A 56962-nucleotide genomic window follows, 5' to 3' on the forward strand; every position below is an offset into this window, starting at 1 on the left:
AAGTTCCTTGGCCAGGGCTTTGAGGCCGGCGGATATTTCCGCTACTTCTCGTTCACGGCTGTTGGCCGCCTGTTTGGAGTGGGAGCGCATGAGTTGGAGATAGTCCACGCCGATGGCTGCCAAACCGCCCTGGTCCCGCATGACCCGGCGCGCTTTGGCCCGGAGTTCGTTGATGGAGATGGCTGCGGTATCGTCAATGACAAGCTGGGAAGCCCCCACTTCCTTGACGGCCTGTTTGAAGTGCTTCATTTCAAGCTGGGTGAGGTTGCCTCTCTTGATGATTTCCCTGCTGCGGACTCCGGAGCGGGCGAAAAGAAGGCGTTCCACAATCTGGACTGCGGGCATTTCACAGGAAAAAAGCAGAGTAGGTTTTTTCTCATTCAGCGCGATGTGCTCAATGATGTTGAGCAGGAAGGAGGTTTTACCCATGGATGGACGGGCGGCGATGATGAACATGTCTCCCGGTTTAAGGCCGTTGCTTTTTTTATCCAATTCCTCAAATCCCGTGGTCAGTCCCTGGATTTGGCCTTTGCTTGCGATAAATTTTTCAAAATTGGTGACGGCCTGTTTAAGGATGCTGGACAGGCTTTGTTCATCCTTGGCGCTGTTATAGCGTTCCCGTATCTGGAAAATATGGGTTTCCACAGAATCCAGCAGTTCCGCTACGTCGTCCGGATTGTCAAAGGCCTGCGTAGTGGACTGGTTGGCGATGTCAATGATGGAGCGAAGGATGAATTTGTCCTTCAGGACATTGAGGTAGTGCTCAAAATAGGCTCCGGTGGTGGTAAAGGTGTAGATTTCCGCCAGGCCCGCGCTTCCGCCTACGGCTTCCAGCTGGTGCATGTCTTCCAGGGCCTGGGTGATGGAAACGATGTCAATGGGTTCGTTTTTGTTATATCGGGCCTGGAAAAGGCGCCAGAGCAGCTTGTGCGCAGGGAGGTAGAAGTAGTCCTCCGTCATGCCGATGGTGACGCATTGCCCCACATAAGTGGCCGGGTCCATGGCCATGAGGGCCAACACTCCCTTTTCCGGGCCGGGAGCCTGCGGGATGTCCCTGAGGTCCAGGGACTGAATTTTTCGGGGGGCCCTGGTCAGTTCCAGCGGGGGAACGGCAGTGGTGGTTGTTGTAGTTTCCATGGCGGGGCGGCAGGATGGGTGGCATCCGGCCGGAAAGGATAGCACAACGGCGGGCGCCGGGCAATAGGCAACGTTGCCAATCAGGAAAAGTCCCGTTCCGTCAACGGGGCGTACTTCCGTTTTTTTCCTGTTCCTTCCTCAGCCTCAGCTGCCCGCAGGCGGCGTTGATGTCATGGCCTTTTTCATACCGCATGGTGACGGGGATACGCGCTTTGTGAACAGCATCCCGGAAGGAGCGGCAGCGTTCTTCTGAGGGGCGTTTCCACGGAAGCCCCTCCACGGTGTTGTACGGGATGAGATTGACTTTGGCGTGCAGGCGTTTGGCGATCCGGACGAGATGGGACGCGTCTTTCGGAGAGTCGTTGATGTCCCGGATGAGGATGTATTCCAGCGTGGGCATCTGGTTTCTTCCCCTGCTCCATTCCTCAAGGGCCGGAATGAGCTGGGAGAGCGGCCATTTTTTGTTGACCGGCATGATCTGGTCGCGAACTTCGTCCGTAGCTCCGTGCAGGGAGACGGCCAGACGGATTTGCCTGGGATAGGCCGCCAGTTTTTTCAGTCCGGGAACGAATCCTGACGTGGAGATGGTGATGTGGCGCGCCCCTATTTCCAGACCGCGGTGGGAAGTGATGATTTCCAGGGCATCCGCCAAGTTGTCAAAGTTGGAGAGAGGTTCCCCCATGCCCATGAAGACGATGTTGTTGACCCGTTTTTCCGCGATGGTTTCCGCGGAGAGGATTTGCCCGATGATTTCTCCCGTGGTGAGGTGGCGTTTAAGGCCCAGCAGACCGGAAGCGCAGAATTTGCAGCCGAAAGCGCAGCCTACCTGGGAGGAAACGCAGAGGGTAACGCGCTCTGATTTTTCTCCATTTTCCGCAACGGCGGCGGGAATGATGACGGATTCCACCAGGCTGCCGTCTTCCATTTTGGTAAGGAATTTCCGTGTGGTGTCCGCAGAACCGTGAATTTCCACGATTTCCGGTGTATGGAAGCGGAAATGTTCCGCCAGCAGATTTTTGAGCGCGGGGGGGAGGTTGCTCATCGCGTCAAAGGTGGTGACGCGCTTGCGCCACACCCAGTCCAGAACCTGCTGGGCGCGGAATTTGGTGTGCCCGTGTTCCGTCAGGAAGGCGAGCAGCTTTTCCTCCGTCTGGGCGGTGATGAGGGGAAGTGGGGACATGGATTTGAGGCGGTCCCGTTACAGCAGGGAATCCACGTAGCGGTCCCGATTGAAGGGTTCAAAGTCTTCGGCTCCTTCCCCGGTTCCCAGAAAGGAGGGGGGGATATGCATTTCATCCATGATGGCTACGGCCACTCCTCCCTTTCCGGAGCCGTCCATTTTGGTGATCATAACGGAGTCCAGGGGCGTCGCTTTATGAAATTCCCTGGCTTGCGCCAGGGCATTGGCGCCTGTGGTGGCATCCACCACCAGCAGGGTGTGATGGGGAGCGTCCGCATCCTGCTTGGCGAGAGTCCGGCGGATTTTGGAGAGTTCCTCCATGAGGTTGTGGCGCGTATGGAGGCGCCCCGCGGTATCGCAAATGAGGTATGGGAAACCTTCCCTGATGGCCCGCGTATGGGCCTCATAGCAGACGGAGGCCGGATCCTGGCCGGGAGCTCCCTTGTAGATGGGAATGTTCAGCTTGTCCGCCCAGCTTTGAAGCTGTTCCACAGCGGCCGCGCGGAAAGTGTCCGCCGCAGCCAGGAGAACGCGGGAACCCTGTTTTTGCAGCAGATGGGCCAATTTGGCCGCAGAAGTGGTTTTCCCGGTGCCGTTGACGCCCACGACCAGAATGACCAGCGGTTTCCCTTCCGGAGGGACGGGCAGGGCCGGGGCCGCGGAAGGAAAGGCCTGGCGAAGCGCTTCACGGGTGGATTCCACCAGATTTTCCGCATTCAGGCCTTTGCTTTCTTTCAGCTGGTCCACAATACCCATGGCGCGCCTGATGCCGATGTCTGCGGCTACCAGGTCAGCTTCCAGTTCATCCCAGTCTATCCGGGAGCTTCGGGAGAATTTGGTGAATAGTTTTTTAAAGAATCCTGCCATGGCGCGAAGCGGAGTTATGCCGGGCGTTCCGTTTTTGAGATTCCGGCCAGGACGCCGTTGACGAAGCGGGGGGATTCCGCAGAGGAGAAGCGTTCCGACAGGCGGATGGCCTCCGAGATGACGATGGGAGCCGGGAGGTCTTTGCGATGAAGGAGTTCATAGGCGCCCAGGCGCAGGATGGCGCGGTCAATGGCGCTGACGCGTTCCGGGGAGTAGTTTTCCAACGTGGAGTCGATGGCGGCGTCCAGCCCGTCCCGGCGGCGCAGGATGTCTTCCCCCAGGTTTTTGGCTTCCCGGTAGAGTTCCTCCGCATCCCGTCCTGCTTCCACCACTTTTTTTATTTCCGCCAGGGAGGGGCGGTCGTCCGGGTGGATGAGGCAGTTGATGCGGTCATTGATTTCCTGGAGTTTCCTGCAGGAGGAAATGAGGGAGGGCCAGATTCCGTTATAAGCTGGGAAGTCCTTGAGCGTGTCCAGCAGGCGGCGGCGCATCTGCATCAGCGCGGTATTGAGTTCCTGGGCGGCGTCGCAGGCGGCGGAAAGCGAGCCCTTGTCATTGGCGGGGTCTTCGTGCAGGGCTTTTTTCAGCCGGAGCAGGGCGGCGTTGAATTCTCCTTCCTTGGTCAGCAGGTCCTGAAGCTGGTCGCGGACGGGGAGGGTAAGAGGGTCTTGCTGCAGTTTGTCCGCCGTTTCCCGCGCACGGGTGATGAAGAGGCGCAGTTTGTCCGGATAGTCCCTTGTAAGGTGGCCGGAGACGGCCCTGGCTTTGAGTTTGCAGTAGTCGCCCCGGAAAGGTTCCATCAGGATATCCCAGATTCCCTCCCATTCCGTTTCCGGCGTCTGGGAGGCGGCGTAAAGGTATTGGAGGGTTGTTTGTCTGATTTGATTACGAGAGAGCATGACGATGGAGAAGAGAGAGGGGCCTTATTGCCGGGACAGGGAGTTGAGGAAGAGTTTCGCCATGAGGGCGGCGGTACGGGCCGCTTCACGGCCGCGGTTGAGCTGAGAGGCGATACAGCGGGCGAAGGCCTGCTTTTCATCATTCAGGAGCAGGACTTCATGGATGACGGGGATGGTGAATTCCAGGGCAAGCTGCATCAGTGCCTGGGTAATGGTGGAGCCGATCAGATCCGCATGGTCTGTGCTGCCGCGCAGGATGACCCCCAGAGCCACCACGGCATCGGGACGTTTTTCCGGAGAACGGGAGAGAACGGATTTAATGGTTACCGGAATTTCAAAAGCTCCCGGGACGCGGATGATTTCCAGGCGAACCGAGGGAAGCACGGTTTCCAGTTCTGCCGAGCAGTTGTCTACCAGAGCCTGGGTGTATTGTTCGTTGTATTCCGAGGCGACGATGCAGATTTTGGCGCGCGTGCCCGTGGCGCGCTGGCGGCGGGGAAGTTCCGTGGACATGAAGGGATGGAGTGAAAGGTTACAGGATATGGCCCAGCTTGCATTTTTTGGTAGCCAGGTATTTGCTGTTTTGTTCGTTGGGTGGGATGATGAGAGGAACCTGTTCCGTGATTTTTATGCCAAAGCCTTCCAGCCCCACGATTTTCCGCGGGTTGTTGGTAAGCAGGCGCAGCTGGTTTGCTCCCAGGTCATGCAGGATTTGCGCGCCGATGCCGTAGTCGCGCAGGTCGTCCGGGTAGCCGAGTTTGAGGTTGGCTTCCACAGTATCCAGACCCTGTTCCTGAAGTTTGTAAGCCTTGAGTTTCGCCGCCAGGCCGATGCCACGGCCTTCCTGCCGCAGGTAGAGCAGGACGCCTCCTTCCTGGGCGATGCGGCGCATGGCGGTGTGCAACTGGCTGCCGCAGTCACAGCGGCGGGAGCCGAAAACATCCCCCGTCAGGCATTCACTATGCACGCGTACCAGCGTGGGCTTGTCCGGGGAGATTTCTCCGTGAACCAGGGCCAGGTGAAGAGCCCCGTCCAGCTGGGATTCATAAAGGTGGCAGGTAAAGTTCCCGTAGTCTGTGGGCATGTTGACGGTTTCCACCAGCCGGATTTGCTTTTCCTTGGCCCGGCGGTATTCAATGAGCTGGGCTACGGTGCAGGCTTTCAACCCATGTTTTTTCTGGAATTCTCCCAGGTCTCCAATGCGGGCCATGGTCCCGTCTTCCTTCATGATTTCACAGCAGACGCCGGCGGGCTGGAGGCCCGCCATGTGCACGAGGTCAATGGTGGCTTCCGTATGGCCGGCGCGGCGCAGCACACCGCCGGGAACGGCGCGGAGAGGGAATGTGTGCCCCGGCTGTACAAAGTCGTTGACCGTGGCTTTGGGGTCCGCCAGCGTGCGGATGGTGAGGGACCGTTCCGCGGCGCTGATGCCTGTCGTGATGTCATGGGCCGCATCCACGGAGACGGTGAATGCGGTGGACATGTTTTCCCGGTTGACGGAGGTCATGAGCGGGAGCTGGAGGGCATCCGCCCGTTCCGGGGAAAGCGGCGCGCAGACGAGACCCCTGGCGTGGGTGACCATGAAGTTGATGGCTTCCGGCGTAGCGAATTCGGCGGCAATAATCAGGTCTGCCTCGTTTTCGCGCCCGGGGTCGTCCGTAACGATGATCATCCGTCCCTGCCGTATTTCTTCCACGGCTTCTTCAACGGTGCAGAATTGAAGCTGATTGTCCATAAAAGGGGATGAAGAGAGGTTATTTTTGCTTTTTAGCCCAGGAGTCCTTGAGAGCCACAGTGCGGTTGAACACAGGCCTCCGGCCCGGCACATGGTCCCTGCGGTCCGCCACAAAGTAGCCGAGGCGTTCGAACTGGCAGCGGAATTCGGGTTCCGCTCCGGCCAGGGAGGGTTCCAGCTTGGCGTTTGTGATGACGGACAGGGAGGAAGGATTCATGACGGAAAGGAACCCTTCCTCGGCAGCGTCCGGGTTTTCTTCCGTGAAAAGACGGTCATAGATGCGGATTTCCCCGTCTACCGCGTATTTGGTGCTTACCCAGTGGATGGCGGCGCGGCACTGGATTCCTTCCGGCGGGTTGGAGCCGATGGTGCCGGGAATGTGTTCGCAGAAGATTTCCGTGATATTTCCCTCCGCATCCTGTTTGTAGTCCGTGCAGGTGATGCAGTAGCCCCCCCGGAGGCGTACGGTGCGGCCGGGCGCCAGGCGGAAGTATTTTTTAGGAGGATCCAGCATGAAGTCGTCCCGTTCAATCCAGACTTCCCTTGTGATGGGGAGACGGCGTACGCCTTCTTCCGGTTTTTCCGGATTGTTCAGCACTTCAGCCATTTCTTCCGCGTTTTCCGGCAGGGTGGTGATGGTGACCTTGAGGGGATTGAGCACGGCCATGCGGCGCGGCGCGTTGGCATTCAGGTCTTCCCTGACGCTGTATTCCAGCAGAGCCACATCCGTGAAGCCGTTGAATTTAGTGATGCCTATGGTTTGGCAGAAGTTGCGGATGGCGGCAGGAGTGTAACCCCGGCGGCGCATCCCGGAGACGGTGGGCATCCGTGGATCGTCCCAACCGGAGACGTGTCCTTCCTGCACCAGTTGCAGCAGCTTGCGCTTGCTCATGACGGTGTAGGTAAGGTTCAGGCGGGCGAATTCCGTCTGACGCGGGCGCGCCGGGACGGGGCAGTTTTCAATGACCCAGTCATAGAGGGGACGGTGGTTTTCAAATTCCAGCGTGCAGAGAGAGTGGGTGATGTGTTCGTAGGCATCTTCCAGCGGGTGGGCAAAATCATACATGGGATAAATGCACCAGGAACTGCCTGTGTTGTGGTGTTCCGCGAACATGATGCGGTACAACACGGGGTCACGCATGTTCATGTTGCTGGAACTCATGTCTATCCTGGCCCGCAGGATGGCTCTGCCTTCCGGGATTTCCCCGTTTTTCATGGCCTGGAACCGTTCCAGGTTTTCTTCTACGGAGCGGTTGCGGTAGGGGGATTCCTGCCCGGGCACGTTCACGTTGCCGCGCTGGGCGCGTATTTCTTCCACCGTCTGTTCGTCTACGTAGGCCAATCCCTTGCGGATGAGAGAAACGGCGCATTCGTAAAAAAAGCCGAACATGTTGCTGGCAAAGAAAAGGTTGTCGCCCCAGTCAAAGCCCAGCCAGCGGATGTCTTCCTGAATGCTGTCCACATATTCCTGGTCTTCCTTGCTGGGGTTGGTGTCGTCAAAACGCAGGTGGCAGCGCGCACCCGGGAATTCCTGGGCGATGCCGAAGTTGAGACAGATGGATTTGGCATGTCCGATATGAAGATACCCGTTGGGTTCCGGAGGAAAGCGTGTTACCGGGGCCTGATGCTTGCCGGAGGCAAGGTCATCAGAAATCATATCGCGGATGAAATCTCGGCGTTCGGCAGGCTGCAATGACATGGCGGAAATTCTACTACCAAATTTTCTCTTCTGCAAGCGTGTTCACTCGGAATGACGTGAGGCGGGAGGATAAGCATGACGAGTGTTTTTGTCTTTTTTTTCAATGGCCCGTATCGTCAAATTCAAATAATTTATATGAAGGGGCGTTTGGAGATGTGAGCCTTTTATTTATGAAAGCGGACTAAAAAACCATCCTTTCGTCAGGAAAAAATGGGAACTTTCTCTTTACCTTGTTTTCCGGAGTTTACGGAATAGTTTTCAGGTGAATAAGATTTTCAATAAGAGCGGTTTGATCAGAATTTTAGAATTCTGAAGAAATCAGAACTGCGGAATGAAAAGAAGATATAACGGGAATGGAGTTCGGTGGGAGTTTCTTGAAAATTTGAGCGGGCGCATGATCAAGAAAAAGTTTGGAAGACTGGTATTGCAAAAGAATGAAAAACGTGCATATTGGAGCCCGGTGAATCTGAATTGTCCACAGTGCAAACGACATATCAATGTTCCTTCTTCCGCGGAAGGTTCTATGGTGAATTGCAGCAAATGCGGGCATGAGTTTCTTTGCGACAGGGAAAAACTGATTCCTAAGAAACCTTTTGCCAAGGCGAAGAGGGCCGTTTCCGTCCATCCTCCCAAAGACAGAAGGGAGGTCATCCAAAGCGCCCTGGTGGAAACGGGGCTGATTCAATTGGTGTGTCTTTGCGCGTCCCTGGCTGTTGCCGCCGGTTGCGTGTGGATTTTTTACAATGCTTCTTCCAAGATGGATGGGTCCTTTTTCCTTTCCATGCTGCAGCAGCCCCAGCAGAAGGCATTTGCCCTGTTTTTTGCCTGTCTTGCCGGAGGCTTGATGGCCTGTGCCGGACGCAGGCACAAGATTGTTTTCATTTTGCTGGGTTTGCTGGTTGCTGGGGGAATTGCTTCCCTGCCTTTCGTGTATCCGGTCAAGGTGAATCCCTCCCTGCTCGGAGGGCATGAAGAGGGAAACGCCGGGGAAGAAGATGTCTCCGGATTTACCAGCATGGGCCTGGAGCAGCTGCCCTCCAAGAACGCTTCTGTCCAGAATTATGGGGCGGGTGATTTGAAACCTCTGTTTTCCGCTATTGACCGAAAGGAATCCCAGGGGGTTCTGGGCGTATGGGTGGTGGGGGTGAATGCGGCCAACCGGGATATGGTGAAGGCGTATTTGAAGAGGATGACCCAGTCTGAGGACGAGCCTATTTTTTACGACCGCAAGGGAACGGGCGGCGGGCTGTTCGTTATTACTCCCACTCCCATTACGTTTAAGGAATTTGTAGAGGTCGCGGGAAAGATGGGGAAGGTGTCCCTGCAGGATAAGGAGCGTTTTTTTGTGGAAGTGATTTTGAACCGGGACAGGTTTGAAGCGCGGCCCGCTTCCGCCGCGTTGCAGGATGAGCGCCACCAGTATTTTGTGCTGGCCAATTTGAAGGAGCTGTCCTGTCTGGACATCCGCCGCGTTATTGCCGCTGCAAAACGCCTGTCATCCGTAAATCCGGATAAGATGCGGGGAGAGGTTTCTGACAGGCTGGTGGAGCTTCTCCGGGAACCGTGGGGGCGTGATGCGGAATATGTGACTGCGTTGGCTTCGGCCCTTGTGGTATGGGCTGAACCGGATCATGAGGAGGCTCAGCGCGTGGTTTATTACGTGGCTACGGAGCTGAAGAAGGCGGATTGCGAAATTCCGGCGTCTCTGGTCAGGTTTTTACTGCATGGCCCGGAAAAGGGAAGTTTCGCGTTGCTTCTGGAGGAATGGAAAAAGGATCCCCAGAAATGGGAGGACGAATGCAAGGCTGCCGGCCCAACGGGAGAAGCCGATATTATTCGTTCGCTGAATGAGTCCGACGATTTTGTGTTGAAACGTTCCGCCGCCCGCATTCTTGGGGAAATTGGTTCGGAAGCTTCCCTGTCCGCGCTCAAAGCATTCACTCATGACGCCGATAATGAATTGCGCCTGTGCGCGGAGTTGTCTGTGAACCTGATTGAAAAGCGGCTCGGGATAGATTCTTCCGCCAAAGGGGGCCGATGAGGGCGGCTCCGTTTCCGTGATGGCGCATCGCGCTGTTTTCTGGGCAGGAAGAGAATATAGACGAGGCATTGGTGCAGAGGTTCTCAAATGGGTTCCTGCTCCCGGAGGGTTTGTTACCTGTTTCTTTTGCGATATTTTCACCATTTAAGCATATTTGCGGGAAGGAAATTTGTTTTTGCCCGGGAAGCGTCTTTTTTTGGTTGCGGAGGAAAGCCAATTTACTAGAATGCAACGACCATGACAGACCAAGAAAACATGAAGGCCGCCATTCCGGATGCGGCCAGGCGGTATATGCGCTATCTCCTCATCATGGCCGGTTTGGGCGGCCTGCTCTACGGTGTGGACGTTGGCGTGATTGCTGCTGCGCTTCCCTATATTGAGCAGACGGCCGGTTTTAATCCTTCCCAGCTTTCCCAGGTGGTGGCCGCCGTGCTGTTCGGCAGCGTTCTTTCTTCCCTGTTTGCGGGCTATCTGGCCGACAAGATGGGACGCAAGGCGTTGATTACCGTGGCTGCCGCCTTGTTCACGGCAAGCATTCCCGTGATTTGCCTGTCCCAGGAAGTATTCGGCATTATGTTGCTGGGCCGTATTCTCCAGGGAGCCAGCGCCGGTATTGTGGGCGTGGTTGTTCCGCTGTATCTGGCCGAGTGCCTGAGCGCCGAGTCCCGCGGCAAGGGAACGGGGATGTTCCAGTTCCTGCTGACGGTGGGCCTGGTGTTTGCCGCCGTCGTCGGTTTGCTTGCCGCCAGTTATGTGGGCGGCGTCGAAAATTCCGGCGCGAGCGAAGAATCGCTGACTTCCGCCAAGGTTCTGGCCTGGCAGGCTATTTTCTGGGTTTGCGCCATTCCCGGCCTGTTCCTGTTTTTCGGTTCCTTCCGTTTGAGCGAATCTCCCCGTTACCTGTTCCGCCGCGGCCGCAAGGATGAAGCCATGGCTGTGCTGGTGCGCAGTTACGGAGAGTCCCGCGCCAAGGAAGTGTTTGATGAGATGGTTCACATTGAAGAGGAAGAGAAACAGAAGGCGGAGGAACTCAAGAAGCAGAGTTCTTCCGGAGAGTCTCTTCTTCAGCGCAAGTATATCTATCCCTTTGTTCTGGCGGTGCTCGTTCTGGCGTTCACGCAGGCTACGGGTATTAATTCCGTGCTGAATTATTCCGTAAAGGTGTTCCAGCAGGCAGGTCTGGAAGGCACTACTGCCAACTGGGCGGACTTTACCATCAAGGTCGTGAACTGCTTGATGACTATCGTCGCCATGGTGCTGGTGGACCGCAAGGGCCGCAAGTTCCTGCTTAAAATTGGAACGGCCGGCATTGTAGTCGGCCTTCTCGGCACCGGGTTCCTGTTCAATAATGTGGAAAAAGCCCGCAAGGACGTGACTGCGGATGTGGCCGCCCTGCTGGCCGCCCAGAGCCCTGCCGTCCAGAAGGAATTTGAACAGGGCAAGGATGTGGGTTCCATCCGCACGCTTCAATTGGAACGCACTCCGGATTCCCCCTTCATCAAGAATCTCCTTGCCAAGAACGGCATGGCCGACAAGGACATCAACAGGATGCAGCTCATCATCACCTATGACCAGCCGGAAGCCAATCCCGCCTGGTACCAGTTCCTGATGGGGTCCTCCACCCAGCTTTCCGTCGTAGAGTTTTCCGAACTGACCAAGGATACTAAGGATATCAAGAAGGAAGAGGACAAGGCTTCCCTGGCCGTGATCAAGGCTGTTCCGGATTCCACCAACAAAATGGTGGTGAACGGCAAGGACGGCTATGCCATGAAGCCTGTTTCCATTCTGAAGGCGGAATTAGGTGAAAAGCCGGATACCTCCATGGGCTGGGGCGTGACTGCGTTTTTCATCATCTTCATTGCTTTTTATGCCACCGGCCCCGGCGTATGCGTCTGGCTGGCGCTGTCCGAGCTGATGCCTGCCCGAATCCGCTCCAACGGTATGGCGATTGCCCTGCTGATCAACCAGCTGGTTTCTACGGTCATTGCCGGTTCCTTCCTTCCGTGGGTGGGCAGCTGCGGTTATTCCGGCGTGTTCTTTACGCTGGGCGGCATTACGGTGCTGTATTTCATTACGGTGACCTTCTTCCTGCCTGAAACCAAGGGGCGTTCCCTGGAAGAAATTGAAGGTTACTTTACGACAGGCAAGATGCCGGAAGATCCCAAGATGATCGGCGAAGGTATTGAAGCGGAGGAATAAATTCTTCCTTCCTGTGATTTTCAAAGCCGCTTTCCCTGAGTTGGGGAAGCGGCTTTTTTATAACAGGAAACAGAGGGGGCTGCCTGTATGGCTTCGGAAGCGCAGCAGTTCCTTCAGGGCCTGTAACCAGGCCGTAACGTTTACCCTCCCTTTTTTCGCGAACCAGAAGGGGAGAATGGCGGGCTGTGAAGTCCGTGATGACGGTTCTACTTGGCGGGGCCCCCTTTTTTCTGTTTGGACTGCCAGAGCCTGATGGTTTCCGCAATGGAGGGATAACCGTTTTTCATATGGAAGTCATAGGCTGTCTGGCCGTCATCGTTGCGGAGAGAGGGATTGGCCCCGTGATTCATAAGGCAAACGGCTATTTCCGGAGAGTTGCAGACCATCAGCGGGGTCAGGCCATCCACATCCGGTTGGTTGGGGTCCGCTCCCGCCTTGATGAGAAGTTCAATGAGCGGAATGAGGCGTTCCGACGGTTTTTCCTTGGTGCAGATCAGGTGAAGGGGTGATTGCTTGCTTTCAAAAAAGCGCTCGTTAACATCGCATCCCGCCTTGATGAGCCGTTCGTAAATGGCGGAGGACAGGCTGAGGAAGCCGACCCCGCGCGCCTGAGCGTTCATTCTGCGCTTGAGATCCGGGGAACCTGCGTCCAGAAGCGCCAGCGCTATTTTTTCCTGGCCCGGATCGGAGTCATTGAGGGCGGCGGAATACATGAACGGGGTGACGCCCCAGGGCCCCGGCAGGTCCGGGTCGGCGCCGTGTTTGAGCAGGGCGTGCACCAGCGGCAGTCTTTCTTCTGCGGTGGAATTCATATAGAGGCCTGAGAGGCACGCCCAGGTAAGGGGAGTGTCTCCCGGCTCTTTGGTGCCGTCATGCATGAAAATGGATTGAGCATTGACGGGAGCGCCCTTTTCTACCATCCGGACGGCCAGCTGGTTTAATCCCAGGGCAATGCAGAGATGCAAGGGCGTAGTGCGGTCCGGCGTCTGGAGCAGGAGGCTGCCGGTCTGGCGGAATTGTTCCAGCATCTGATGGCATTGAAGAATGGAGTGGAATTCCTCCTGCGCTTCTCCGGGAAACATGATTTCCAGCGGCCAGGAGTCATGCAGGAAACGAAGGGTAAGGCCCAGCAGTTTTTCGTTGGCCGTCTTGATTTCCTGCTGTTCCGCTTCCGTGAGCCGGATCGTCTTTTCCTCCGCATGCGTCCAGGGAGCGGCTATGACGGCTGCTGAGGACAGAAGCAGCATGGTCCCTGTCATTTGTCTCATGAAGTCCTTATAGGGGAAGGGTAGTGAGCTGTCACTTCAAATCAGGGGCATGTCAACCCAACCTGGAGAGACTGATGCGGACGGCTTCCACCGTGCGGTCAATGTCTTCTTCCGTATGGGCCGTAGAGATAAAGCCCGTTTCATACGGGGAAGGAGCGAAGTAGACGCCTTGTTCCAGCATGTTCCAGAAGAAGGATTTGAAGAGTTTTTTGGAAGCTTTTTGCGCGGATTCCAAGTCATAGACTTCCTCTTCCGTGAAGAAGAGGCAGAACATGGAGCCTGCACGGTGGAAGGTGTAATTTCTGCCGTGTTTTTTAAGGGCTTCGCGAATGCCTTCTTCCATGCGCGCTCCGAGCTGTTCCAGGCGTTCATAGGCGTTTCCTTTCAGGAGTTCCCGGAGCTGGGCCAATCCAGCCGCCATGGCGACCGGATTGCCGGACAAGGTTCCCGCCTGGTACACGGGGCCGAGCGGAGAGAGGCAGTCCATGATTTCCGAGCGGCCTCCAAAAGCTCCCACGGGGAGGCCTCCGCCGATGACTTTGCCCATGCAGGTAAGGTCTGGAGTGATGCCGTAAAGCTGCTGCACGCCTCCGGGAGCGACCCGGAAGCCCGTCATGACTTCATCAAAGATGAGGAGGGCGTCGTGGCGGAGCGTGATTTCCCGCAGGAAGTGAAGGAAGTCGTTTTGTGGAAAGTAGAGTCCGGCATTGGCGGGGAAGGGTTCCAGAATGACGGCGGCAATGTCGCTTCCATGGAGTTCGAAGGCTTTTTTCACTGCTTCCCGGTCATTGTAGGGCACGGTGAGGGTGAGCTGCGTCATTTCCCTGGGCACTCCCGCGCTGTCCGGTTCTCCGAAGGTGAGCGCTCCGGAACCCGCAGCCACCAGAAGGGAGTCCACGTGACCGTGGTAGCAGCCGATGAATTTGATGATTTTGCGGCGTCCGGTATAGCCGCGCGCCAGCCTGATGGCGGACATGGTCGCTTCCGTTCCGGAGTTGACCATGCGCACTTTTTCCACGGAGGGCACCATGTCCGTGATCATTTCCGCCATGTCCACTTCCGCCGGTGCAGGAATTCCGTAGCCCAGACCCCTGTCCACGGCGGCATGTACTGCGTCCAGAACGGGTTGCGGAGCGTGGCCCAGAATGGCCGGGCCCCATGTGCCGATGTAGTCAATAAGCTGGCGTCCGTCTGCATCCGTGATGTAGGCTCCTTTGGCCGATTGAACGAAGAAAGGGTCCCCGTCCACATTGCGGAAGGCCCTGACGGGGGAGTTGACTCCGCCAGGGATAACGGAACGCGCGCGGGAGAAGAGCTGGGCTGACTGATTCATGTGCGAGGGAAGCAAAAAGGGCAAACCTTGAGAAAGGGTTGCCCTCATGGAAATTGGGTTCTTATTCCCGAACCAATATTGTTTTAAGCTTCAGGAGCGGAAGCGGGTGTTTCGGCGGTTTCGGAAGCGGTTTCTTCGCTCTTGTTGCTGAAACGCCATTTTACCTTGTTGCGCTTGCTGGCGGAACGGGCCTTGCGGCGGCGTTCGTCCATCGGGGTTTCAAAAGCGCGGCGGCGGCGCATTTCATCCAGAATGCCTTCAACATCCAGTTTTGTTTTGAGGCGCTTGAGAGCGCGGTCGATAGGTTCACCTTTTCTTACGGTAACTTCACGCATGATTTGTTTTCCTTTTTCTATTCGTCCGGGAACGGGAGACAATAGGTAGTGCTTTCCTGCTTACAGGTCAAGATTTTTATCATGACTGACCTATTTTTTGCTCCTGAATGAGGGTTCTGCCGTCCGGAACGGCGGGGAGCGGCCGCGTTGCCCCGTTTCCCGGTTCCGGAGCGCGGTTCAACTGTCCTTGCCTTATAACAGGGGGCGTGGTAGAAAGAGGCGTCTCCCATGAACCGGCTGCATACATTGATTGACGGATTTTCCCGGGTGCGGATTCTCTGCATCGGGGACGTAATGCTGGATAAGTTCCTGTATGGGAGCGTCAGCCGTATTTCCCCGGAGGCTCCGGTTCCCATTATGAAGATGGACCGGGAGACGCGCATGCTGGGAGGCGCGGGCAATGTCGTGTCCAATCTGTGCGCGCTGGGATGCCGCACCACCTTTATCAGCGTGGTCGGGGACGATGACCATGGGCGGCAGGTAAGGCGTTTTCTGGAAGAGACGCACTGCGTTCCGGAGCTGGTGGTGCGCGAGGGGTATGAGACGACCGTGAAGATCCGTTTTGTGGCGGGCAAGCACCATTTGCTGAGAGCGGATCAGGAACAGCCGCTGAACATGGAGCCGGAGCTTGCTTCCCGTTTTCTGGAACGGGTGGATGCCTGTTTGCCGGAGGCGGATCTTGTTCTTTTATCCGATTATGGGAAAGGCCTGTTTGACGGACGTACCACCCCGGAGGTGATTGCCCGGTGCCGTGCCGCGCGCAAGTCCGTCATCGTGGACCCGAAGGGAGCGGACTATTCCCGCTACCGGGGGGCCACGCTGGTAAAACCCAATATGAAGGAGTTCCAGGAAGCTACCGGCGTGGCGCTCAATCCTGCCATGACCGGGTGGGAACGGGATGCCGTGGCGGGGGCGCGAAGGCTATTTTCCGAATTCGGCATTGAGAATCTGATTGTTACTCTGAGCGAACATGGCATGATTTTCATTCCTTCCTCCAACCCTGCCGATTTTGTCTGCATTCCTACGGAGGCCCGGGAGGTTTTTGACGTGTCCGGCGCGGGGGATACCTCCCTTGCCAGTCTGGGCGCGGCACTGGCTGCCGGAGCCGCGGTGCCGGACGCTCTGGTCGTGTCCAATGTGGCCGCCGGCATCGTAGTGGGCAAGTTCGGAACGGCCAGCGTGACCGGAACGGAGTTGAAGAAGGCTCTGAAGGAGAAGGATATCCGGACGCCTTCCTGGCATCACCGTGATAATATCCTGACGCCGGAGGCCGCGGCGGAGCTGGCGGAGCGTTTCCGCCGGGAAAAGAAGGTGGTTGGGTTTACGAACGGTTGTTTTGATTTGCTCCACCTGGGGCATATGCATTCCTTTATGAAGGCGCGTGAAGCGTGCGACGTGCTTTTTGTAGGGCTGAATACGGACGCCTCCATCAAGCGGCTGAAGGGCGAGGACAGGCCGATTAATAATGAGGAGATGCGTTCTTTGCTGCTGGCGTCCCTGGATTTTGTCGATTACGTAGTGCCGTTTGATGAAGATACGGCTCTGCCGCTGATTGAGAAGCTGCGTCCGGACGTGATTGCCAAAGAGGGATATCCCCTGGAATGCTGGCCGGAAGGCCAGTTCGTGAAATCTTATGGGGGGCAGGCTCTGGAACTTCCCCGCCTGGAGGGCTTTTCCTCCACCAATATCATCAACCGCATGAAAAGCAGCCCGGAATGAGCGAATACATCAGGAACCAGATTTTAGGGATAGCGGATAATTTCAAAACCCTGGCTTCCATGGCCGGGGATATTGAGCAGGTTGCCCGCATTTGCACGGATACCCTCAGGGCCGGGAATAAGATCATGTTTTGCGGCAACGGGGGCTCCGCCGCGGATTCCCAGCATCTGGCCGCCGAATTGGTAGGGCGCTACAAACTGAACCGTCCCGCCATGAATGCGCTGGCCCTGACGGTGGATACCTCCATCCTGACCGCCGTGGGTAATGATTACGGATATGAGACGGTATTTTCCAGGCAGCTGGAGGGAGTAGGCCGCCCCGGGGATCTTCTGGTGGGGCTTTCCACGAGCGGCAACAGCCGGAACATCGTTTTGGCGATGGAGCTGGCGCGCCGGATGGGCGTCCGGACTGTAGCTTTGACGGGCCGCGGAGGGGGCGAGATGAAAGAAGCTGCGGATTTCTGCATTGCCGTTCCTTCCGAGGCCACGAACAACATTCAGGAGATGCACATTGCAGTGGGGCATCTGGTTTGCGAACTGGTTGAACGGGAGATATATGGCGGGTAAGGCTTTGTTTCTGGACAGGGACGGCGTGGTTAATGTGGATGGCGGATATGTGCACCGCATCGAGGATTTTCGTCTGGTGCCCGGAATTCTGAATCTCTGCCGCCTGGCTAAGGAGAAGGGGTACCAGGTGCTGGTGGTGACCAACCAGTCCGGCATAGGACGCGGCATGTTTTCCGAAGATGACTTTGAACGGCTGACGGAATATATGAAAGGGGTGTTCCGCTCGTCCGGCGCGGAGATTGCAGATGTGTTTTACTGTCCCAGCGCGGATGACGGGCATCCGGACCGGAAACCGAATCCCGGCCTGTTTCTGAAGGCTGCCGCTGCGCATGGGCTGGATATGAAAGCCTGCGTGTCCGTAGGTGACCGGGAACGGGATATCCGGGCGGCTCTTGCCGCCGGAGTGGGCCGCAATTTCCTGTTTTCTACGGAAGATGTTTCCACCCTCGCCACAGCCCGTGTGGAGACGTTGGAGGAAGTAGCGGCAAGGCTGTAGGCCGGGAATGACTGCTCCCGGGAAGAATCATTGCCGGGAGAATCGTTTTTCCGCCAGGTGCATGCAGCCGAGGACGAGGGCGATGATGACCAGCGGCCCCAGGATGTCCGCGTACCCTACCATGCCCGTGTTCACGGGAGCCACGCAGAGCAGGAACCACCAGGCCAGGGACAGCGCGCGAAGCAGGGGCGGAGTCCCGCTGCCGGAGAGGAAGACATAGATGACGAGAGCCCAGAATTGCGGGAAACGGGGCAGCGTGACCAGCCATTCCCGGTCCCCTCCGGGCCAGACAAGCGTACCGTAGGGGCCGGATGCGGGGAGGTCGCCCCACATGGCGCTTGCGGGAAGCGCCAGGTTTATCAGCAGGTTCAGGAACAGTCCCGCATATACGGTCATCATCAGGACTCTCCACTGGGCTCCCGTTCGCACCGCCAGGAACAGGAAGGCCGGCACCAGCAGGAAGGGCGTCAGTTCCAGCGTGCCCATCCAAAGGGGGATATCGGTTCCTATCGTTGCAAGGCAGTCCGCTCCTTGGGGAATGGCGGAAAGAACAGCCCAATACAGGAGCGTCAGAAAAATGCAGCGGTACCTGACGGCCCGGCTTACCGGACGTTCTTCATCCGGAGGAAGGCCCAGCCATGATCCGGATGAGTGCTGGTTGGAGAGGAACTGCATAGGCGGGTTGGGAATGGAGTTTTTGTAACGGGAACGGACAGGTTTGTCAATAGAGCCCGGTTCAGGTCCGGAGACGGGCTTTTTTTCAACAAAACGGGCATTTTTGTTGTCTACATTGTGACAAAGCTGCTGCCTTCGGATTCCTGCCGCGGGCGTCTCTTTTTGTCAGTCGGCGCCTGAAAGGCCGCAGAAAAACAGCTGTGACTCAGTACCCATTCTTTTTTCTTATGCCCTGTTCCAGATTCCTGACGATTTTACCAGTTCTGTTTTTTTGCCTGCTGGCTGTTTCCTGCGGAAAGAAGGAGAAGGATGATCCTAACGTCGTGGAATTGAATTTCGGTCATTTTCCCAATGTGACGCATGTGCAGGGCCTGGTGGCGCATCATTTTTCCCGGCAGGGGAAGGGGTGGTTTGAAGAACGGCTGAAGGAGGCCACCGGAAAGGACGTCAGGATCAACTGGTACGTGTACAATGCGGGCCCCAGCGCCATGGAGTCCGTGTTCGCCCGCTCCGTCGAATTGGCTTACGTGGGGCCCAGCCCGGCCATTAACGCGTTTGTGCGTTCCCGAGGGGAGGATATCAGGATGATTGCCGGAGCCGTGGAAGGAGGAGCCGCCCTGGTGGTTCCGAAGGATTCCACGCTGAAGGAGTCTGCGGATTTCCGCGGCAGGGTGATTGCGACCCCCCAGCTGGGGAATACGCAGGATGTTTCCGCCCGCGCCTGGTTTTCCCGCGGCGGCCTGCATGTGACGCAGCGCGGCGGGGACGTGACGATTCTGCCGACTCCCAACCCCGAACAGCTCAGCCTGTTCCGGCAGGGCAAGCTGGACGGCGCGTGGACGGTGGAGCCGTGGGTGAGCCGCCTGGTGATGACGGCGGGAGGCAGGGTGCTGGTGGACGAGAAAGAATCCATCGCGACCGTGCTGGTATGCGGAGCTGAGTTTCTCAGGGAAAAGCCGGAGGTGGCGAAAGCCCTGGTGCAGGCGCATGCGGAGCTGAACGAATGGATAAGGCTGCATCCGGAGGAGGCCCAGTCAATCGTGGTCAGGGAACTGGAGCAGCTGACGCATTCCAGAATAGATCCGGCATTGATTGCGGAGGCCTGGAAAAGCATCGTCATCAAGGACAGGATTTCCATTCCCAAGCTCCGGCAGTTTGTGCAGGACGCCCATCAGGCCGGGTTTATGAAAGAGGTCCCGGATGTAGGCGGCCTGGTAGCGCCGGATGCGGCTGAGGAACAGTTGACCATGGTGAAGGAGGGCGGAAGATGATTGCGGGTGCAGAACATTGCAGCCCCGGAGGCTGCAAGCTCCGTATTGCGGGCGTGAGCAAGGTGTTTGACGGAAGGCGCGGAAAGGTGGTGGCTCTGGAGGACATTAATTTGAATATCAGGGGGGGCGAGTTCGTGTGCCTGGTGGGAGCCAGCGGGTGCGGAAAGACTTCCCTGCTGAATATTATTGCGGGGCTGGAGTTCCCCTCTTCTGGGGTGGTGGAGCTGGATGGGGAGCCTGTGAAAGGGCCCGGACGGGACCGCACCGTGATGTTCCAGGAGTCTGCCCTGTTTCCGTGGCTGGACGTGATGGGAAACGTGATGTTCGGCTTGAAGCTGACGCCCAGACTGACTCGGGGTGACCGGCTCGCCATGGCGGAGAAGAATCTGGAACTGGTGGGGCTGAAAGAGTGCGCCCATGCTCATATTCATGAACTTTCCGGCGGGATGAAGCAACGCGTGGCGCTTGCCCGCGCCCTGGCTGCCAGCCCCCGCATTTTGCTGATGGACGAGCCTTTTGCCGCCCTGGACGCCATGACCCGCGAACAGCTTTATCAGGATATTCAGGAAATTCATTTGCGCTGCGGCATGACGATTGTTTTCGTTACGCACAATATGCGCGAGGCCGTGTGCCTGGGGGATCGCGTGGTGTTGCTTACTCCGCATCCGGGGCGCATCTGTGAGGAGTATTTCGTGGATTTTCCTCATCCCAGGGATATCAACAGCAGCGGTTTGGCGGAATTGTCCGCCCGCATCACCCGTGATTTGAAAGGAGCCACGGCATGAACCGGAATAAATGGTCCAAGTGGAGGGCTCACGCCTGTTCGCTCGTGTTTTTCATTCTCGTGGTCTGGGCATGGCAGTATTTGAGCGACCTGAGGGTCTGGAAGCCTTATTTGTTTCCCTCTCCGCTGGAAGTGTGGGAGTATCTGTGTTCTTCATTTCAGGACGGGTCTTTGGAGGAGGCTTCATGGATTACCGTGAAAAGGCTGGTAATGGGGTATGGAATAGGCCTGGTGACGGGAATTCCCCTGGGCATGCTGTGCTCCCGTTTCCAGCTTATCCAGAATACCCTGGGGCTGGTTTCCCTGGGGTTCCAGGCTCTGCCCAGCGTGTGCTGGGTTCCGTTGGCGACCCTGTGGTTCGGCCAGACGGAAGGGGCTATGCTGTTCGTGGTGATTATGGGGACGCTGTGGTCCGTAATCCTGGCTACGGCCAACGGCATGCGGAACGTGCCGCCCATTTACGCCCGTGCGGCGCGCACCATGGGCGCAGGCCCCATTTATTGCCTGGTCCATGTGACGCTTCCCGCTTCCGCTCCGTTTGTCGTGAGCGGGATGAAGCAGGGTTGGGCTTTTGCCTGGCGTTCCCTGATGGCTGCGGAAATTTTTGTTCCCATCCTGACCGGGTTCGGATTGGGGCAGCTGCTGCATTTCGGCCGCGAGCTGAACGCGATGAACCAGGTTGTAGGCATTATGTTCGTGATTGTGGTGATTGGGCTGCTGTCCGACAAGATTCTGTTTTCTCCTCTGGAACGGTTTCTGCACCGCCGCTGGGGGACCGGACAGGCCTGAAGCGGCGGAAGACAGAAACGCGGAGGTGAGGGCCGAGCGTTCAGACGATATGATGCCCGTTATTTGCCGGAAGAATCCAGCTCTTTTTTGAGCGCCCGGACTTCCTTAATCAATGCCGGAAGTTTTTTGAGGGCAGCGTACTGGCGGGTGGCGTCCTTGTAGGGGAAAGCCGGCATGCCCCAGTAAGTAGAGTTTTCCGGAATGTCCGAGAGGACTCCCGTTTTGGCTCCCAGCGTGGATTTGGAACCGATTTTGAGGTGTCCTGAGATGCCGACCTGGGCGGCAATGGTGGCGTAGTCCCCCACTTTGGTGCTGCCGGCTATGCCGGATTGGGCGACGATGATGCAATGCCTGCCGACAACGACGTTGTGACCGAGCTGGATCAGGTTGTCTATTTTGGTGCCTTCCCCCACAATGGTGCGGCCGAATCTGGCGCGGTCAATCGTGGTGTTGGCTCCTACGTCCACGTCATCCCCCAGTTCCACAATGCCCACCTGGTCAATGCCCACATAGCGCCCATTGTCTCCCATCAGGAAACCGAACCCGTCGGAACCGATGACGGCTCCGGGCTGGATGGTTACCCGGTTGCCGAGTTTGCAGCGTTCCCTGATAGTTACGTGGGCATGCAGGCGGCAGTTTTCCCCCATGGAGACGCCGTCTCCGATATCGCAGCCGTTGCCGATGTCCGTTCCGTCTCCGATTACGCAGTGAGCGCCGATGCAGGTATAGGCTCCTACATGGATTTTGTCCGGGTTGAAGCTGGCCGTGGGGTCGATAATGGCTGTAGGATGAATTCCGGGGGTAAACCGGTAGGCGGAAGCCATGAAGTATTTCACCAGGGCGTTGAATGCCATGGAGGGGTTGTCCACTTCCACGAATGCGGCATGTTCCGGGTACGCAGGCAGACCCGGAGGCACCAGCACGATTCCGGCGGAGGTGTTCAGGAAGTCCTGGAAGTATTTTTCGTTGCCAAGGAAGGAGGCTTCCTCGCGGGATGCGTCAAGAAGGGAAGCGACCCCGAATACAGTCAGTTCGGGGTCGCCGGAAAGGATTTTTCCCCCGGTGAGGGCGGCCACGGCTTCAAGTGTAAGCTTCATGGGTATATGATTCCGCCTTCCCGGGGGTAATGTCAAGGGTTAGTTGGCCGGGGCCGCGGGAGCGGCGGGAGCGGCCGGGGTCTTTTTCTTGGTGGGGTCAAACCCTTTGGGTGCGTCCTTGTTGAGTTCTTTCATCACCGCAGGGGTAATGTCCATGCCGGGCTTCGTGTAAACGAATACCTGGTTGGACCGGAGGGCCTGGGCGCTTTTGTCCAGAACGAGGTCATAGTTGCCCTTGGTGGCGATGCCTTCCGTGATTTTTGTGATTTCCCCCATGATTTTGGCGGAACGCACTTTCATTTGTTCCTGAAGGGATTTAAGCTGGCGTTCCACAAATCCGCGGCGTTCCTGTTCCAGCGCAATGACTTCCTGGCGCTTGATCTGGGCTTTTTGTTCCAGCTCCTTTTTGTCCTTTTCATTCAGCATGGGATCCTGGAGCCTTTTGACCATATCATTGAAGTCCGCTTCCATTTTCTTGATGGTTTCCGCGCGGGTATTGTTGGTTTCCTGCACCGTCTGGGCAGCCTTGTCTACTTCCGCCTGGGCTTCATGGGTCTTGTAGTAGTCAGCGAAGAGTTTCTGCACATCCACCGTCGCTACCTTCAGTTCAGCGTTGGCCGTGGCGCTTAATGCCATTGCTGCTGATACACCTAATGCTGTTTTGAAGAATCTCATAATTTTTAGCGTCTTCTGACTTTACCAGTTTACATGTGGAATGGCATGCGTCAACCTTCTAGCAATATTTCAGGATTGAACTTTTGTCATCATGGGGCCACTTTAGGCGCATGCAAACATTTTCCACCAAGGCCCAGTTGAGAGCTGCCCTCCTCAAGCATCACCGCAAGCATGACCATGTGGTTCTCGTCCCTACAATGGGGGCCCTCCACGCCGGACACCGCGCTCTGCTGGAACAGGCGCGCAAACTGGCCGGGGAGGATGGCGTAGTGGTTGCCAGTATTTTCGTCAATCCTATCCAGTTCAACAATTCCTCCGACCTCCAGACTTATCCCCGGACTCCTGAAAAGGATTTGGAGGTGTGCGAAGGAGCAGGCGTGGATTATGTGTTTTCCCCCGCTTCTGAAGAAATGTATGCCGGAGAACGCAGCATTTCCGTGGAAGAAGGCTTTTTGTCCGCAACATTGTGCGGCGCGTCCCGCCCGGGGCATTTTTCCGGCGTCTGCACGGTGCTTGCCAAGCTGTTCAACCTGGTGCAGCCCACGGACGCCATTTTCGGCAAGAAGGATTACCAGCAGCTTGCGATTATCCGCCGCATGGTGCGCGACCTGGATTTTCCGGTGCGCATTCACGGGGCGGAAATTGTAAGGCACAGTAACGGGCTGGCCTATTCCTCCCGGAATGCCCGCCTGACGCCGGAGCAGAAGGAACAGGCCGTGGTAATACGGCAGGCCATGCTTCAGGCCCGGGACGAGTTCCAGGCCGGAGGGGACATCTCCAAAGTGAAGGAGCATGCCGCCGCCATGATTGAAGGGGTGCCCGGCACGAGCATCGATTATCTGGAGATTGTGGATGCGGAGACCATGCAGCCGCTGGCAGTGAACCGGAAGCCGGCCCTGATGGCCGCCGCCGTCTATTTCGGAGACGTGCGTCTTATTGACAACATAGAACTTTAATCCGGCGAGGATTTTCTTATACTGCGCCCCGTGATTACCGCCGCCAACCTCCACCGCAGCTATTCCATCGGCAAGAAGTCCATTGAAATCCTGCATGGGGTGGATTTGCACATCGCCGCCGGAGAGAAGGTGTTCCTGTGCGGACCCAGCGGGGCCGGAAAGACCACGCTGATGTACACGCTGGCCGGATTGGAAACGCCTCAGGAGGGAAAGGTAATGATTGACGGTACGGACATTTACGCCTTGTCCGCCACGGCCCGGTCCGTGTTCCGGAACCGGAACATGGGGTTTATTTTCCAGAATTACCTGCTGATGCCGGAATTGACGGCGCTGGAAAACGCCTGTCTGGCTTCCTCCATCGGCCGGAGGCCGCGCGTGGAATATGTGAGGGAACTGATGGAGCGCGTGGGCTTGTCCCACCGCCTGAACCATCTGCCCAGCGAGCTGAGCGGCGGGGAACAGCAGCGCGTGGCAATTGCCCGCGCCCTGGCGAACGACGCCCCCATTATTTTTGCGGATGAACCCACCGGAAATTTGGACCGGAAGAACGGAGCGGAGGTGCTGGATCTTTTATTCGGCCTGGCGGACGAGTCCCGCAAAACTCTGGTGATTGTGACGCATGACGAACATCTGGCAAGGAGAGGGGACCGCATTATTACGATTATGGACGGGCAGGCTGTCTGAGGCTGCCGGGCGTAGGGACTGCCTACCGTTATTATTTGATGTCCACCGCAAGATGCAGGACGGCTTGGTGTACGCCCCGAACCACCTGAGCCATACGTCGGTAATCCGGCGTTTCCGGACGGTCTCCCTGCTGATGGCAGTTCGGGTTCCGGAAAAGAAAGGAGTCCGGCATCATGACGGCGGCCAGGTTTTGGCCCGAAAATGGCAGAAGTCAAAAGCTGGTGCTCCAACTTCTGACTTCCGCAGGATTGAGACAGACGGCAGATAGGAAGGGACGCCTATGTTTCTAAATTGTCCGGACCCGTCTGCCGCTGTCTCTTCTGCCGATGACGGCGATCATACATTATTCCCTGTAGTCTTCGTCGGAATCACCTTTGCATAGAAATGCGAAATCCGGGGAACTTCCCGCTGTGTCCAGCAGTGAGCTCCATGTGAGATTGGGGTAATCAATGAGATCGTATGCATAAGCCAGCATATTGTCCGGCGCCTGTCCGTATCCACGTCCTACTTCACAGACGCATAAGATGAGAATGAGGTGTATGGCTGGTGATACAGGAGCGTCTTCCGGGATTCCCTCATTGAAATATTTGATAAATGCATTTGCAGATTCCTGGCTGTCATTATCCAATTCCTGAAAGAGTTTTTTATAGGATTGGGGTCTTCCTTTTTTTATTACCGGGTCATATTTTTGCCAGCCTCTTCCCAATTTTATATCCAGTTTCCCTTTAATTTGTTCAAATATTTGCGTAACTTCAGCAGGATCCCTATCTTGAAGTTTCACCCAGGCGAGCCAGATTTTTCCTGCTCCTTTCAATTGTTCGACTGTTATCATTTTGCGGTATTATTTTCGTGTTTGTTTTTTCAGCGTATCCGTCGCAAGCTCATGCACAGAGCCGGGGAAAATCCCTGTTTTTTGAAGTCTTGCTTTATGCGGATTTACATCGTTAATTTAATCCGATTTTTGCTTATTGTTATTATTTGTTTCCCAAAGAGCCGTTCTTTTTTTTGAGAGCTTCTATCTGTCTCCGGAACGTACAGGGATGTTTTCAGATTTGGGGAATTGAGATGAACGGTAAATTCCCGGCGCCTTCCGGCAACGCGAGAGGATCGGTATTGCATTCGGGTGGGTTGTTGTGTAGCTTGTTGGGCATGTGGGACTGGATTGTGATCAAGGATGCGCTCCGGGCGATCGTTGAAATTTTCATCCTGTGGGTGTTCCTGTACCAGATTTACCGCGCTTTCCACGCAACGCGCGGCGCGCGCATTATGGTGGGGCTGTTCGCCTGCTTTCTGGCCCTGGTGGTGCTGGCCTTTTTCTTTCAGCTGAATGTTATTTCATGGATATTGACGCGCATTTTCGCCCCCGGTCTGGCGTTGGCTTTGGTGGTGATTTTCCAGCCGGAGCTGCGCGTGGGGCTGGCAAAGCTGGGAAGCCACCCGTTTTTCTCTTCCTTCGCCAAGCTGCAGCGGGTAGATTTCCTGGATAATTTCTGCAAGGCGGTAAGCAAGCTTTCCAACCAGCGGTTCGGCGCCCTGTTCGCTTTTGAGCGGAGCATCAGCATGAAACCTATTGAGGATTCCGGCGTGAAGCTGGACGCCATTTTTTCTCCGGAGCTGGCCCTGACGATTTTCCATACCAAGACGGCTCTTCACGACGGAGGCGTGGTGATTTCCGGCGACCGCATTTCCGCTGCTGCCTGCGTGTTCCCGGTGTCCCAGAAGGAAATGAGCGACCGCACCCTGGGGCTGCGCCACCGCGCGGGCGTGGGCATGTCCGAGGAAAGCGACTGCGTGGTGGTGGTGGTGTCCGAGGAAACGGGGGCTATCGCCCTGGCCGTAGGCGGGAAACTGGAACGCAACCTGACTCCGGAACAGTTGAAGGGGCGTCTTGAGGAACTGCTGAATATTTCTTCTTCCAATGAAAAAACTGCTATTGCTTAACTGGCCGGCCAAGCTGTTCTGTCTGGTGCTGGCCGTGATTATCTGGTCTTTCATTAATCACTGGGTGACTACGAATGACGGCGTGTCCACCCGCGGGCAGCTTGAGGAGATTAGAAGATCCCATCCCTGAATATTTATCGTTATGAGGAATTTCATTGTTACCGGTACCGATACGGAAGTCGGGAAAACTTATGTGAGCTGCCTGATCGTCAAATCTTTAAGAGAGGCGGGCATTAATGCCGCCGGGTTCAAGCCCGTGGCCTGCGGAGACAGGCAGGATGCCCGCCTTCTGCGTGAAGCCGGGCCAAAGGGGCTGACGCTGAATGAACTGAATCCCGTTTTTTTGAGGAATGCCACATGTCCCTATGTAGCCGCACGGCTGGAGAATACGCAGGTGGATGAAGAGGTTATCCGGAACGCTTATGACGCGCTGTCCGCTGCACATGAATGCGTGCTGGTGGAAGGGGTGGGGGGCTGGGAAGTACCCATTGGCCCCGGACGGAATTTCAGCGACATGGCTGCGGATTTCAAGCTGCCTGTTCTTCTGGTGATAGGCAACAAGCTGGGGGCCATCAACCATGCCCTGCTGACGCTGAATGCGATCAAGAGACGCGGCTTGGAATGCCTGGGCATCGTGTTTAATAATGTGAAAGAGGAATGGGATACTGCCTGCGTGACGAACAGGAGCATGGTAGAGGAGTTTTCCGATGCGCCCATTCTCGGCGAACTGATTCATGGGCAGGATTACATGGATATGGAACCTCTGCTGAAACGTTTGCTCTGACAGGGCGGGGGTAGCGAATGAGTGGGATAGCGGTGAAGGCTCCTGTCCCTTATTGCTAGGGTTGCGGAGTGAAACAGCGATGTGAAGGAATAATCATGTCGTGTTGGAGCGGATGGGGAGAACGCTACGGTTTCCCAGGCGTGGAAGCCCTGTTTTTGCGGAACGGCATCCGTTGCGGGAAATTTCTTTGTATGGAGTATGATTCCTGTCCAGATGTCTGCTGACAGGGCGTCCCTTCCCGTCATTATTCTTTTTCAAAGACGGAGAGGATGGCTTGATGGACATCCTCAGCGGCATGAATTTTCGGCAGGGAGGCCGGGCCGATGAACACGGGCTGCTGGTTTGCAGGCACCCGGTCTCTGCCATGGGAGCCTTTCACCTGGTCTCCGTTGAGGGGGATAACTTTCATCAGGGCGCGGAAACCCAGCTTTTTTTTCAGCAGAAAGGCGGCGGCATGGAACATGGGGAAGGCAAGGTCCGGATCAAAGAACATTTCCGCGGGGTCATAGCCGGGTTTGCGGTGGATGTCCACGCAGCGGGCGAAGTCCGGCGCCTTGGTGTCATCCAGCCAGTAATAGTAGGTGAACCATGCGTCCGGGGCCGCGACGGCGGTGAATTCCGGCAGGCGTTCCAGAGCCGTGAAAGAAAGGCCGGAGAAGTCCGTTTCCCTGATTTCTTCCACTCCGGGGGTAGCGGAGAGCAGCGTTTTCACTTCTTCTTTTACGGAAGGATCATTGATGTAGATATGGGCAGTCTGGTGATCCGCCACGGCAAAGGCGCGGGAGGCGCCGCAGTCCAGCATTTCCGTACCCATTTCCGGTTTGACGGTGATCCAGCCCCGTTCCCGGAAGATGCGGTTGAGGGCAATGCTGCGGGATACGTCGGAAATGCCGTATTCACTGAGGACGAGGGGGGTGACGCCTTCCCGTTCCAGAAAGTCGATCAAGTCGCAGAGAAGACCGTCCATAGCCTCCGCCGCATGGGCCGCCTGAGTTGAGGATGGACCGAATTTCTGAAGGTCATAGTCCAGATAGGGCAGATAGATGAGGCTGAGGTCAGGGCGGTGTTTCCGTTCTATCCACCGGGCGGAGTCCGCTATCCATTGGGAGGACCGGATCCCTGCCATGGGGCCCCAGAAGGTGGGGAAGGGGAATTCTCCCAGGTCCTTTTTAATGGTTTCCCGGAGTTCCATGGGTTGGGTGTAAATGTCGAAGATTTTGCGGCCGTCCGCCGGGTACATGGGGCGCGGCGTGATGGTCCAGTCCGCCGTGGAATACATATTGTACCACCAGAAAAGTTTGGCGCAGGTGAAGCCGGAGCCGTACCGTTCACGCAGTTTCTCCCAGAGGCGCGGGCCCTGCACCAGCTTGTTGGACTGCTTCCAGAATTGGATTTCACACATGTTCCGGTTGTACCATCCGTTGCCGGGAATGGCGTGCTCCCGCGGGGAAAGCCCTGTCACGTAGGTGCTCTGGGCGGAACAGGTGAGGGCCGGAAAGGCCGGAGGGAAGGAGGAAACGCTCCGCTCCCCCGCCCAGGCGGAGAACCGCGGCATGTGTTCCATCATCTGGAGGGAAAGGGCCACCACGTCAATGACGGCCACACGGGTGCGAGGGTGTTTCATGGGAGGGATATTAGCTGTTTGGAAGGGGAATTCCATCTTTCCATTTGAAAAAGATGACGGCATCCGTCATGATTCCCCGCATGGAACGTCAGGATAAACGACTTGTGGACCAGTTGCGTCCGATCAGCTTTGAAACGGGTATTGCCCCGAATGCCACGGCTTCCGTGCTGGTGACTTTTGGACGCACCAAGGTGATTTGCGCCGTTACGATTGAGGAGGATGTGCCCCGCTGGATGAAGGTTCAGCGTGTGGAGGGAGGATGGCTGACGGCGGAGTATTCCATGCTTCCCTATTCCACGCTTGACCGTAAACGCCGGGATATTACGGCGGGGAAACTGGACGGACGTTCCAGCGAGATCCAGCGTCTGATCGGCCGTTCTCTGAGGGCGGCCGTGGATCTGGGCAAGATTGGCCAGCGCACGATTTGGGTGGACTGCGACGTCTTACAGGCTGATGGCGGTACCCGCACCGCTTCCATTACCGGGGCTTCCGTAGCTCTGGCCATTGCCGTAAACAAGCTTGTCGCGGAAGGAAAACTGGCGGAGTCTCCCATGAAGAGGCTGGTTTCCGCCGTATCCGTGGGAATACTGGGGGGAGAGGCTCTGCTGGATCTCTGCTATGTGGAGGACAAGGATGCGGAAGTGGACATGAATCTGGTGATGACCGACCAGGGAGAGTTTGTGGAGGTGCAGGGTTCCGGTGAAGAGGCCGTGTTCACGGCTGACCAGATGAACAGGATGCTGGAATTAGGCCGCAAGGGGCTGGAAGAGATTGCAGAACTCCAGCGGCAGGTGATTGCCGAGGAGGACAGGCCGGACGCCGGAGCTTTGGAAGGGTTGAGTTCCTTTTTCGGCAGCGGCAGGTAGGAATTTCCCCTGTGGCCCGGGGGGGCCCGGGCCTTTTGCAAGGGGGGCGGAGGCGGAGTTTTCACGCCCTTGCAGGGCCAAGATTTTTATGAGAATATGCTTGTCCTGACTGGGAAATCGCGTTAATAGTAGAAACGAACATAGATAACCACGTACGGTTTTCTTAAACTGTAAACATTCCATCATATCCAACAATGAAAGTATCTTTTGCAACACGCCAGTTACGCAGGGGGTTTACCCTGATTGAACTTTTGGTTGTCATTGCCATTATCGCCCTGCTGGCTTCCGTGGCATATGGTCCTATTCTGAATCAGATCAACAAAGGCGACCAGATGCAGGCCCTGACCAACATGAAGAACGTGGGCGTGGCGATGAACGAGTTCAAGGCCAACAGCAAACTGGGCAATTTCCCCGATGACATCACTGCCGACCGCGTTGTGGCCCAGCATAATTACATGAGCGGCTTGGGCGCGCTTCAGGGCGATACTTCCAATGACTATTTCCGCCAGCTTCTGGGCAATGAGTCTGTTTCCGAAAGCAACTTCTACGCCAAGGTTCAGACTCCTTCCGGCGGTTCCACCGTTACTCCCAACGGCGAAATTTACGACGGACAGGCCCTGACCCCCGGTGAAGTGGGCATTTCCTATGTCATGCGCAAGGGCGACAATAACAAGAAGGTAGGTATTGGAAGTTCCGTAGGGGAATATCCCCTGATGGTCACTTCCGTGCTTCCCGGTGAAGACGGCAGCACCGTTGTGGCCGGCAATGCCGTGCGTTTCGACCCGGAAAGCTTCCGCGGCAAGGTTCTGATTTTCACGACTGCCCAGAGCGCCAAGACTCTGGAACTGGACGACAACGACAACCTTCAGGATACCTTCATTCCCAAGAGAAGGGGCAAGGACATCAGCGACCAGTTCCTGATCCTCACGCCCGATTTCAGCGGCCAGGAATAAGTTTGTCGGCAGTATGATTTTGTACAGGGCGCATCCGAAAGGATGCGCCCTTTTTCATGCCTGATTTTTGAAAAGGAAATCTTCTGTTTTACGGAAATCTCCTGCCGAGTTGACCGGTTCTGTCCGTTGTTTGCTTAAAATAGATTTTACGATGTAAGGAAAGCGCCGGGTTTCCAGACGATAAGAAGATTATCTATACAGACAGGAGACGGAACAGAACCTTCTGGAGATGATATCGTGGCTGATTTCAGGAAGCTGGCGTTTTTCCCGGGGGCTGGCGTTGGTATGGGGTTGCAGGGCTCTTGCCGATTTCAATATGTTCCGCATATCGCTGGGTCTGAAGATGCAGCCATGCCGGACCGTCTCTTTGACCCTTTGGCCGTTGCGGCAATATACGGGATATTCCCAGCCTGCTGAAGCGCTGCAGGATGAGTTGGGAGGAATTCCGGCTTATATTCTCCTGCTTGTTTTGATGCCGGTTTGTGTCGGAACCTGTTTCGCAAAAATGAATTCGTGCCGCAAAAAAGGCATTCCGGCCGTAAAAACCGGAATGCCCTGGTGGGGAAAGCCTGGGAGGTTTTATTTGTCTGCGGGAGTGCCGAAAACGTTTATTTCTGCGGCGGAGGCGCCGTTGCCATCCAGAGATCTGGTGCCGATGAAGCGGAAATAACGCACGGGTTCATTCACGTTCTTGAGATTAATGGATTGCTCAATGGGGTTGGCGCGCAGATTGGAGAATTCCCCTTCCGCCGCTTTCGTCCAGTTCTTCCCATCCGCGCTTACTTCAAATTGGTATTTATCCGTCATGCCGGAGGTTTTCCCATCCTGTCTGGGAAGGTAGGAGAAGCTGGAAACCTGGTACGGTTTTCCCATATCCACCACAAAGGATTGAGGCGCTTCCGCCTTGGCAAGCCAGGAGGTTTCCGGGTTGTCGTCGATGGCCGCCGCCGCATTTCCGGATGTGGCGGTTTTCACTTTCCATCCGGTTTTGCTGATGCCGAATTTGGCCTGGCTGACGGGACCCAGTTTACCGTTGGAGAATTGGCAGCGGGCTTTGACAGTGCCGCACTTCGTAAATTTAGCACCCTGGCTGTAAACGGGAGATCCTGCCTTGGGTTCGCTGCCGTCCGTCGTGTACAGGATTTTATTTTTGCCGTCCGCGATGATGATGAGGTTGTCTCCGCGGCGGAAAATGGAGGGCCGTACGGCGCCCGCGGGCTGGCGGAAGAGGGAGAATTCCGAGATGCAGGGCGTGGCCTGGCTGCCCGTGATGCGCAGACGCAGTTTCTGGGTGGTGATGGGGCGGGGCAGGCGGCGCATGACCTGGTTGCCGATGGTTTTCCCTTCATTGTCGATACAAACCCATTTGCCATTGATGAAAGCGTCAATATTGAAGGAGTCCACGCGTTGTCCCAGGCGTGTTTGTTCGCGCAGCCGGATGACGTCGAAAGTGGCGGGTTTGGGCAGCGTAATAATGGCGGTGGGGGTCAGATTGTCATCTTCCACGGCCCAGTAGGTTTCAATGTTGCCGTCCGTCATGTTGGAGGGAGAGAATTTTTTGTCGTTGCCGCGCGTCTGGCTGGCTGTGACGGTTGCTCCCAACGCGTAATCCCTGGCATATAGCTTATCGCGCAGTTCCTTGAATTCCAGCAGGGATTTGACATCCGCAGGATCCAGTCTGCCTGTTTTGTCCGCCGCCACGTTCAGAATGAGATTAGCTCCGCGGCCTACGGAATCAAACCATACCTGCATAAGTTCTTCAGGGGATTTGACGCGGGATGCCTGTCCCTGATGCCAGAACCAGCCGGCATGGTTGATGGTGGTGTCTCCTTCCGCCGGCACCCAGCGTTCTCCGCCGCGCATGCCGGTGCCTCCGCCTCCGCCGTTCAGCCCTACGGTGCTCCAATGGGGATAATTGACGTGGCCTTTTTCGGAGCCTCCCCAGCGGGCGTCTCCGTGGTGGCCCGCTCCCCAGATGATGCAGCCGGGCTGGATTTTGCGGATCATTTCCACGATTTTTTCAAAGTTATAGTATTTTTCCGCGTCACCGATATTGCGCTTTTCCCTGGCTCCTCCGTAATAGCCGTCTCCTCCATTGGCTCCGTCAAACCAGATTTCAAAGACAGGCCCGTAATTGGTCAGCAATTCCCGGATTTGTTTATAATAAACGTCCAGGTAGCCATCTTTGCCGTAATCCGCGTTGTTGCGGTCCCAGGGGCTGAGGTAGGTGCCGAATTTGATGCCATGCTTTTTGCAGGCAAGGGCGAATTCCCTGACTACATCTCCTTTGCCGTTTTTCCAAGGGCTCTTGGTGATGTTGTGGTCCGTGGATTTGGTGGGCCAGGCGCAGAAGCCGTCATGATGTTTGGCCGTATAAATCATTCCTTTCATGCCGCCTTTTTTAAAGGTGGAGACGATATCGGAGGCATTAAAATCCGTGGGGCTGAAGATTTTCGGGTCTTCATCGCCGTAACCCCATTCCCGTCCCGTGAACGTATTCAGGCCAAAGTGGATGAAGCCGTAGAATTCCATGCGCTGCCATTTGATTTGGGCAGGTGTAGGAATCGCGCCGTATGGTTTGGGCGGTGCTGCGGTCCAGCCGGGCAGCATGGAGGAAGAGAGAACGGTTCCGAGGAAGAGTGTTGTTAGCTTATTCATGCAGAAAAAAGTGTGTTGAAAAATACGGAGTCGCTCCTCCCTTCTTTCATACGGGGGCTTTGCTGTCAAGTTGAAAGGAAGCGGGAAACAGGGGACAGTGTGTTAGTGAATTCTAACTTCGACATGCGGGGAATTCCGCTTGATACGGAGTAGGGAGCCGTTTAGCATACAAAGGACTTTCGTTCCCATGTCCTATTTCCGTTTTTTACTGCTGGCGCTGGTTTTTCTGACCGGTTCCGCGTTGATCAGCGAGAGCGCTCCCGTTTACATGGCCCGGCGGGACAGCAAGTTTGCGCTTGTTCCTCTTTGTGACGGTTTTGATTTTCCGGTAGGGAAGCCTGACGGCAACGGCTATTACCGGTCCCGCGGTTTGCGCCTGAAAAGTCCCCGTCACATGGGCGAGGATTGGAACGGCAATAAAGGAGGCAATTCCGATCTGGGCGATCCCGTTTATTCCGTAGGCCACGGGGTGGTAACTTATGCGGCGGATGCCCGGGGCGCGTGGGGAAAGGTGGTGATTGTGCGCCATGCTTTCCGTGAACCCAAGTCCGGAAAGGTTCTTTGCTGCCAGACTCTTTATTCCCATTTGAACGATATTAACGTTGTGCTGGGACAGTTGGTGCTGCGCGGCACCCAGGTAGGCACTATCGGCACGAACCGCGGCATGTATCCGGCCCATCTTCATGTTGAGCTGCATTACAACCCGGATGTGAATTGCGGCCATCAGGGGATTCCCAAGACGGAGCGCAATTATGGCCGCCTGACGGATTTTATTACCCGCTTCCGCCGCCTGCCTCTGGAGAAAAGGATGGTGCGCGTTCCCATCGGCGGGTTTCTGCCTTACAAGGGAACGGAAGGACTTTGACTTCTGCTGGATGACGGTGAAGCTGTGTATTTTCGGCGGTTCGTTTGATCCCGTGCATGAGGGGCATGTTTGCGTGGCCGGGCATGCACGGAAATATTGCGGAATGGACTGCGTGCTGTTTATGCCGTGTTCCCTGTCTCCGTTGAAGGAACAGGCCCCCTCCGTGACGGATGACCAGCGTTGCCGGATGATTGAGCTGGCTCTTCAAGGGCTGGATTGGGCTGTGCTTGACCGGACGGATTTGGAACTTCCGCCTCCTTCATGGTCGTGGAGGGTGGCTGAGCGGACGGCGGAGCGTTATCCCGGTGCGGAATTGTTCTGGCTGATGGGCAAGGATCAGTGGGATTCTCTGGAACAGTGGGGACGCTGGGAATATTTATCCAGCCTGGTGACGTTCATTGTTTACCGCCGCGGCGGGGCTCCATCACCCAGGAAAGGGGTGCGCGCCCTTTTCATTGAAGGGGATGAACCCGCTTCTTCCACCCGCATACGGCATGATTTGCGTTCGGGCGTATGTCCGGTTCCCCATCTGAACCGGAAGGTGGAGGAGCTGATCAGGAGGGAAGGGCTGTACGGCGCGGCACGCGTCTAGAAGGACGGCTGGTTCCAGTTTATTTCTTTTTGTCTCCGAACGTTTCTTCCGGGTAGTGGACCTGCATCAGCGTAAGTCCGTCCGGCGGGGCGCAAAACGGGCTTTTGTCATCCGGGAGCGGAGCGTTGATGAGGCGCGCCAGTTCGTCCAGCGTTATTTTTCCCCGTGCGGCTTCATGGGCGGCGCCCGTCATGAGGCGCACCATTTTGTAGAGGAAGCCCGTTCCGGTAAAGGTGATGAAGACATGTTCCCCCGCCTGTTCCACTTGCGCCTGCATGATGGTCCGGCGGAAGTAATCCTCCGGAATAGGGCGCGGTTCATTGCCGCGCAGGGCGGCAAAGGCAGTGAAGTCATGCGTTCCCCGGAACAGGTGTACCGCCTGTTCCAGAATATCCACGCTCCATGCCAGCGGGCGGTGCCAGGCCAGCCCGGCGTCAAAAGGGTTGAGGATGGGCGCGCGTGAAATGCAGTAACGGTAGGTTTTTCCCGTGGCGCTGAACCGGGCATGGAAACCGGGCGGAACGTATTCCGCATGGGTAATCCGGATGGTTCGGGGTAGGCGCGTGTTGAGCGCGGCAGGCCATTTGTCTGCAGGAATGCGGTGGGTATCCGGAGCGTCTGCATGAAAAACCTGGCCCAGCGCATGAACGCCGGCGTCTGTCCTGCCGGAACCGTGGATGCGGCAGGAGGTCCCAAAGAGCCCGGAAAAGGCTCGTTCCAGCACGTCCTGGACGGTCCGGCCTCCCGGCTGGCTTTGCCAGCCCAGGTAGGGGCGTCCGTCATATGCGGCAATGAAACGAATGCGGGGCATAGGGATGATTGTGTTGGAACGGCCCGGTTTTGGCAAGTGGCAAGTGTCGGACGGTGACGGTTTGGAATGGATGCCGTCCGTTCCATCCGCTCTCTAGCTTGGAAGCCGTTAACGATGGCTATACGAATACAGGATTTTGGAATGTTGCATGTGGCTCCGGATTTGTCCGGCGTGATTCCGTTGAATGCTTTTGAAGCACAGGCCGCCGGTGTGCGGGACCTGGCGGCGGGCGTGATGGATGTGTCCGGCGCGGCTGGAGCCGCGCTGAAGGAAATGCAGGAGGTGAGGGATGCCGGCCAATGGGCGCAGGCCCGTGACGGGATGTACCGTTTTGAACAGGACGTGATGCGGGAGTTGGAAGCAGGAGGGGATTCGGAACATCTTCAGGAGAGATGGAAGAAGGCGCTGGCAGAACGGCTCTCTTCCTATCTGCCTGCCCGGATGTCCGGCCCGGTAAGGGAGCGCGTGGCCCTGGCGAGGGAGAATCTGGAGACGGCCGGGAGCATTTATTTGCAGAAGATGTCCCGTCTGGGGCAGTTGGAGGAGGCGCGCCGGTTTTGGGCCGGGGGGGTGGAGTCTGCCGTGGAGCAGGGAGAGGCCGCTCTGGCCGAACGCAGGATTAGGGAGGGCAGCGGAATATTTGTAACGGGAGACGAGGCTTCCCGCATGGCGGAGGAAGCGCATTCCCGCGCAGCGCTGAACCGGGCGGTGGAGGAGGTTCGCCGTGATCCGGCTGCTGCGGTACGTCTCGTTTCTGGGCAAGAGAAGATGCCGGAAACTCCGGAGGAAAAGAAGGTGGCGGAAGAGGCTGCTGCGGCGTATGGGGAGTTGAAGCGGCGTTATGCGGATGCTCTGGCGGCCACTGTATCCGGCGGCGGGTTGCTGCGGGATGACGGATTGGCGAATGCGGAGAAGCATGGCTTGATCAGTTCCGAGCAGTTGAGGCGTTATACGGCTTCCCGCGACCGGAGGCAGACGGCGGAATTTTCCGGTATCAGCATTCCGGAGGACGATATGCTGTTGTGCCGCATGACCTCTCTGATTGATGAGGACTGCGGGGGGGAGGAAGATGCTGATGCCCTGATAGAAGTGGCCACTTCAGGTTTGCCAGCCGTTCAGGTGGAAAGGCTGCTCCGGCGGCGCGAGGTAATGTCGGGAATACCCCGCGAATTGCGCCGCGCTGCTTCCCGGCGCCTGTCCTCCATGTTCCGGAATGGCGCGTGGGGGCCGCCTGATGATGCCCGCGCGGCAGAGGAATGGATGCGTGTCCAGACGGAATTGGCGGAGGCGGTGAAGAGGGCCCCGGAGCAGCCGGCGGCGGAGATGGAAAAGGTTTTTGAGAAAGAGAAACGCCTCCAGGATGCTGGCTGGGTGGGGTTTTCAGATATGAATAACGAAAAAGAAAGAAAGTGATGATGGAGGAGCATGGAGACAGGAAACAGGCAGAGACGCTCCCTATGGAAGGGAGTTCTCCGAAAGAGGTTCCCGGAATTGTGAGGGAAAGCCATATCCGGGAAGAGAACGCGGCGCTCTCCGAACCTTCCGGTACGGAAAAATTCCCGGAACGGGAGTCGGAAAGGGAGGAATATTGGAATAGCGTATTGACGGGGGATGTGATGACCATTCCGCGGGAAGTGAGGATGAAAGCGGAGGCGATGTATCCGGCAGGGACGGCGGACCGGGAAAGAATTGCCGCGTGCGTCATGCAGTCCTGGGTGGCGGATTCCGGGGCGATTCCCCGTGAACGCATCCGGAGGGACTGGAAGAATATCCGGGAACAGATGGCGCGGCAGTATGGAGCGTCCGGAAAGTCTGATGACGAATTATTCGTGGCAGTTTCCATGCACAATCAGGTGCGCCTTTCCCGGAGGGAGACTTTGTTTGAATTGTACCAGGAAGAGTATGAACGTACTCTGTCCGGTGGCGGAACGGTTCCTGACGAACGGGAAAGGGATGCCATCTCCTCATGGCCGGAGGAGTTGCAGGCTGTGGCGCGGCAATTGAAGGGCCGGGCCGTGTCCGATGCTCTGGATGACAGGAACCGTCTGGCGGATGCCGCCGGGATTATCCGCAAGGGATTGGAGGGGCTGGTAGCCAATGAGGAGCCGGCGAAAGAAAGTTTTCCCGCCGTGCAGTTGAACCGGCAAGCCGTCGCCGGAGCTCCGGACGTCATACGCGCCGTGGATTGCCTGGCTTCCCTGGGGGATGGAGACCGTCAGAAGGTGTTCCGCATGATGGCTCCCTATTTGCGTTCCCGTCCCGCCTTCCGGGATGCCCTGGGGGGCGCGCTTAAACGCGGTGCCGCAGAGGTCGCGGAGAATGCGGCCCAGCTGGCTGTAAACGGCGCGGCATGGTTCCTGCCGGAGGGGCGGGAAAAGGAGGCGCTGGACAATTATTCCCGGAGTTTTGAAGAGCTGAGGAATTTTGCCAGGATGGAGTTTGCCCCGCTGCGCGGGGGAAAAGATTCTCCCTGGTTCCGGGAGATGCTGGTGGATATGGCCCAGCAGGGAGCGTCCACAGCTTTGGCGTTTTGCGGCCCTGCCGGGCTTGGCATGTTGATGGCGGGGGAGACGGGGCGCCATATGGCGGAGGCCCGGCGCATGAATCCGGACGGCGTGTTTGATGCCCAGATGGGGGGATCTGTCGTCTCCGGCGGGGTGAATACCTTGCTTTCCTTTGGAATGACGAAGCTGGGCCAGAAGATGCTGGGGCAGGGAATGCGGGCGTTCCGGGCCATGAGGCCCGCATCCGGGAATTCCGGTGCGTTTTTTCCCGGAATGGGAGCCGTTGCGGCGGATGCCGTGAAGATGGAGGCGGAAAATAAATTGATGGAGTTGACGCCCATGGTCATTCAGGAAGGCGTGGGCGCTCTTACAAATAAGGCGTCCGGCGTGGACTGGGAGGGATGGCGGGCCAGACAGGCTTCCGCGGATGACCAGTTGAGGGAGGCCGTCATGATGATGCCTTTCCTGCTGATAGGCGCGGGAAAGATTACTCTGAATCATTTCCGCCATGCCGGAATGCTGCTTGGAGACGGTTCCCCGCTGAAAGTATTCGGCATTCCGGATGAAACGGTTTCCCGAATTTTGCGGGAGAAGGATGTAAGCCGTGCCGGGGAATTGTTGCAGAAGTCCCTGCGGAATTCTCCGCTATGGGGATCTTTATACATTTCCAGAAAGGCTTTGGAGTGGTCTCGCGCACTGGATGAAGCCGGAGAGCCTTTTTTGAAGACGGAGCAGGATGTAAGAGATTTTTTGGACTTGCCTTCTCCTGTACGTACAAAACCTTGGAAGATGCGGGATTTTCCCGAATCGGAAGCGGCGTTGAAAAAGCTTTTTCCTCATCCGGATTATGCTGCGGCCAGAACCAAGTGGCTGTTGCGTGCCGGCCTGCCCCGCGTGGGGGAAGCCGCTGCAGCGGACGGGCAGCCCGTTTATGGGGCGGAACCGGCTCCCGGCGTGAAAATGAAGCGAACGCAGGGCCGGCCTTCTGTGGAGGAGGCTCTTTCTTCCTGGTATGAGACGCTGGTCCGTATGGAAGAGGAAGATTTGGGGCTGGTCCGGAACAGGAATGGACGGGAAATCCCATGGCGTTTAAGGAATGCGGAGGAATATGACATCCAGGCGGATGCTTTGCGCCGGGCGTTTGTGGAAGACAGGCTGAAGAAGCGCGCTTATCGGCCGTACAGGATGTTGTTGCTGGCTTATCCGGAAGAGGCGGGAAGCCGTGCGGGTTTTCCCGGCAGGGACTGGGACGCCGTTACGGCGGATATGGATCTCCGGACACGAGCCAATGTTTATGAAGGAGTGATGGAACGGGTGCACGGTGTTCCGCATGAGGAGGTGTCCGGCCATGTGGCTTTTCGTTTATGGAAGTCATTTTGCCGGGATGAAGGCGTTTGCGCCAGAGCGCGCCGGTGGCTGGAGGAAGGAAGTGCGTTGCTGAACGCTCCGGATTTGTTGTCTGAATCTTTTAACCCGGACGGCCTGCCCTCCGCCCTGGCCAGGATGAGCGGCATGATGGCCGCCCTTGGAGGAGCGGAACGCCACGGGGTAAGTCCGGAGCTGCGGGAAATGAACCGCATGGTGTGGGGAACCCAGGCGGATGTGAACAGCCTGTACCACGTGCTTCCCAACATGAAGGAATTTGACGTGCATGTGGGACGCGGCTACACGCCTGTGGAGAGTTACGGGCGGCTGCTGGCCCGGTTTCTGGAGGTGGCGCCGGAAAATGTGGCCCGTTATGCCTCTGTGCTGGATGCCCCGCGGCTGCATGCCGGGCCGGAACAGGTTTCTCCGCGTATTTATCCGGGGACGCGGAAAACGGTGGAGAACCTTCTCCAGCTGACTCCGCGCCTGTTCCAGTCGTTTCCCGGAGGGGAGGGGGCGGAAAGGCTGTGGAGAATAAAATATCCCAATGGCAGGTGGTCGGATTGGCATCCTTCTCGGGAGGCGGCGGAAGCGGACCTGATGGCCAATGTTTCCATGATGTTTTCTGCCGCCTGCTCAGCCAAGAGGGATTTGATCCGTAGCTGGAAATGGCATGCCCTCAACGGGCGGCCGGAGTGGGATACCAATTATCTGCGGCTGACAGCCGGGTTGGAAAATGTGCAGGGGGGGCGGCTTTCCTGCCTGTATGACAGCCTGACGGCCATGGCGGTGGCGGATATGCTGAAAGCCGGTTACGGCGTGCGCGGAGCAGTGGGGTCCGGGGATCGTCTGGAGGTGACGGGCCGTGGCCGTCTTGCCGCTGAAACGCTGATGAGCCGTGACGCCCTGTTGGAGCGCATGAATATTCATGAAAAGTATGTAGGTTACGCGCAGAGGCTGGGCGTGGATGCGGATAATTTGCCCGTTTCCTCAGCCAAGGGGTTGGTAATGCACCGGCTGAGGCTTCACAATACGGCCAATCCCCTGGCTTTGATCGAAGACAAGGCGGAAGTCGTATGGGACCGGCTGATGCGCACGGATCAGCTTTCCCCGGAAGGCGCTTGGGAGATGTTGAAACGTCTGGAACGTGTGCCGCGCCGCAGGAAGTTCTCTGGGGAAACGGAATTGATTGAGGAGTTGTCCCAGCTGTCCAAGGAGTATTTTTTTGCCCATCTGGATCATGACGCCGTACCGGAAACGGTAGCCTCCTGGGCGCGCTACGGGGCAGCAAGCCCGGATAAGGCTATGGAGCCTCTGGAGGAGCTGGTGCGCCGCGCCGGGCTTCTGAAGAGAACGCTGAAGGAGGAACCGGAAACCGTTGAATTCATGGGCATGCTCCGTGAGACGGTGGGGATGAATGACCGGATACGGGCTGAACGCGCCTGGGAGCCGGCCGGAGGGGAGGTCCGCCTCCCCATGGTGGAGAGGTACTCTCACAGCCTGATGTCCGGTCGGCTGCTGTCTACCGTTCCGGACCACGTGAAAGAGGGGCTGGCGCGTTCCCTGTCCGCTCTGGACGGATACGCGGGCGGTTCCGTACGCAGGATGGAGCGGCTGGCGGAAAACCGCATGAGGGAACTGTCCCGGGCGTTTCAGGAGTTCCCCCAGCTGAATTCCTGGCGGCCTGATCCGGAACATCCCGGCCTGTACCTGCATTTGGTGAAAAAGCCGTTCCGAGCCGGACTGGGGCCTCTGCGCGCGAAGGATGTTTCCCTGGATGCTTTGGGAGAACATCTTCCGGAACCCATTCTGGAAGCCCCCCTGTATGTGGAAGAAGATTTTTCCGTCAGGCGTGGCGTTCCCGCCCCTGCCGCATGGCGCAGCCGTCCGGATGTGGTCCGGGCTGTGGAGACGCTGGATGCCGTGAGGCGGGATTTTGCAGGCCGACCGGAAGCTACGGAGTCCGGCGTTAGCTGGAAGGGGAGGATTTACCGGATTGATTCCGAAGCGGCTCCCGCGGGGGTGACGTCTGCCTGGAAACGGGAACTCCCGTTGGATGAGGCCATTTCCCTGATTGATGTTCTGGACCGCAGGCAGGAGGAATTGAGAGGCGGCATGCTTCCCTTCCTTCCTGAGCCGGAGGAAGCGCGCGCGATGTATGCCAATTGCGTGATTTACCGTGACCCGGACGACCCGGGGCATACCGTACGCCTGATGCCGGGCATTCCGGAAAGTCCCGTACGGCAGGCGCGCGCGCCTTATGTGGTGCATGCATGGAACGGCGTTTATCTGGACAGCCGGGGAGCGCCTGCGGTGTCCGAACGGGATTCCTATATTCCGCTGGAGTGTTTTACGGGAGCCGGGGAGGAACCTTCCCTGAAAGATTCACGGATGAGCCGCACCCGGTTCCTGGACCGGATTTTGGAAACGCTGGGGGATGCAGATGTTCAGGAACGATGGTGGTGGGACAGAAGGCAGGCTGTGGGATGCTTCATGGAGGATGTCGTCAGGCTGTATGAAGAACTGGGCGTGCGTGAAAATTATTTGAAGGGAAAGTTTGATTTGCTTGATCCCGTGATGGTGCAGACGCTCCGGTTCGTTTCCCACGTGCTGAACGATCCACTGGCATACCGCCTTCCCCTGGACAAAGGGACGGAGGCCCAGAAGGGGATGACCAGGGAAGGAGCCTTGTTGAAAGAATTGATAGAGGAACATGGAACATTCTAATCATTTGACGGAATCATGGAGCCTGCCGTGGCAGTCCGTCCTGTCCAGCCAGCTTTGGAGGCTGGAACACCTGTACTGGATAGAGAACAAAGCCGGTCAGCTTCAGCGTTTTTCCCTGAACAGGGCGCAGCGGCGGCTGCATGAGCGGCTGTGGTATAGAAATGACATCCTGAAGGCGCGCCAGTTGGGCATTTCTACGTATGTGGCCATGCTGATGCTGGATATGAGCCTGTTCCGGTCCAATTTCCATTGCGGCATCATTGACAAAAGCCTGCCGGACGCCCAGCAGAAACTGGCCAAGCTGCATTTTGCCTGGGACCATCTGGATTACGTGCCGCCCAACCCCTCTGCGATGGATGTGGCCCTGGCCCGGCTGGGAGAGAGAATCAAGAGCCTTTCCGGCGTGGAAAAAAAGGGGGAATGGCAGCCCTGTACGCTGGCGCGCAGCCGCCTGGCTTTCTCCAATGGGAGCGATGTGCGGGTGGGGACGAATCTGCGAGGGGGAACCATGCAGTTTCTCCATGTTTCCGAGCTGGCGTATGTTTCCGTGCATGCCCCGTGGAGGGCCAGGGAAATCCGTACGGGAGCAATCAATACAGTTCCTCCCGGCGGTTTTATTCTGAAGGAAAGCACTCATGAAGGCGGACGGTACGGAGTGAATTATGAACTGACGCGCCAGGCTATGGAAAACATGGGTAAAAGCGAGCTTTCCCCCTTGGATTTCAGATTCTTTTTTTTCAGCTGGTTTGACCAGGACGAGTACACCTTGCCGGGGCGCGGCAGATGGAGCAGGGAATTGGACGAGTATTTCCTTTCCCTGGAACGGGAGACCGGAGTGGTTCTGGATGCGGGGCAGAAGAGATGGTATGCCCGGATGGCCCGGGTGATGGGCTCTTCCATGAAGCAGGAGTATCCGGGAACGCCGCAGGAGGCTTTTGCTACAGGGGAAGAAGGCAGTATTTACGGAAGCCGTATCATGGCCCTGCGGGAACGGGGGAGGGTGGGGGTGGAATTTGAGGCTGATCCGGACGCTCCCACTTTTACGGCATGGGATCTTGGGCTGAGTGACCATACGGCCATTTGGCTTGTGCAGATCATGGGAGACAGTTTCCACTGGCTGGACCATTATGCCGCCAGCCAGCAGCCCCTGGCCCATTATGTTGAAAGAATGAAGGAATGGGAAAAAAATTATGGTGTTGCGGTAACGTTCCATCTTTTGCCCCATGACGCTGCACGGAGGGATGCACACGGCATTTCCTACGTGGAGAATATGGGAAGGCTGGGATTGGTGAATGTGCGCGTCGTCCCTAGAACCACGGATGTCTGGCGCGGCATTAATACGCTGAGGGAATTGCTGGAGCGCAGTTTTTTCCATGCCCGCACTCAGGAAAAGGCGCGAGGCATTTGCGGGGAAGAAGAGCCCGGAGGTGTAGAGCATCTGGAGTTGTACAGGTCCAAACCTCCCGGCGTAGGCGGGGCCATTGCGGAAAGTCCCGTGCATGACGGGCATTCCCACACGGCGGATGCCGCGCGTACTTTTGCGGAGGCGTGGTCTCATGGCCTGCTTCATGGAACCGGGAATGGACGGGAGCGCGGCAGGCGCGCCCGGATGTGGTGACGGCGGGGAGGAGAAACGGGAAAGAGATTTTTTTTGATTGATAGTTGACAGTTTTGTCAAAAAGCGGTTCTTTTTTCCGGCCTTCAGCTGTCTAACGCAGTGATGCGATTTATTGAGATGAAATTATCCCTTTTCCATCCGTTGGTTTCCTGCCTGTGCGTTCCGTTTTTGATTTCGTCCTGCGGTACTACGGGAAGGGCCCCTTCCCCTGTTCCATCTTCCCATATGCCGGTAGAAGAAATGACGGGATATTTTGAGGAAACGGGGACTATTCCGGGGCACCTGCTCAAGTGGGAAGATGATCCGTCGCTGCCCGGAAAGCTGCTGGTCGTAGTGGATAAGAAAAAGCAGATGATGTATATCTACCGGGGGACGCACCGCATTGCGTATGCTCCCATCAGTTCCGGGAGAAGTTCCGGCATGACGCCCTCCGGCTACTTCCTCATCTCTTCCAAGGATGAGGATCATCATTCTTATTACGGCGCGTTTATTAATGCTGACGGAGAATTGCGGGACGGGGATATACGAAGGGATTCCCCACGCCCCGGCGAGAGGTTTGAACCTGCCAAGATGCCCTATTTCATGAGAGTGAACGGGGCCGTAGGAATTCATGAAGGGTACTTGCCCGGTCATCCGTCCTCCCATGGATGTATCCGTGTCCCCCACCTGATCGCGAAAAATCTTTTTGAAATAGCTCCCGTAGGAACCCGTGTGGTTGTCAGGGATGGAAACTGGAACATTCACGAGCTTCAAAAAAAGCCGTCCGGAATATTCAGGACGGTGCACAAGTCTTCCGCTCCGGTGGCTGGCGCCAATTCGGCTTCCTCCGGAAAGAAGGAACTTGTAAAATCGGAAATGTCCGTAAAAAAGGATGCCGCCGCCATGCCGTCTGTGGGAAAACAGAAAAACAGGCAACTGCCTTTTTCTGAGGCGGACGCTGTGAACTCTTCTTCATCCAATGGCCTCGAAGGACTGGAATAACATGCTGTCCGGGCGCCTGTATCATGCCCAGGATTCTGAATTGGCCGCCGCCCGGCTCAGGGCGCGCCGGCTCGTTTTCCGCTACAACCAGTCCGCTCCGGAAGATGAGTGTCTGCGCCGGGATTTGGCCCGGGAGCTTTTCGGCCAAATGGGAGAGGGGTGTTATCTGGAACCTCCGCTGCGTTGTGATTACGGCTCCAATATACGGCTGGGGGACCGGGTGTATGCCAATTTCAACCTCGTGGTGCTGGACTGCGCTGCCGTTACCATCGGCAATGACGTGCTGATAGGTCCCAATGTGGGCATTTATACAGCCGGGCATCCCGTAGACCCGGAGCTGAGGCGGCAGGGGCTGGAATTTGCCCGGCCTATTACCATTGAGGACGGAGTATGGATAGGCGGTCACGCGGTGATTGCTCCGGGCGTGCGTATCGGAAGAAATTCCGTGATAGGCGCGGGCAGCGTGGTGACGAGGGACATCCCCGCCAATGTCGTGGCTGTGGGCATATCCCTGCCGCGTGGTTCGCTCCGTGACGGAGAATGACCGCGAAGTTTGGAATACCGGGAAAAATGAAGAGGGGCCGCTTTCGCAGGAACAAAGGCAAATTCCCCGGAATGACGAAATTTGAATTGCTTTTAGGGCTGGATGGTGCATAGTTGGCGCCCTCACAGTGTCGATTAGCCGCTGCCACGAGCTAAATACATTCAAGGAAAACACTTATGAGTAACGAAATCAATTTGCAGGAATTCAAGATGCATGAGAAGGATTCCGGTAGCTCCAGCTACCAGATCGCCCGCCTGACCCAGCGCATCGCCCACCTGACGGAACACCTGAGCACGAACAAGCACGATGTTTCTTCCCGCCGCGGGTTGTTGAAGATGGTGGCTCTGCGCCGCAAGCTTCTTGATTACGTCAAGCGTGAAGATCTGGCTCAGTACCAGAGCCTGATTCAGCGTCTTGGCCTTCGCCGCTAAAAGGCGGAGCATATTCCCGTTTGATTCGGCCGTTGCGGTTTTCCGCAGCGGCCGTTGTTTTTACGGCTTTTCCGGGAGGAAGTTGCCGGGGCGGTAATGCCGTCATGGAAAGGGTGTCGGCATGGTGGATTTGCGTTTTAGTCGGGAGCGTTTGGAAGGCCTGTCTTTTATTGTAGGTATGATGCAGGCGCGCAAGGAATAGGAAAATATGGATGAAAGCAGGATGGCTCCTGATGCGGATGAGATATTTAAGATTCTTGAAGGAAATGAACTGCTATGGCTATCAAACTATTTGCTTGCATTATCCTTGACAGGGATTATGCTCGCATTCGACGTTTGGGGATTCGTTTCCCGAAACGTTTCTGTCGGGCATGCCTTGAGAAATTTTCGGATTTTCACAGGCTGTCAAGCCGGTAAGACTGGGCCGGAGCGTTTGATCCATCTGGGATGCGCGTCCTGCCGCGCGGACAGTATTTCCCCTCTGTTTCTGGGAAAGGACTGTTGCGAATAACATCTTCCTGAGGCACTGCCCGTACCTGACGCCATTCAGGCTTCCCGCCCGGAGCCGGTCTGGATGGGCTGATGAGGCTGCGGGTGATTGAAAGACAAAAATATAATGAGCATACATTCAGTTGAATGCAACGTTGGTACGAATCCCATCACGATTGAAACCGGTAAGATGGCCCGTCTGGCGGACGGCGCTGTTGTTGTCCGCAGCGGCGATACCGTCGTTCTTGTGACCGTGGTAAGCGCCACCAAAGTCAAGGAAGGACAAACCTTCTTCCCCCTGTCCGTGGAGTACAAGGAAAAGGCCGCTGCGGCGGGTATGTTCCCCGGCGGCTATTTCAAACGCGAAGGGCGTCCCACGGAAAAGGAAATCCTGACGTGCCGCATGACGGACCGCCCCCTGCGCCCGATGTTCCCCAAAGGGTACTTCTACGATACGCAGGTAATTACTCTTCTGCTCTCCGCCGATGGTGAAAACGAACCGGACATTCTGAGCATTAACGGCGCTTCCGCCGCTTGTGTCGTTTCCGACCTTCCCTTTGCCGAACCTGTGGGGGCTGTGCGCGTGGGACGTATTGACGGCCAGTTCGTTATCAATCCGACCAATTCCCAGCGCGAACATAGCCAGCTGGATCTGGTATTTGCCGGCACGAAGGACCAGGTCATCATGATTGAAGGTTCCGCTAATGAATTGCCGGAAGAAGATTTTATCGCCGCTCTGCGTGTCGCCCAGGAAAACGTGAAGGTCATTTGCGAAAAGCAGGAAGAGCTCCGCGCCGTTTGCGGTAAGGAGAAGCGCGCTTATGAACTTTGCCTTGCCAAGCCGGAATTGCTGGAAATCGGCTATGAAATTGCCGGCGATCGCATTGAGGAAGCTATTTATGCCCCTTCCAAGGTGGAGCGCCAGAAGAAAGTGGGAGCCCTGCGCGACGAGGTGGAGGCTGCTATCAAGGAACGCCATCCGGAAGCTACTGACTTTGATGTGGAACAGGTTTTTGAATATATTCAGAAAAAGGCCTTCCGCATCTCCATCATGGAAAAGGACAAACGGGCCGATGGCCGGGCTCTCAAGCAGCTGCGCCCTCTGACCGCGGAAGTCAATGTGCTCCCTCCTGTGGTGCACGGTTCCGCGCTGTTCGCCCGCGGTGAAACGATGTCCCTTTGCCTGGCGACGCTCGCTCCGATGGAAGAACGCCAGTACATGGACAATTACACGGGAAGCGTGAATGAAAAGCGCTTCATCCTGCATTACAATTTCCCGCCTTTCTCCGTGGGAGACACTGGCCGTTTCGGTGGTCAGAACCGCCGGGAAATCGGCCACGGCGCTTTGGCGGAACGTTCCATCGCTCCGGTCGTGCCTGGCGAAGAGGAATTCCCGTACGCCATTCGCGTCTCTTCTGAAATCATGGAATCCAACGGTTCCACCTCCATGGCTTCCGTCTGCGCGGGCACGATGTCTCTGCTGGCGGCCGGCGTGCCCCTCAAGCGTCCTGTGGCGGGTATTTCCGTGGGCCTGGTGACGGAACAGAATGACCAGCATGAAATCACCTCTTACAAAACTCTGCTGGATATCATCGGTTCCGAAGACTTTTACGGTGATATGGACTTCAAGCTTTGCGGCACGTCGGAGGGCGTGACAGGCTACCAGCTGGACCTCAAGCTGCCTGGCATTCCCCTCTCCATACTGGAGGAAGCCATTCACGTGGCGAAAGCCGGCCGCACGGATGTTCTGAAGGTCATGAATGACGCTATTGCCTCTCCGGCCCAGATGAGCCCGAATGCTCCCCGTATTGAGACCACCAAGATTCCCGCCGACCGCATTGGCGAGCTGATTGGCCCCGGCGGTAAGAACATTAAAGCTATTCAGGCTGAATCCGGCGCCGATATCAATATTGAGGAAGATGGCACCGTGCATATTTACGCCGCCAAGCAGGAAGGCCTGGACCGTGCTCTGGAATTGGTTACCCGCATGTTCAAGACCATTGAAATCGGGGAACTGTACACCGGTAAGATTGTTTCCACGACCACCTTTGGCGCGTTTATGGAAGTTCTGCCCGGCAAGGATGGCCTGATTCATATCTCCGAGCTGGCCGAAGGCCGCACCGCCAAGACGGAGGACGTCGTAAGCGTTGGAGACGTGGTGACCGCCAAGTGCATCGGCATTGACGACAAGGGGCGCGTGAAAATGTCCATACGTGCCGCTCTACGCGATGCCAAGGCTGCCGAAGCAGAAGCTGCCGGCATTACGGAATAACGTTTTTCGTTGAGCCTTTAAACTCTCAGCCCCGTTTCCGGTTATTCCGGGAACGGGGCTTTTCGATTGCTGGAAGGATGTTTTGCAGTTGGCTCAACTGCTTGAGCGATCAGCCAGAATTTTTTCTGTTCATGCCGGAAGTTGGGCAATGCCGGAAAGGACCGTGAGGAATGGAGTTCCTTCCGCATGGCAGATTTTTTTGTTTCCCGTTCTTGACAGGATTTTTTCGGTTCCTATGATGCGGACGCCCGTTGCGTTCTGCGGACACCCCCTGCCATACATGATTCTTTTTGTCACTTTCGTTATTGTTTTTCTGATTCTGGTCAATGCCTTTTATGTTGCAGCAGAATTCGCTGCAGTAAGCGTACGCCGCAACATGATCCGGGAAATGGCGGAGAACGGCAGCAGGGTGGCTGTTCAGTTGCTTAAGATTTTGGAAAATACCAAAGAGCTGGACCGGTACATTGCGGCCTGTCAGTTCGGTATTACCATTTCCAGCCTGGTTCTGGGTGCGTACGGACAGGTTGAACTGGCTGCCTATCTGTTCCCTCTGTTTGAGCGGTTTGGCGGGATGGATTCCGTAATGGCCAATTCTGCGGCAGCCCTTGTTGTGCTGATCGGCCTGACGGTTTTTCAGGTAATTCTTGGGGAATTGATGCCCAAATCCCTGGCGCTTCAGTTTCCCAAACAGGCAGCTTTGTATACCTATTATCCCATGCGCTGGACACAGGCCTGCTTCGCATGGTTCATTGACTTCCTGAATGGAAGCGGTTTGTTGCTTCTTAAGCTGTTCCGTCTCCCTCCGGGAGGCCATCAGCACATCCACTCCCAGCAGGAGATTAATATGCTGCTGGATGAAAGTCATCAGGGCGGGATGTTGGAAGAGGATGAGCATGAACGGCTGCACAGCGCCTTGTCTCTGGCGGAACGCACGGTGGAACAAATTATGATTCCCCGTTTTCAGCTTGTTTGCCTGGATGCGGATGCCACGCAGGAAGATATTTTGGACATGATTGCAGACAGGCCTCATACTCATATTCCCGTGTATGAAGGGAGTCGTGAGTCCGTCATTGGCATGCTGCATATCAAGGATATGGTAGCCGCGTATGCGGAAAAGGGGATTCTGCCTCCTCTCCGTTCCATGTTGAGGCAGGTGCCGTGCGTGATGGAAATGCAGACGGTGGAGATGCTGATGGCCCGGTTGCGGGAAGACAGAGCCAAGGAAGCCTTTGTACTGGATGAATACGGAAAGTTTGTGGGGCTGGTAACGCTGGAACGTCTGCTGGGTGAAATGGTGGGAGATATTGATGAGGAATTCATCCGTTCCGGGGAGAAAGTGGAAAACCTGCCGGATGGTTCCGTGCGCATCCCCGGTATGATGCGTGCCCATAAGGTGGAATGCCTAATACCTTTTTTGATGAATGGCGCCACTACGGTGGGCGGCTGCGTGATTAAGCACATGTCCTGCATTCCGAAGGAAGGGGAGCGCCTGATTATCGCCGGGCGCGTGCTGGTGGTGGAAAAGATGGACCATAACCGCGTTTCCTCCATCCTGCTGCTGCCTCCGGAGAGCAAGGAGAATGAACCTGCCATGGAAAGCGGGGTGGGCGCATGATGACTATTTTCATTATTCTGTTGCTGATTGTGTTGAACGGCCTGTTTGTGGCCGCAGAATTTGCCTTGCTTGGCGCGCCCCGTGCGGCGTTGGAGCAGATGGGGGTGTCCGGGAACATGGTAGCGCGCCGTGTTTCCCTGATATTGAAAACGCCCCGGTTGCAGGACCGCTATATTGCTACGGCACAGCTTGGCGTTACATTCGCCAGTCTGGGGCTGGGTATGTATGGAGAGCATGCTGTCGCCGGATGGCTTCATGAATGGCTGGCGCAGTACGGCTGGGCTTCCTGGCTGGTGGCTCATGGCGCGGCTAGCATTCTGTCCGTGGCGGTATTGACATACCTGCATATTGTGCTTGGGGAAATGGTGCCCAAGGCGCTTTCCCTCCAGTATGCTGCAAAGCTTTGCCTCATGATTGCGATGCCCATGTACATGATCCAGCTCTGCCTGTATCCCCTGGTAGTGGGCATGAATGCCCTGGGCAATTTCTTTCTGGGGTTGCTGGGCGTGGACCGGAATGAATCCAAGTCCCACTACCATTCTGCGGAAGAACTCCAGTATATTATTGAAGAGAGCCATGAAAACGGGGCGTTGCCGCAGGAATCCGGCCGAATTATGGATGGCTTGTTTGACCTGGATGATCTGTATGTTCACCAGGTCATGACCCCGCGCGTCAGGATAGACGCCATTCCTGAAGGGGCGGAACATGAGCAGATACGGGAAATTGTGCGTCGCACCCGCCGTACTCGTTACCCTGTCTACCGCGGTGACCTGGACCATGTGGTGGGCATGGTGCATGCCCGCGACCTGTTCCGTATCATGTTCCGCAGGAAGGCTCTGACTCCTGAGTACATCCATGCCATACCCAAGGTCCCCAAAACGGTAAAGTTTGACAATGTGGTGGAAATCATGAGGAAGGACAATGTGCGCCTTGCCATTATTCTGGATGAGCACGGGGGGACTTCCGGACTTCTGACCCTGACGGATGTATTTTCAGAAGTAATGGGCTGGGACCGCGGCCGCATCAAAGTGCTGACGGAGCTGCCTGGAGATGCGGTGGGCTTCTCCTGTGACGTATCCGGTCTGGCACGCATTGAGGAATTGGGGGAAGCCATGGACATGGATTTGGAGGACGGGGAAATAGATACCGTAGGTGGCCTGATTCTTAATTTGCTGGAGGCTCCTGCGGAGGAAGGGAATACTGTCAGCTATAGAGGGCTGGAATTCAAGGTGACCCGGACGGAGAATGGCGGTGTGGAGCGCTGTACCGTGACCCGGGTTACTCCCCTGATGAAGGATGAGGCCCTGGAAGAGGAGGAATAATCTGCCGTTTGCGGACTGGGCATGTCAGGGCTGCCCTGCCTGATGCAAAAGTTCCTTGGTGGAGCGCGTATGCTATGGCAGAATATTTCCGTCATGTCCGCCCCTGAATCTGCCGATGCGCCTATGAACCGTCCTTCCATGAAAAAGTGGGTGGTTCTCCTCGTTATTCTTGGGGCTTTGGTCGGACTGGGCACGATGATGAAAGCCTGGATGGACAAACGCGCTGGAGCGGCGGTGCAGCCGGTTGTTTTTTCAGGAGGCAGTGAGCACTGGGACCAGAATGAGGTGCCCATTTCCATGCAGTGTGGAGCCTGTCATGAAAAGGAATTCCGTCAGTGGGCCGGTTCAGACCATGCCTGGGCATTCCGCAAACTGGGAGATCAGTGGGAGTCTGAAGCGTTCCATAATATGAAGCTGGATGCCCATGGCAGCATTCTCCAATTCTCTACGGATGGCCACGGGCGCATGGTCCATGACGGTCAGTCCTCAACTTCCTGGCGCGCGGAATGGGCCACAGGGAGGATTCCCCTGGTGCAGTATCTGGTTCCCGCCAGGGACGGCGGTTTTCATACCTTGAGCGCCGCATGGGACGTGAACCGCAAAGAATGGTTTGATATTTTCGGCGAGGATGCCCGTCAGCCGGGAGACTGGGGGCACTGGACAGGGCGCGGCATGAATTGGAACACGCAGTGTGCGTGGTGCCACATGTCTCTGTTCCATAAAAATTATGATCCTGTTAAAGACCGGTATGCTTCTACTTGGACGGAGCCCGGAGTGACTTGCATTCAGTGCCACGGCCCCCTGCTGGACAATCCGGAGGCGGGGACGGGGTGCATGATTTCCACCAGGAACAAGCTGACGCCGCAGCAGATTCATGATAACTGCGCTTCCTGCCATGCCAGAAGGGATGAATTCGATCATGATTTTGCCGTAGGCGACCGCTTTGACAATCATTTCCAACTGGTGCTTCCCGTTCAGCCCGGTGTTTTCTGGCCCAACGGCATGCAGAGGGATGAGGATTATTGCGAGACTGGCTTGCGGTTAAGCCGTATGGGCAAGGCGGGGGTGACCTGTTTGGACTGTCATGATCCGCATACGGGGACGCTGAAGCTTCCTCAAGAAGATAATACGCTTTGCTTGAGGTGCCATGGTACTGGAGAAGCGGTAAACGGCGTAAAAGCTCCCGTTATTGACATGGCTGCGCATACGCCATGTCCTCAGTCCAGCATGGGCACCCGGTGTGTGGAATGCCATATGCCGGAAAGCCTGTATATGGCTCGTGACCCCCGCAGGGATCATTCTTTCAATTCTCCTGATCCTTTGCTGAGCGTAGAGTTGGGTATTCCGAATGCCTGTACCATGTGCCACAGAGAAAAAAGCAATGAATGGGCTGCGGAGACGGTAAAGGAATATTACGGGGTTAACCCCAAGATGGCGCAGTACAGGGAACGGACCCGGGCCGTTCAGCATGCCTACGAAGGGAAGGAGGATGTTCTGCCTCTGCTTATGGAATGTTTCAAGAGGGAGGAAGTGGGCGCATGGCGCGCTACGTTATTGGATTTGATGGATGCGTGGGCTCATGAACCCTCCGTTCAGGAAGTGGCAGCCGCAGCGGTTAAGGAACCGGATCCTCTGACGCGGGCCGCCGCCGCCAAAGTGATGGGGCGTGCGGGTAATCCAGTTGTGGGCAAACTTCTTAATGATCCGTTCAGGGTCGTGCGCTTGCAGGCGGAGTGGGCTTTGCGGGATTCCCTTCCTCCGGACAGTCCGGGAATGAGGGAGCTTACTGCCGCCGCTTTGCACCAGGCGGACCAACCTTCCGGAGCTATGAAGCTGGCCCAGATAGCCATCAGCCGCAAGGATGCGAAAACTGCGGAATTGTGGTTTTCCAAAGCTTTGAAATGGGATGCCACTTCTTCCGTGGTGCACCGTGATTATGCCGTTTTCCTGGCTTCTCAAGGCCGCAGCCGGGAGGCGGTGTACCAGATGCAAAAGGCTGTGCGGCTGGCTCCCAAGGATGCCAACCTGTGGTATCTTCTGGGACTGGGGCAAATTGAAAATAATGATGAGCCGGGAGCTTTGGAATCCTTTAATGAAGCTTTAAAAATAGAGCCCGCCTTTATCCGCGCTTTGTTTAACCGGGCTCTGTTGAATGAAAAGGTGGGCCGGTTGGAGCAGGCTTTGCAAGATTTGGAAAACTGTTCTTCCCTGGATAAGGGAAATGCGGATATTCCTTTCACTCTTGCGGTGATGCTTTACCGCAATGGGCGGTATCGTGAAGCCGCTGCCGCGGCTGCGGAAGCCCTTCGCCGCGACTCGGGACATGTCCGGGCCAGGCAAATTCTGGAATCAGCCTCTCGACATGGAAGATAAGAAATAGTATATTGACCTCATGTGTATGAAATTTTCATCTTGGTGTATCTTGCTGGCGTCTGCGTTCATGACAGGATCTTCTCTCTGTTGGGGGGATTCTTCAGGAGCGGCGGATGATCCCTCCCTCCGTACTTGGACTAATAAAAACACGGGCAGTACGGTGGAAGCCCGGCCAGTAGCCCTGAATATGAAGACCGTCAAATTGGTGACAACGGCCAAAAAGCCCATTACGATGCCGCTGGAAAAACTTTCCGACGAAGATCGCGCATGGCTGGAGGAACACAAGGAAGTGATCGGCAAGCCTATTGCGGAATGGTCGTCCATGCCGTCCGGCCCTGTGGCGGAGGAAATGAAGGGAAAGACTTACATGCTTGAAAACGGCAAACTTAAAAAGAGGGATGGGAAATTGAATCCCAAGCATTTCATTTTATATTTCAGTGCAAGCTGGTGCGGCCCTTGTTGCCGGAATGCGCCGCACAGCGTGGAAGCCTACAACAAGGTGGTAAAAGATAATCCGGAAGTGGAGGTAATCATGTGCAATATGGACCGGAACCTGGATGACGCCCAAAAATGGGCCGTTGCCAATAACATGCCATGGCCTATCCTGTTGAGAGAGGATTTGACGGATCTTGCCAAAAAAGTAGCTCCGCGCGGTATTCCCACCATGATTCTGGTGGATAAGGACGGCAAGCCTATTCAGTCTTCCCAGAACATGGAACAGTTGGTGAAAGCCATCGGTTCAAGCCGTTCTTCCCGCTAGGCGGCACGTTGTCTGATTTCTGAGGTGATGTCTTCTCCCCGCAAATCCCAGTCTGACCGTTCTGCGGAAACCAGCGGCAAAATCCTTCGTGCTGCGCAGAAGCTTTTTGCCCTCAGGGGATTTAATGGCGTGACCATGAGGGCGGTCGCTTCTGAAGCAGGAGTAAATCTGGCTTCTATCGTCTACTATTTTGAGAACAAGGAAGGGCTGTATCTGGCTGTTTACAGGCAGTATGCGGAACCTCTGATGAAAGCGCGCATGAAGATGCTGAAGGAGGCGGATCTTCAGCCGTCCCTGAGGGCTTATGCCCGCGCATTTATAGAACCTGCTTTCCGGTTGTTTCTGGATAAGAGCCTGGGCGGTCCGGATCATGTCCGTTTATTGTGGCGTCTGCCGCAGGAACCGGAATATCTGGGAAGAAAAATCTATGATGAATTTTATGCTCCATCAATCCAGGAGATGATAGCAAGAATCCGGAAATTCTGTCCGTGGAGTGATGAGCTTTCCTTGTCCTGGCATGCGCATATCATGAGTTCTATCTTCCATGCCACGTTGGGGAAGTATGTCGCGTGCATGGATCTCCAGGAAAAGGAGCCGTGGATGAAAGATCAGGACCGCATTTTGCAGATGATTGTAGATACGGCAGTCCTGCTGATTTCCCGGTCGGCTCTCTCACTGGAGGAAGAGGAAAGGCAGGGATAATATGAATGAAGACGCATGTTTTTCCTTATGCTTCCCCCAATTCCTTTTTGAGTGTTCCGACTGTTCCCGTGATGTCGGAGTGTGTAAGCAGCCAGGAAACGATGACGACCCTGTTTGCCCCCACCTCCAGTACGGAGGGCAGTGTGTTCCCATTGATGCCGCCGATACAGAAGACGGGGAAATTTTCCGGTAGCTGTTGCCGTACTCTTGCGATGTCTTCCAGGCCGATGGCCTGTCTTCCCGGTTTGGTGCCCGTGGGGAACAAGGGCCCAAACCCAATATAGTCCGCCTGCTCTCCACATGCATCCAGGGCCTGTTCTGGACTGTGCGTGGACCGTCCTATGACGGCATCCTTTCCCAGCAGAGCCCTTGCGGACGCCAGGTTCCCGTCATCCTGCCCCAGATGGACGCCGTCTGCGCCGATATTCAGGGCAATTTCAGGATAATCGTTGACGATAAAAAGACAGCCGCATTTGCGGCACAGGGGGACAAGCTGGCGCCCCATATTTTCAATGTGTTCCGGGTTATGGTTTTTCGCCCTTAACTGGAGAATGCGCAAGCCGCCGGCCAATAATTTTTCTGTTACAGGGAGTAGTTGATGTTCAGCAATATATCCCGTATCTACAATGCCGTACAAACGGCAGGATGAGAGGCATTCCTTCCTGTTCATGGCAAGGAATTGTACCGGATAAAATCATCCCGGCAAGACGCTTCCCATTCTTGACCCTAAAAGAGGGTGTGGTATACTCCCCGCATCGTGTCGCCCGCCTTATATTCCGCCGCTAAAAGTGTATTATTCCAAATGAATCCGGAAACTGCCCACAAGGTAACCTTGTGGGGGTTGCGCCTGGCAGAGAAGATGCGTGTCCTGCCTTTAGTAATGGGGAAAGTTCCTTCTGATCCTGTGGAAATTCTGGGAATGAAATTTCCCAACCGGGTGGGGCTTGCCGCCGGAATGGACAAGGAAGCGGATACGGTAAACGCTTTTGGTCAGGCCGGATTCGGTTTTGTGGAAGTGGGTACGCTGACGCCCCGGCCGCAACCGGGCAATGAAAAGCCCCGCCTGTTCCGCCTGATTCCCCAGAAAGCTATTATCAACCGGATGGGGTTCAACAATGAAGGTATTGCCGCCGGAGTGGAAAACATCCGCTCCGCCACTCGTTTTCGAGGTGTTCTGGGCGTCAACATTGGGAAAAATAAGATAACTCCCAATGAGGACGCGGCCCAGGATTACCTTGCTTGCCTGCGTGCGGCATGGCCAGTGGCGGATTATATAGCCATCAATTTCTCTTCTCCCAATACGCCCGGCCTGCGCGACCTTCAGGCGGCGGAACCCGCTGCCCGTCTGCTGGCTTCCCTGAAATCGGAGCAATCCAATCTGGCTGCGGAAACCGGTCGCCATGTGCCCATTTTTATGAAAGTGGCTCCGGATGTGACGGATGAGCATATTGCGGAACTCAGCCGCGTTTTTCTGGATGAAGGGCTGGATGGTCTTATTGCTACGAATACGACTCTTTCCCGCGCCGGGGTAGAAGCCAATCCTCGCCATGAAGAAGCGGGCGGCCTGTCTGGCGCCCCTCTGACGGAACGGTCCACGGAAGTGATTGGAGCTTTTGCTTCCGAATTGAAGGGGCGTATTCCGATCATTGGCGTTGGCGGCATCATGAGCGGCGCGGATGCCGTCGCCAAAATCAAGGCAGGAGCCAGCCTGGTGCAGCTTTATACCGGCTTCATTTATCGCGGCCCGGACCTTATCCGGG

The 56962-nt window shown here is 56.3% G+C and carries 49 protein-coding genes (2 of these 49 only partly in view); 30 read left to right on the forward strand and 19 right to left on the reverse strand.

Going from position 1 to position 56962, the window contains the following annotated elements; all coding sequences use genetic code 11:
• From dnaB to B3075_RS03715, 7 genes are all read right to left on the reverse strand, one after another.
• Positions 1-1137, reverse strand: the 5' portion of a protein-coding gene (gene dnaB, locus B3075_RS03685) for a replicative DNA helicase (RefSeq protein ID WP_290488530.1). It extends 318 nt beyond the left edge of the window; 1137 of the gene's 1455 nt are visible here — the first part of the coding sequence; its start codon is at positions 1135-1137; its stop codon lies off the left edge, out of view.
• Between the two features lie 100 nt (positions 1138-1237).
• A complete protein-coding gene (rlmN, locus tag B3075_RS03690; RefSeq protein WP_290488529.1) occupies positions 1238-2317 on the reverse strand; it encodes a 23S rRNA (adenine(2503)-C(2))-methyltransferase RlmN in 1080 nt (359 codons plus the stop codon).
• An 18-nt stretch (positions 2318-2335) separates the two neighbouring features.
• Positions 2336-3184 carry a signal recognition particle-docking protein FtsY gene (gene ftsY / locus B3075_RS03695; RefSeq protein WP_290488528.1) on the reverse strand — a complete coding sequence of 283 codons (849 nt, stop codon included), beginning with the start codon at positions 3182-3184 and terminating at the stop codon, positions 2336-2338.
• Between the two features lie 14 nt (positions 3185-3198).
• Entirely contained in the window at positions 3199-4083 is an 885-nt protein-coding gene (gene nusB / locus B3075_RS03700; protein WP_290488527.1) for a transcription antitermination factor NusB, read from the reverse strand.
• Between the two features lie 24 nt (positions 4084-4107).
• The gene (gene ribH / locus B3075_RS03705) at positions 4108-4596 is read right to left on the reverse strand and encodes a 6,7-dimethyl-8-ribityllumazine synthase (protein ID WP_290488526.1); all 489 of its coding nucleotides are present in this window, start codon (positions 4594-4596) and stop codon (positions 4108-4110) included.
• A gap of 19 nt (positions 4597-4615) precedes the next feature.
• The gene (locus B3075_RS03710; RefSeq protein ID WP_128153745.1) at positions 4616-5818 is read right to left on the reverse strand and encodes a bifunctional 3,4-dihydroxy-2-butanone-4-phosphate synthase/GTP cyclohydrolase II; all 1203 of its coding nucleotides are present in this window, start codon (positions 5816-5818) and stop codon (positions 4616-4618) included.
• A 19-nt stretch (positions 5819-5837) separates the two neighbouring features.
• Entirely contained in the window at positions 5838-7517 is a 1680-nt protein-coding gene (locus tag B3075_RS03715; protein WP_094137397.1) for a glutamine--tRNA ligase/YqeY domain fusion protein, read from the reverse strand.
• A 523-nt stretch (positions 7518-8040) separates the two neighbouring features.
• Here B3075_RS03715 and B3075_RS03720 point away from each other — a divergent pair.
• Together B3075_RS03720 and B3075_RS03725 are read left to right on the forward strand one after the other, a co-directional pair.
• Positions 8041-9558: a HEAT repeat domain-containing protein gene (locus B3075_RS03720; protein ID WP_290492021.1), complete on the forward strand. Its 1518-nt coding sequence runs from the start codon at positions 8041-8043 to the stop codon at positions 9556-9558.
• 237 nt (positions 9559-9795) lie between these two features.
• Positions 9796-11757 (forward strand): MFS transporter, encoded by a 1962-nt coding sequence (locus B3075_RS03725; RefSeq protein WP_290488524.1) that lies wholly within the window; start codon positions 9796-9798, stop codon positions 11755-11757.
• 206 nt (positions 11758-11963) lie between these two features.
• Here B3075_RS03725 and B3075_RS03730 read toward each other — a convergent pair whose 3' ends face one another.
• The 3 genes from B3075_RS03730 to rpsU all read right to left on the reverse strand — a co-directional run bounded on the left by B3075_RS03730 (position 11964) and on the right by rpsU (position 14693).
• Positions 11964-13025 carry an ankyrin repeat domain-containing protein gene (locus B3075_RS03730; protein WP_290488523.1) on the reverse strand — a complete coding sequence of 354 codons (1062 nt, stop codon included), beginning with the start codon at positions 13023-13025 and terminating at the stop codon, positions 11964-11966.
• A 52-nt stretch (positions 13026-13077) separates the two neighbouring features.
• Positions 13078-14358 carry a glutamate-1-semialdehyde 2,1-aminomutase gene (gene hemL / locus B3075_RS03735; protein ID WP_290488522.1) on the reverse strand — a complete coding sequence of 427 codons (1281 nt, stop codon included), beginning with the start codon at positions 14356-14358 and terminating at the stop codon, positions 13078-13080.
• An 83-nt stretch (positions 14359-14441) separates the two neighbouring features.
• Positions 14442-14693 carry a 30S ribosomal protein S21 gene (rpsU, locus tag B3075_RS03740; RefSeq protein ID WP_094137401.1) on the reverse strand — a complete coding sequence of 84 codons (252 nt, stop codon included), beginning with the start codon at positions 14691-14693 and terminating at the stop codon, positions 14442-14444.
• A gap of 228 nt (positions 14694-14921) precedes the next feature.
• Here rpsU and B3075_RS03745 point away from each other — a divergent pair, with 228 nt between their 5' ends.
• From B3075_RS03745 to B3075_RS03755, 3 genes are read left to right on the forward strand one after another with little or no spacing between them, the layout of a single operon-like run.
• Positions 14922-16412: a bifunctional heptose 7-phosphate kinase/heptose 1-phosphate adenyltransferase gene (locus B3075_RS03745; RefSeq protein ID WP_290488521.1), complete on the forward strand. Its 1491-nt coding sequence runs from the start codon at positions 14922-14924 to the stop codon at positions 16410-16412.
• Entirely contained in the window at positions 16409-16978 is a 570-nt protein-coding gene (gene gmhA, locus B3075_RS03750; RefSeq protein ID WP_094137404.1) for a D-sedoheptulose 7-phosphate isomerase, read from the forward strand. The genes B3075_RS03745 and gmhA overlap by 4 nt, the downstream gene beginning before the upstream one ends.
• Positions 16968-17474 carry a D-glycero-alpha-D-manno-heptose-1,7-bisphosphate 7-phosphatase gene (locus B3075_RS03755; RefSeq protein WP_290488520.1) on the forward strand — a complete coding sequence of 169 codons (507 nt, stop codon included), beginning with the start codon at positions 16968-16970 and terminating at the stop codon, positions 17472-17474. Before gmhA ends, B3075_RS03755 begins: the two co-directional genes overlap by 11 nt.
• A gap of 27 nt (positions 17475-17501) precedes the next feature.
• Here B3075_RS03755 and B3075_RS03760 read toward each other — a convergent pair whose 3' ends face one another.
• Positions 17502-18149: a hypothetical protein gene (locus B3075_RS03760; protein WP_290488519.1), complete on the reverse strand. Its 648-nt coding sequence runs from the start codon at positions 18147-18149 to the stop codon at positions 17502-17504.
• Positions 18150-18376: 227 nt separating this feature from the next.
• On the opposite strand from B3075_RS03760, the gene B3075_RS03765 reads away from it, so the two are divergent.
• Genes B3075_RS03765 through B3075_RS03775 form a run of 3 tightly spaced genes read left to right on the forward strand, consistent with a single transcriptional unit; the run spans position 18377 to position 20993 of the window.
• Positions 18377-19420, forward strand: coding sequence for an ABC transporter substrate-binding protein (locus tag B3075_RS03765; protein WP_290488518.1), 1044 nt, complete (start codon positions 18377-18379; stop codon positions 19418-19420).
• Positions 19417-20205, forward strand: a complete 789-nt coding sequence (locus B3075_RS03770) for an ABC transporter ATP-binding protein (protein ID WP_290488517.1) — start codon at positions 19417-19419, stop codon at positions 20203-20205. Before B3075_RS03765 ends, B3075_RS03770 begins: the two co-directional genes overlap by 4 nt.
• Complete coding sequence (locus tag B3075_RS03775) at positions 20202-20993, forward strand: ABC transporter permease (RefSeq protein ID WP_290488516.1); 792 nt, start codon at positions 20202-20204, stop codon at positions 20991-20993. Before B3075_RS03770 ends, B3075_RS03775 begins: the two co-directional genes overlap by 4 nt.
• Before the next feature lie 59 nt (positions 20994-21052).
• Here the strand turns inward: B3075_RS03775 and lpxD are convergent, their stop codons facing one another.
• Complete coding sequence (lpxD, locus tag B3075_RS03780) at positions 21053-22090, reverse strand: UDP-3-O-(3-hydroxymyristoyl)glucosamine N-acyltransferase (RefSeq protein WP_290488515.1); 1038 nt, start codon at positions 22088-22090, stop codon at positions 21053-21055.
• A 39-nt stretch (positions 22091-22129) separates the two neighbouring features.
• Complete coding sequence (locus B3075_RS03785) at positions 22130-22726, reverse strand: OmpH family outer membrane protein (protein WP_290488514.1); 597 nt, start codon at positions 22724-22726, stop codon at positions 22130-22132.
• A 149-nt stretch (positions 22727-22875) separates the two neighbouring features.
• On the opposite strand from B3075_RS03785, the gene panC reads away from it, so the two are divergent.
• The gene (panC, locus tag B3075_RS03790) at positions 22876-23721 is read left to right on the forward strand and encodes a pantoate--beta-alanine ligase (RefSeq protein WP_290488513.1); all 846 of its coding nucleotides are present in this window, start codon (positions 22876-22878) and stop codon (positions 23719-23721) included.
• Positions 23722-23751: 30 nt separating this feature from the next.
• Positions 23752-24405, forward strand: a complete 654-nt coding sequence (locus B3075_RS03795) for an ABC transporter ATP-binding protein (protein ID WP_287159773.1) — start codon at positions 23752-23754, stop codon at positions 24403-24405.
• A gap of 31 nt (positions 24406-24436) precedes the next feature.
• Here the strand turns inward: B3075_RS03795 and B3075_RS03800 are convergent, their stop codons facing one another.
• Both B3075_RS03800 and B3075_RS03805 read right to left on the reverse strand, forming a co-directional pair.
• Entirely contained in the window at positions 24437-24580 is a 144-nt protein-coding gene (locus B3075_RS03800) for a hypothetical protein (RefSeq protein WP_290488512.1), read from the reverse strand.
• A gap of 168 nt (positions 24581-24748) precedes the next feature.
• Complete coding sequence (locus B3075_RS03805; protein WP_290488511.1) at positions 24749-25237, reverse strand: hypothetical protein; 489 nt, start codon at positions 25235-25237, stop codon at positions 24749-24751.
• A 317-nt stretch (positions 25238-25554) separates the two neighbouring features.
• Here B3075_RS03805 and cdaA point away from each other — a divergent pair, with 317 nt between their 5' ends.
• The 3 genes from cdaA to bioD are packed head-to-tail and all read left to right on the forward strand — an operon-like array spanning position 25555 to position 27130.
• On the forward strand, positions 25555-26346 hold the full coding sequence (gene cdaA, locus B3075_RS03810) for a diadenylate cyclase CdaA (RefSeq protein WP_256943603.1): 792 nt from the start codon (positions 25555-25557) through the stop codon (positions 26344-26346).
• Positions 26324-26476, forward strand: coding sequence for a hypothetical protein (locus B3075_RS03815; RefSeq protein ID WP_164917374.1), 153 nt, complete (start codon positions 26324-26326; stop codon positions 26474-26476). The genes cdaA and B3075_RS03815 overlap by 23 nt, the downstream gene beginning before the upstream one ends.
• A gap of 12 nt (positions 26477-26488) precedes the next feature.
• Positions 26489-27130 (forward strand): dethiobiotin synthase, encoded by a 642-nt coding sequence (gene bioD, locus B3075_RS03820; RefSeq protein WP_102737483.1) that lies wholly within the window; start codon positions 26489-26491, stop codon positions 27128-27130.
• 244 nt (positions 27131-27374) lie between these two features.
• On the opposite strand, the gene B3075_RS03825 is transcribed toward bioD, so the two are convergent.
• A complete protein-coding gene (locus B3075_RS03825; RefSeq protein ID WP_290488510.1) occupies positions 27375-28754 on the reverse strand; it encodes an alkaline phosphatase family protein in 1380 nt (459 codons plus the stop codon).
• 53 nt (positions 28755-28807) lie between these two features.
• Here B3075_RS03825 and rph point away from each other — a divergent pair, with 53 nt between their 5' ends.
• Complete coding sequence (rph, locus tag B3075_RS03830; RefSeq protein WP_094137418.1) at positions 28808-29620, forward strand: ribonuclease PH; 813 nt, start codon at positions 28808-28810, stop codon at positions 29618-29620.
• A 194-nt stretch (positions 29621-29814) separates the two neighbouring features.
• Positions 29815-30573, forward strand: coding sequence for a type II secretion system protein (locus tag B3075_RS03835; protein WP_022198426.1), 759 nt, complete (start codon positions 29815-29817; stop codon positions 30571-30573).
• Between the two features lie 579 nt (positions 30574-31152).
• Here the strand turns inward: B3075_RS03835 and B3075_RS03840 are convergent.
• Positions 31153-33231, reverse strand: coding sequence for an alpha-L-fucosidase (locus B3075_RS03840; RefSeq protein WP_290488509.1), 2079 nt, complete (start codon positions 33229-33231; stop codon positions 31153-31155).
• A gap of 187 nt (positions 33232-33418) precedes the next feature.
• On the opposite strand from B3075_RS03840, the gene B3075_RS03845 reads away from it, so the two are divergent.
• Both B3075_RS03845 and nadD read left to right on the forward strand, forming a co-directional pair.
• Complete coding sequence (locus B3075_RS03845) at positions 33419-34096, forward strand: M23 family metallopeptidase (RefSeq protein WP_012419445.1); 678 nt, start codon at positions 33419-33421, stop codon at positions 34094-34096.
• A 16-nt stretch (positions 34097-34112) separates the two neighbouring features.
• Entirely contained in the window at positions 34113-34688 is a 576-nt protein-coding gene (nadD, locus tag B3075_RS03850; RefSeq protein ID WP_290488508.1) for a nicotinate (nicotinamide) nucleotide adenylyltransferase, read from the forward strand.
• A gap of 19 nt (positions 34689-34707) precedes the next feature.
• On the opposite strand, the gene truA is transcribed toward nadD, so the two are convergent.
• Positions 34708-35499 (reverse strand): tRNA pseudouridine(38-40) synthase TruA, encoded by a 792-nt coding sequence (gene truA / locus B3075_RS03855; RefSeq protein WP_290488507.1) that lies wholly within the window; start codon positions 35497-35499, stop codon positions 34708-34710.
• Between the two features lie 114 nt (positions 35500-35613).
• Here truA and B3075_RS03860 point away from each other — a divergent pair, with 114 nt between their 5' ends.
• From B3075_RS03860 to B3075_RS03915, 12 genes are all read left to right on the forward strand, one after another.
• Positions 35614-36912, forward strand: coding sequence for a hypothetical protein (locus B3075_RS03860; protein ID WP_290488506.1), 1299 nt, complete (start codon positions 35614-35616; stop codon positions 36910-36912).
• The gene (locus B3075_RS03865; RefSeq protein ID WP_290488505.1) at positions 36912-42095 is read left to right on the forward strand and encodes a hypothetical protein; all 5184 of its coding nucleotides are present in this window, start codon (positions 36912-36914) and stop codon (positions 42093-42095) included. Before B3075_RS03860 ends, B3075_RS03865 begins: the two co-directional genes overlap by 1 nt.
• On the forward strand, positions 42082-43713 hold the full coding sequence (locus B3075_RS03870) for a hypothetical protein (protein WP_290488504.1): 1632 nt from the start codon (positions 42082-42084) through the stop codon (positions 43711-43713). The genes B3075_RS03865 and B3075_RS03870 overlap by 14 nt, the downstream gene beginning before the upstream one ends.
• 225 nt (positions 43714-43938) lie before the next feature.
• Positions 43939-44694, forward strand: coding sequence for a L,D-transpeptidase family protein (locus B3075_RS03875; protein ID WP_179218577.1), 756 nt, complete (start codon positions 43939-43941; stop codon positions 44692-44694).
• The gene (locus tag B3075_RS03880) at positions 44672-45238 is read left to right on the forward strand and encodes a sugar O-acetyltransferase (RefSeq protein ID WP_290488503.1); all 567 of its coding nucleotides are present in this window, start codon (positions 44672-44674) and stop codon (positions 45236-45238) included. The genes B3075_RS03875 and B3075_RS03880 overlap by 23 nt, the downstream gene beginning before the upstream one ends.
• Positions 45239-45414: 176 nt before the next feature.
• Positions 45415-45669 (forward strand): 30S ribosomal protein S15, encoded by a 255-nt coding sequence (gene rpsO, locus B3075_RS03885; RefSeq protein ID WP_022198419.1) that lies wholly within the window; start codon positions 45415-45417, stop codon positions 45667-45669.
• A gap of 616 nt (positions 45670-46285) precedes the next feature.
• The gene (locus B3075_RS03890) at positions 46286-48430 is read left to right on the forward strand and encodes a polyribonucleotide nucleotidyltransferase (RefSeq protein WP_290488502.1); all 2145 of its coding nucleotides are present in this window, start codon (positions 46286-46288) and stop codon (positions 48428-48430) included.
• Positions 48431-48710: 280 nt separating this feature from the next.
• A complete protein-coding gene (locus B3075_RS03895) occupies positions 48711-50045 on the forward strand; it encodes a hemolysin family protein (protein ID WP_094137430.1) in 1335 nt (444 codons plus the stop codon).
• Entirely contained in the window at positions 50042-51367 is a 1326-nt protein-coding gene (locus B3075_RS03900; RefSeq protein ID WP_290488501.1) for a hemolysin family protein, read from the forward strand. Before B3075_RS03895 ends, B3075_RS03900 begins: the two co-directional genes overlap by 4 nt.
• A 93-nt stretch (positions 51368-51460) precedes the next feature.
• The gene (locus tag B3075_RS03905) at positions 51461-53740 is read left to right on the forward strand and encodes a tetratricopeptide repeat protein (RefSeq protein ID WP_290488500.1); all 2280 of its coding nucleotides are present in this window, start codon (positions 51461-51463) and stop codon (positions 53738-53740) included.
• Between the two features lie 67 nt (positions 53741-53807).
• Entirely contained in the window at positions 53808-54500 is a 693-nt protein-coding gene (locus B3075_RS03910) for a TlpA family protein disulfide reductase (protein WP_179219358.1), read from the forward strand.
• A gap of 27 nt (positions 54501-54527) precedes the next feature.
• Entirely contained in the window at positions 54528-55202 is a 675-nt protein-coding gene (locus B3075_RS03915; RefSeq protein ID WP_094137434.1) for a TetR/AcrR family transcriptional regulator, read from the forward strand.
• 25 nt (positions 55203-55227) lie between these two features.
• On the opposite strand, the gene thiE is transcribed toward B3075_RS03915, so the two are convergent.
• A complete protein-coding gene (gene thiE, locus B3075_RS03920) occupies positions 55228-55872 on the reverse strand; it encodes a thiamine phosphate synthase (protein ID WP_290488499.1) in 645 nt (214 codons plus the stop codon).
• Positions 55873-55959: 87 nt separating this feature from the next.
• Between thiE and B3075_RS03925 the strand changes: the two genes are divergently transcribed.
• A protein-coding gene (locus B3075_RS03925; protein WP_290488498.1) for a quinone-dependent dihydroorotate dehydrogenase crosses the window boundary here: on the forward strand, positions 55960-56962 show its 5' portion. 44 nt of this gene lie beyond the right edge of the window; the window shows 1003 of its 1047 coding nt (coding positions 1-1003); its start codon is at positions 55960-55962; the stop codon falls past the right edge of the window.

Source organism: Akkermansia sp. UBA7090 (genome assembly GCF_002493465.1).
Classification (GTDB): Bacteria; Verrucomicrobiota; Verrucomicrobiia; order Verrucomicrobiales; family Akkermansiaceae; genus Akkermansia; species Akkermansia muciniphila_A.

What these genes read in the sequence shown, in the direction of transcription:
- B3075_RS03915 (WP_094137434.1), top strand. Translation starts at nt 54,528, where the DNA reads ATGTCTTCTCCCCGCAAATCCCAGTCTGACCGTTCTGCGGAAACCAGC.
- rpsU (WP_094137401.1), bottom strand. Translation starts at nt 14,693, where the DNA reads ATGCGTGAAGTTACCGTAAGAAAAGGTGAACCTATCGACCGCGCTCTC.
- B3075_RS03895 (WP_094137430.1), top strand. Translation starts at nt 48,711, where the DNA reads ATGATTCTTTTTGTCACTTTCGTTATTGTTTTTCTGATTCTGGTCAAT.
- B3075_RS03840 (WP_290488509.1), bottom strand. Translation starts at nt 33,231, where the DNA reads ATGAATAAGCTAACAACACTCTTCCTCGGAACCGTTCTCTCTTCCTCC.
- B3075_RS03815 (WP_164917374.1), top strand. Translation starts at nt 26,324, where the DNA reads ATGAAAAAACTGCTATTGCTTAACTGGCCGGCCAAGCTGTTCTGTCTG.
- truA (WP_290488507.1), bottom strand. Translation starts at nt 35,499, where the DNA reads ATGCCCCGCATTCGTTTCATTGCCGCATATGACGGACGCCCCTACCTG.
- thiE (WP_290488499.1), bottom strand. Translation starts at nt 55,872, where the DNA reads ATGAACAGGAAGGAATGCCTCTCATCCTGCCGTTTGTACGGCATTGTA.
- B3075_RS03730 (WP_290488523.1), bottom strand. Translation starts at nt 13,025, where the DNA reads ATGAGACAAATGACAGGGACCATGCTGCTTCTGTCCTCAGCAGCCGTC.
- lpxD (WP_290488515.1), bottom strand. Translation starts at nt 22,090, where the DNA reads ATGAAGCTTACACTTGAAGCCGTGGCCGCCCTCACCGGGGGAAAAATC.
- B3075_RS03910 (WP_179219358.1), top strand. Translation starts at nt 53,808, where the DNA reads ATGACAGGATCTTCTCTCTGTTGGGGGGATTCTTCAGGAGCGGCGGAT.
- B3075_RS03765 (WP_290488518.1), top strand. Translation starts at nt 18,377, where the DNA reads ATGCCCTGTTCCAGATTCCTGACGATTTTACCAGTTCTGTTTTTTTGC.
- rpsO (WP_022198419.1), top strand. Translation starts at nt 45,415, where the DNA reads ATGAGTAACGAAATCAATTTGCAGGAATTCAAGATGCATGAGAAGGAT.
- B3075_RS03745 (WP_290488521.1), top strand. Translation starts at nt 14,922, where the DNA reads ATGAACCGGCTGCATACATTGATTGACGGATTTTCCCGGGTGCGGATT.
- rph (WP_094137418.1), top strand. Translation starts at nt 28,808, where the DNA reads ATGACGGCATCCGTCATGATTCCCCGCATGGAACGTCAGGATAAACGA.
- B3075_RS03905 (WP_290488500.1), top strand. Translation starts at nt 51,461, where the DNA reads ATGTCCGCCCCTGAATCTGCCGATGCGCCTATGAACCGTCCTTCCATG.
- B3075_RS03715 (WP_094137397.1), bottom strand. Translation starts at nt 7,517, where the DNA reads ATGTCATTGCAGCCTGCCGAACGCCGAGATTTCATCCGCGATATGATT.
- B3075_RS03760 (WP_290488519.1), bottom strand. Translation starts at nt 18,149, where the DNA reads ATGCAGTTCCTCTCCAACCAGCACTCATCCGGATCATGGCTGGGCCTT.
- B3075_RS03800 (WP_290488512.1), bottom strand. Translation starts at nt 24,580, where the DNA reads ATGATGCCGGACTCCTTTCTTTTCCGGAACCCGAACTGCCATCAGCAG.
- panC (WP_290488513.1), top strand. Translation starts at nt 22,876, where the DNA reads ATGCAAACATTTTCCACCAAGGCCCAGTTGAGAGCTGCCCTCCTCAAG.
- gmhA (WP_094137404.1), top strand. Translation starts at nt 16,409, where the DNA reads ATGAGCGAATACATCAGGAACCAGATTTTAGGGATAGCGGATAATTTC.
- B3075_RS03860 (WP_290488506.1), top strand. Translation starts at nt 35,614, where the DNA reads ATGGCTATACGAATACAGGATTTTGGAATGTTGCATGTGGCTCCGGAT.
- B3075_RS03785 (WP_290488514.1), bottom strand. Translation starts at nt 22,726, where the DNA reads ATGGCATTAAGCGCCACGGCCAACGCTGAACTGAAGGTAGCGACGGTG.
- B3075_RS03720 (WP_290492021.1), top strand. Translation starts at nt 8,041, where the DNA reads ATGGTGAATTGCAGCAAATGCGGGCATGAGTTTCTTTGCGACAGGGAA.
- B3075_RS03880 (WP_290488503.1), top strand. Translation starts at nt 44,672, where the DNA reads ATGGCCTCGAAGGACTGGAATAACATGCTGTCCGGGCGCCTGTATCAT.
- B3075_RS03770 (WP_290488517.1), top strand. Translation starts at nt 19,417, where the DNA reads ATGATTGCGGGTGCAGAACATTGCAGCCCCGGAGGCTGCAAGCTCCGT.
- B3075_RS03865 (WP_290488505.1), top strand. Translation starts at nt 36,912, where the DNA reads ATGATGGAGGAGCATGGAGACAGGAAACAGGCAGAGACGCTCCCTATG.
- ribH (WP_290488526.1), bottom strand. Translation starts at nt 4,596, where the DNA reads ATGTCCACGGAACTTCCCCGCCGCCAGCGCGCCACGGGCACGCGCGCC.
- B3075_RS03825 (WP_290488510.1), bottom strand. Translation starts at nt 28,754, where the DNA reads ATGAAACACCCTCGCACCCGTGTGGCCGTCATTGACGTGGTGGCCCTT.
- B3075_RS03845 (WP_012419445.1), top strand. Translation starts at nt 33,419, where the DNA reads ATGTCCTATTTCCGTTTTTTACTGCTGGCGCTGGTTTTTCTGACCGGT.
- B3075_RS03775 (WP_290488516.1), top strand. Translation starts at nt 20,202, where the DNA reads ATGAACCGGAATAAATGGTCCAAGTGGAGGGCTCACGCCTGTTCGCTC.
- B3075_RS03710 (WP_128153745.1), bottom strand. Translation starts at nt 5,818, where the DNA reads ATGGACAATCAGCTTCAATTCTGCACCGTTGAAGAAGCCGTGGAAGAA.
- ftsY (WP_290488528.1), bottom strand. Translation starts at nt 3,184, where the DNA reads ATGGCAGGATTCTTTAAAAAACTATTCACCAAATTCTCCCGAAGCTCC.
- rlmN (WP_290488529.1), bottom strand. Translation starts at nt 2,317, where the DNA reads ATGTCCCCACTTCCCCTCATCACCGCCCAGACGGAGGAAAAGCTGCTC.
- B3075_RS03890 (WP_290488502.1), top strand. Translation starts at nt 46,286, where the DNA reads ATGAGCATACATTCAGTTGAATGCAACGTTGGTACGAATCCCATCACG.
- bioD (WP_102737483.1), top strand. Translation starts at nt 26,489, where the DNA reads ATGAGGAATTTCATTGTTACCGGTACCGATACGGAAGTCGGGAAAACT.
- B3075_RS03875 (WP_179218577.1), top strand. Translation starts at nt 43,939, where the DNA reads ATGCCGGTAGAAGAAATGACGGGATATTTTGAGGAAACGGGGACTATT.
- B3075_RS03805 (WP_290488511.1), bottom strand. Translation starts at nt 25,237, where the DNA reads ATGATAACAGTCGAACAATTGAAAGGAGCAGGAAAAATCTGGCTCGCC.
- B3075_RS03870 (WP_290488504.1), top strand. Translation starts at nt 42,082, where the DNA reads ATGGAACATTCTAATCATTTGACGGAATCATGGAGCCTGCCGTGGCAG.
- nusB (WP_290488527.1), bottom strand. Translation starts at nt 4,083, where the DNA reads ATGCTCTCTCGTAATCAAATCAGACAAACAACCCTCCAATACCTTTAC.
- B3075_RS03835 (WP_022198426.1), top strand. Translation starts at nt 29,815, where the DNA reads ATGAAAGTATCTTTTGCAACACGCCAGTTACGCAGGGGGTTTACCCTG.
- hemL (WP_290488522.1), bottom strand. Translation starts at nt 14,358, where the DNA reads ATGAATCAGTCAGCCCAGCTCTTCTCCCGCGCGCGTTCCGTTATCCCT.
- cdaA (WP_256943603.1), top strand. Translation starts at nt 25,555, where the DNA reads ATGTGGGACTGGATTGTGATCAAGGATGCGCTCCGGGCGATCGTTGAA.
- B3075_RS03755 (WP_290488520.1), top strand. Translation starts at nt 16,968, where the DNA reads ATGGCGGGTAAGGCTTTGTTTCTGGACAGGGACGGCGTGGTTAATGTG.
- B3075_RS03900 (WP_290488501.1), top strand. Translation starts at nt 50,042, where the DNA reads ATGATGACTATTTTCATTATTCTGTTGCTGATTGTGTTGAACGGCCTG.
- B3075_RS03725 (WP_290488524.1), top strand. Translation starts at nt 9,796, where the DNA reads ATGACAGACCAAGAAAACATGAAGGCCGCCATTCCGGATGCGGCCAGG.